Source organism: Micromonospora sp. DT228, assembly GCF_049841595.1.
Classification (GTDB): Bacteria; Actinomycetota; Actinomycetes; order Mycobacteriales; family Micromonosporaceae; genus Micromonospora.
This window is the reverse complement of record NZ_JBNCKO010000031.1, coordinates 1-53,405: the sequence shown is the minus strand read 5'-3', so window position 1 is coordinate 53,405 and position 53,405 is coordinate 1. Positions and strand designations below refer to the sequence as shown.

29 protein-coding genes are annotated in these 53,405 nt (G+C 73.0%); 6 read left to right on the top strand and 23 right to left on the bottom strand.

Features of this window, described 5'->3' with window-relative positions; translation table 11 throughout:
- Positions 1 to 134: 134 nt before the first annotated feature.
- The 3 genes from ACLQ29_RS34260 to ACLQ29_RS34250 all read right to left on the bottom strand — a co-directional run bounded on the left by ACLQ29_RS34260 (position 135) and on the right by ACLQ29_RS34250 (position 2,473).
- A complete protein-coding gene (locus ACLQ29_RS34260; protein ID WP_425775513.1) occupies positions 135 to 710 on the bottom strand; it encodes a hypothetical protein in 576 nt (191 codons plus the stop codon).
- Positions 707 to 1,210: a hypothetical protein gene (locus tag ACLQ29_RS34255; protein WP_425775512.1), complete on the bottom strand. Its 504-nt coding sequence runs from the start codon at positions 1,208 to 1,210 to the stop codon at positions 707 to 709. The genes ACLQ29_RS34260 and ACLQ29_RS34255 overlap by 4 nt, the downstream gene beginning before the upstream one ends.
- 219 nt (positions 1,211 to 1,429) lie before the next feature.
- Positions 1,430 to 2,473 carry a saccharopine dehydrogenase family protein gene (locus ACLQ29_RS34250; protein ID WP_425775511.1) on the bottom strand — a complete coding sequence of 348 codons (1,044 nt, stop codon included), beginning with the start codon at positions 2,471 to 2,473 and terminating at the stop codon, positions 1,430 to 1,432.
- A gap of 101 nt (positions 2,474 to 2,574) precedes the next feature.
- On the opposite strand from ACLQ29_RS34250, the gene ACLQ29_RS34245 reads away from it, so the two are divergent.
- Positions 2,575 to 3,522, top strand: a complete 948-nt coding sequence (locus ACLQ29_RS34245; RefSeq protein ID WP_425775510.1) for a helix-turn-helix domain-containing protein — start codon at positions 2,575 to 2,577, stop codon at positions 3,520 to 3,522.
- Positions 3,523 to 3,754: 232 nt separating this feature from the next.
- Here the strand turns inward: ACLQ29_RS34245 and ACLQ29_RS34240 are convergent, their stop codons facing one another.
- The 18 genes from ACLQ29_RS34240 to ACLQ29_RS34155 all read right to left on the bottom strand — a co-directional run bounded on the left by ACLQ29_RS34240 (position 3,755) and on the right by ACLQ29_RS34155 (position 45,921).
- Complete coding sequence (locus ACLQ29_RS34240; protein WP_425775509.1) at positions 3,755 to 9,319, bottom strand: amino acid adenylation domain-containing protein; 5,565 nt, start codon at positions 9,317 to 9,319, stop codon at positions 3,755 to 3,757.
- Positions 9,316 to 12,432, bottom strand: coding sequence for a non-ribosomal peptide synthetase (locus tag ACLQ29_RS34235; RefSeq protein WP_425775507.1), 3,117 nt, complete (start codon positions 12,430 to 12,432; stop codon positions 9,316 to 9,318). The genes ACLQ29_RS34240 and ACLQ29_RS34235 overlap by 4 nt, the downstream gene beginning before the upstream one ends.
- Positions 12,429 to 12,617 (bottom strand): MbtH family protein, encoded by a 189-nt coding sequence (locus ACLQ29_RS34230; RefSeq protein ID WP_355031384.1) that lies wholly within the window; start codon positions 12,615 to 12,617, stop codon positions 12,429 to 12,431. The genes ACLQ29_RS34235 and ACLQ29_RS34230 overlap by 4 nt, the downstream gene beginning before the upstream one ends.
- Positions 12,617 to 13,570, bottom strand: a complete 954-nt coding sequence (locus tag ACLQ29_RS34225) for a TauD/TfdA family dioxygenase (RefSeq protein ID WP_425775506.1) — start codon at positions 13,568 to 13,570, stop codon at positions 12,617 to 12,619. Before ACLQ29_RS34225 ends, ACLQ29_RS34230 begins: the two co-directional genes overlap by 1 nt.
- Before the next feature lie 22 nt (positions 13,571 to 13,592).
- On the bottom strand, positions 13,593 to 19,064 hold the full coding sequence (locus tag ACLQ29_RS34220; protein ID WP_425775505.1) for an SDR family NAD(P)-dependent oxidoreductase: 5,472 nt from the start codon (positions 19,062 to 19,064) through the stop codon (positions 13,593 to 13,595).
- Between the two features lie 14 nt (positions 19,065 to 19,078).
- Positions 19,079 to 22,684 carry an amino acid adenylation domain-containing protein gene (locus ACLQ29_RS34215; protein WP_425775504.1) on the bottom strand — a complete coding sequence of 1,202 codons (3,606 nt, stop codon included), beginning with the start codon at positions 22,682 to 22,684 and terminating at the stop codon, positions 19,079 to 19,081.
- Positions 22,681 to 22,839, bottom strand: coding sequence for a hypothetical protein (locus ACLQ29_RS34210; RefSeq protein WP_425775503.1), 159 nt, complete (start codon positions 22,837 to 22,839; stop codon positions 22,681 to 22,683). The genes ACLQ29_RS34215 and ACLQ29_RS34210 overlap by 4 nt, the downstream gene beginning before the upstream one ends.
- Positions 22,836 to 25,919, bottom strand: a complete 3,084-nt coding sequence (locus tag ACLQ29_RS34205; RefSeq protein ID WP_425775502.1) for a thioesterase domain-containing protein — start codon at positions 25,917 to 25,919, stop codon at positions 22,836 to 22,838. The genes ACLQ29_RS34210 and ACLQ29_RS34205 overlap by 4 nt, the downstream gene beginning before the upstream one ends.
- Positions 25,916 to 29,428, bottom strand: coding sequence for an AMP-binding protein (locus ACLQ29_RS34200; protein WP_425775501.1), 3,513 nt, complete (start codon positions 29,426 to 29,428; stop codon positions 25,916 to 25,918). Before ACLQ29_RS34200 ends, ACLQ29_RS34205 begins: the two co-directional genes overlap by 4 nt.
- 330 nt (positions 29,429 to 29,758) lie before the next feature.
- Complete coding sequence (locus tag ACLQ29_RS34195; RefSeq protein ID WP_425775500.1) at positions 29,759 to 29,956, bottom strand: hypothetical protein; 198 nt, start codon at positions 29,954 to 29,956, stop codon at positions 29,759 to 29,761.
- Between the two features lie 93 nt (positions 29,957 to 30,049).
- Positions 30,050 to 32,038: an amino acid adenylation domain-containing protein gene (locus tag ACLQ29_RS34190; protein ID WP_425775499.1), complete on the bottom strand. Its 1,989-nt coding sequence runs from the start codon at positions 32,036 to 32,038 to the stop codon at positions 30,050 to 30,052.
- Positions 32,035 to 34,917 carry a type I polyketide synthase gene (locus ACLQ29_RS34185; RefSeq protein ID WP_425775498.1) on the bottom strand — a complete coding sequence of 961 codons (2,883 nt, stop codon included), beginning with the start codon at positions 34,915 to 34,917 and terminating at the stop codon, positions 32,035 to 32,037. Before ACLQ29_RS34185 ends, ACLQ29_RS34190 begins: the two co-directional genes overlap by 4 nt.
- Complete coding sequence (locus ACLQ29_RS34180) at positions 34,914 to 38,369, bottom strand: non-ribosomal peptide synthetase (RefSeq protein ID WP_425775497.1); 3,456 nt, start codon at positions 38,367 to 38,369, stop codon at positions 34,914 to 34,916. The genes ACLQ29_RS34185 and ACLQ29_RS34180 overlap by 4 nt, the downstream gene beginning before the upstream one ends.
- Positions 38,369 to 38,635: a phosphopantetheine-binding protein gene (locus tag ACLQ29_RS34175; protein ID WP_425775496.1), complete on the bottom strand. Its 267-nt coding sequence runs from the start codon at positions 38,633 to 38,635 to the stop codon at positions 38,369 to 38,371. Before ACLQ29_RS34175 ends, ACLQ29_RS34180 begins: the two co-directional genes overlap by 1 nt.
- On the bottom strand, positions 38,635 to 40,890 hold the full coding sequence (locus ACLQ29_RS34170) for a beta-ketoacyl synthase N-terminal-like domain-containing protein (RefSeq protein ID WP_425775495.1): 2,256 nt from the start codon (positions 40,888 to 40,890) through the stop codon (positions 38,635 to 38,637). Before ACLQ29_RS34170 ends, ACLQ29_RS34175 begins: the two co-directional genes overlap by 1 nt.
- Positions 40,883 to 44,110 carry a non-ribosomal peptide synthetase gene (locus ACLQ29_RS34165; RefSeq protein WP_425775494.1) on the bottom strand — a complete coding sequence of 1,076 codons (3,228 nt, stop codon included), beginning with the start codon at positions 44,108 to 44,110 and terminating at the stop codon, positions 40,883 to 40,885. Before ACLQ29_RS34165 ends, ACLQ29_RS34170 begins: the two co-directional genes overlap by 8 nt.
- A gap of 165 nt (positions 44,111 to 44,275) precedes the next feature.
- Entirely contained in the window at positions 44,276 to 45,115 is an 840-nt protein-coding gene (locus tag ACLQ29_RS34160; RefSeq protein ID WP_354974201.1) for an aminoglycoside phosphotransferase family protein, read from the bottom strand.
- A 5-nt stretch (positions 45,116 to 45,120) separates the two neighbouring features.
- On the bottom strand, positions 45,121 to 45,921 hold the full coding sequence (locus ACLQ29_RS34155; protein WP_425775493.1) for a LuxR C-terminal-related transcriptional regulator: 801 nt from the start codon (positions 45,919 to 45,921) through the stop codon (positions 45,121 to 45,123).
- 388 nt (positions 45,922 to 46,309) lie between these two features.
- Between ACLQ29_RS34155 and ACLQ29_RS34150 the strand changes: the two genes are divergently transcribed.
- The 4 genes from ACLQ29_RS34150 to ACLQ29_RS34135 all read left to right on the top strand — a co-directional run bounded on the left by ACLQ29_RS34150 (position 46,310) and on the right by ACLQ29_RS34135 (position 50,001).
- On the top strand, positions 46,310 to 47,557 hold the full coding sequence (locus tag ACLQ29_RS34150; RefSeq protein WP_425775492.1) for an MFS transporter: 1,248 nt from the start codon (positions 46,310 to 46,312) through the stop codon (positions 47,555 to 47,557).
- 297 nt (positions 47,558 to 47,854) lie between these two features.
- The gene (locus ACLQ29_RS34145; protein ID WP_425775491.1) at positions 47,855 to 48,457 is read left to right on the top strand and encodes a TetR/AcrR family transcriptional regulator; all 603 of its coding nucleotides are present in this window, start codon (positions 47,855 to 47,857) and stop codon (positions 48,455 to 48,457) included.
- A 32-nt stretch (positions 48,458 to 48,489) separates the two neighbouring features.
- Positions 48,490 to 48,951 carry a cupin domain-containing protein gene (locus ACLQ29_RS34140; protein ID WP_425775490.1) on the top strand — a complete coding sequence of 154 codons (462 nt, stop codon included), beginning with the start codon at positions 48,490 to 48,492 and terminating at the stop codon, positions 48,949 to 48,951.
- 99 nt (positions 48,952 to 49,050) lie between these two features.
- A complete protein-coding gene (locus tag ACLQ29_RS34135; protein WP_425775489.1) occupies positions 49,051 to 50,001 on the top strand; it encodes an alpha/beta hydrolase in 951 nt (316 codons plus the stop codon).
- Positions 50,002 to 50,479: 478 nt separating this feature from the next.
- On the opposite strand, the gene ACLQ29_RS34130 is transcribed toward ACLQ29_RS34135, so the two are convergent.
- Positions 50,480 to 50,953, bottom strand: a complete 474-nt coding sequence (locus tag ACLQ29_RS34130; protein ID WP_425775488.1) for a MarR family winged helix-turn-helix transcriptional regulator — start codon at positions 50,951 to 50,953, stop codon at positions 50,480 to 50,482.
- 224 nt (positions 50,954 to 51,177) lie between these two features.
- Between ACLQ29_RS34130 and ACLQ29_RS34125 the strand changes: the two genes are divergently transcribed.
- Complete coding sequence (locus ACLQ29_RS34125) at positions 51,178 to 52,113, top strand: NADP-dependent oxidoreductase (RefSeq protein ID WP_425775487.1); 936 nt, start codon at positions 51,178 to 51,180, stop codon at positions 52,111 to 52,113.
- Between the two features lie 252 nt (positions 52,114 to 52,365).
- Here ACLQ29_RS34125 and ACLQ29_RS34120 read toward each other — a convergent pair whose 3' ends face one another.
- Positions 52,366 to 52,701 (bottom strand): hypothetical protein, encoded by a 336-nt coding sequence (locus ACLQ29_RS34120; protein ID WP_425775486.1) that lies wholly within the window; start codon positions 52,699 to 52,701, stop codon positions 52,366 to 52,368.
- Positions 52,702 to 53,405: the final 704 nt, after the last annotated feature.

Sequence of the window (53,405 nt, the reverse complement as noted above, 5' to 3'; positions counted from 1 at the left end):
ACAGACGATCATGCGGTGGCCGTCCTCATTCCTGCGGGACCCGAGGTCACCTCACGAACGGCGGCTGCCGTACTAGGCGCCATCGTCCGACAGCCGGCTAAATGATCGCGTCGAAGGTCTATCAACGCGCCCTTTCAGGGCGCGAGGCAGGTGCCCTGAGGTAACGGGCCGGCGGCGTGTACCTGGTCCGGATCCTTGTGGAGGCGCTGGTATCCGTAGACGCAGACCTGTCCGACGAGGACTCCTAAGGCGACGGTGTCGGCATCGGAGGGATCGTCGGGGCGGGCCAACCGGACCTGGGGGTGATTCTCGCTGACCGTGGTCAACAGTGACCTGACATGTTCCGGTGTCGCCGGTTGCTCGGCCCAGGCCATGACGGCGTCGCAGGGTTCGTGGTTGACGTTGCAGCGATTGATGACGTTACCGGAGAGAGTGCGCGCGACGGACTGTCTGGCGGTCTCGGCGGCCCGGGCCTGAGCGGGGTCCAGCGGCGTGCGTCGGGCGAGGTCGGCGAGGAAGCGATCACAGTAGTCGGCGTCGCTGTTCCTGATGAAGGCGACACCAGCTCGCAACGAGCCGGGTGCGCCCTGGCCGGCGGATTTGCCGGTGGAGGCCGGCCCGCAGCCGCTGAGCGCGACGGTCACGATGGCCGCCCAGGACGCGAGCCGCCAGCGACGGCGAGTCGGGTGAGGCGTGTTCGGTGGTGTCATGACCGGACGCTGGGCCAGTGCGGCCAGGACTGCCGGAGCTGCGGCGACGTGTCGGCGGTGCGCGGCCATACCCGTAGCCGGTACACGTCGGCGGCGTCGTCGTCGCCAGCCTCGGGGAAACGGGCGGACACCCGCAGCCGGCACGGGCCGGCCTTGGTGAGACGGACGGTGCCGTCTTCTATCTCGCCGGTCGTGAGGAAGAACTCCAGCCTCCCGCTCGGCGCGTCGATGTCGATGTCGACTTCGTGATCCCAGTCGTGTCGGTCGTCCGGCGGCTCGTCGGCCCATTCCTCGACGGTGAATGGTGTGCCGCTGCTGTCCGCGCGGGGAGTCACGATGTTCACGATGCCGTCGGCGGCGCCCACGAAGCGCCCGGATTCGACTGCGTCGTCCCACGAGTCGTCGAGGCCTGCCAGGTCGCCGCCTTCCGCGTCGCTGACCAGCACCTGGCCGTGTTGCACCCAGACCGACGCGCGATGGACCGCGAGTGGCACTGCCATGCCGGTCAATGTATCTCCGTAGCGGGGTGCGGCGACGGCAGCCGCCGCACCCCCGTGATCATTTCTGGATGTTCACCCGCCCCGAGATTGTGGTTTTCGGTACGGCCGCGTCGACGTCGTAATCGGCGCCTCGGCTGATGTCGAATCGCTGTCCGTTCGCGGCCAAGTTGGCGAACTGGCCGCACTGACCACGGTCTGGATCCCTGCACAGGTCGCTGGTCAGCCGTGTGTGTCGAGCGGAACGTGCAGCGAGAGGTGCGAGGACAGGGCGCGGAGGAAGTCCGGGGTGTCGAAGACCGCGCCCGCGGAGGCGACGCCGGTGGTCCTGGTCCGGCCGGTGAGGATGCGGTCGACGGCCTCCACCGCGAGCGGCGCGCTGATGGCGTAGATGTCCTGACCGGCGGCGACCACGCGGCGTTCCGCTCCGCCGGAGCGGACGAGGACGTCGACGACGAAGGTCTGCGCGGAGCGGCCGCGCTCGTCGACGGCGGTCGGTGCCGAGGCGTCAGGAGCGGACAGGTCCGCGGCCGCCTTGGCGGTCATGTAGGTGCGCACCTCCGGGATGGCCAGGTGGCTGGGAATGGTGACGACATCGGCCATGGTGAACTCTCCGATGACGCTCTGGGGGCCGAGCGGAGCCGGGAAGGGCCACTCCAGGGTCGGCAGAGTGTCGTCGTGGTACTCCAGCCGTCCGCCGGTGTAGCGGACACGGCGGCCACCCCGTCGCTGCCCCGAGACCGCGCCCGCAACACGCGTCCCGGCGGTGGGGTGCCAACTGCTCAGGCCGTAGGCGATGTGCGCCTCGTCCGCCGCCGTCCAGTCGCCCATCGCGGTGGTGACCAACAGGTCGCCGAGGCCTCCGTAGAAGGCCATCGCAGGGACCACCACGGTGCCCGCGGCACGGGCGCGCTCCGCGAAGTGCGCGAACGTGTCAAGGTTCGCCTCGATCTCGGCCGCCACGTCGACATACGGGATGCCGGCGCGCAGCGCCGCCTCGACCAGCGGGGCTGCGGTCGTGGCGAAAGGCCCGGCGCAGTTGATCACGGCGGCCGCGCCGTTCAGCGCGCGGTCGAGCGAGGCTGGATCGTCGACCGACGCCTGCCGCGCCTCGAGCCCTGGGTGGGCCTGCGCCAGCGCCAGCAGCTTGTCCTGGTCGCGACCGAGGAGCAGCGGGACGTATCCGCGCTCGCGCAACTCCGCGACCACGAACCGCCCGGTGTGCCCGTAGGCCCCGAACACTGCCACGTTCCGACCTGATCCCATGTCTGCTCCCGCGTGCTCGAAGTGATCCACTGCGGAAATCCTGTCCCTGTTTGCCCATCGGTGACAGTGTCCGGAACGACATGACCCATACAATTCCCGACATGAGTTCTGTCCCGCGTTCCGTCGCGGTCGCCGCTACCGACGGGATGCTGCACTTCGAGCTGGCCCTGGCCTACGAAGTCTTCGGTTCCGCCCCGGCCGCTCTGCCAGGCCCTTGGTACGACGTCAAGGTGTGCGGCACGCACGCCGTCCGGGTCGGCCGGTTCCTGCTGGAGCCGGACTGCGGGCTCGACCGGCTGGCGCACGCCGACACCGTGATCGTCCCCGCCTTGGCGGACGTCGACGAGGACCCGCCGGCCGACCTGGTCGAGGCGGTGCGCGCGGCCCACGAGTCGGGCGCGCGGGTCGTCTCCCTGTGCACGGGCGTGTTCGTGCTCGCCGCCGCCGGCCTGCTGGACGGGCTACACGCGACCACGCACTGGGCCCACACCGACGAACTGGCCGCGCGCTATCCCCGGGTTAAGGTCGACCCGGACGTGCTCTACGTCGACAACGGCAGCGTGCTCACGTCTGCGGGCAAGGCCGCAGCGATGGACCTGTGCCTGCATCTGGTCCGCCGCGACCACGGCTCGGCGATCGCCAACGTGGTCGCCCGCCGCCTGGTCGTGCCGCCCCACCGGGCCGGTGGCCAGGCCCAGTTCGTCACCACACCGGTGCCCACCCAGGACGGCCATCCCCTGGCCGACCTGCTCCCCTGGGCGATGCGGCGGCTGAACCAGCCGCTCACCGTGGAGGACCTGGCCCGCCAGGCGAACATGAGCTCGCGCCACCTGGCCCGCCACTTCCACTCGGTAACCGGCACCACCCCGCTGCAGTGGCTGCTGACGCAGCGGATCCGCCGCGCGCAGGAGCTGCTGGAGACCACGGACGACAGCGTCGACACCATCGCCTCGGCCGCGGGCATGGGCACGGCGACGACACTGCGCCGCCACTTCCACCGCACGATCGGCGTACCGCCGGACGCCTACCGCCGCACGTTCCGGGTTTGAGGCTGCGGTCCTCACCTTGACGGCTCTCGGCCGTCTCAGCAAAGCCCTCCGCCAGCTCGGCGCCCAGGTCCCCGCCCCCGTCATCGCCGACGCCCTCGGCATCCACCACCGTCTGGCCGTTGGCCCCTCGTGTGGTCGGGCGATGGAGCCGATCCAGCAATGGTCGCCAGGGGGACCCGTGAACCGACCAGTCTGGGTGCACCTCGACCCGCTCGCGTTCCCTTCGCAGTCGTCACACGCCGACCGGCACCCGTTCCTCCTCGCGCTGCGCGGCCCGGGCCGCCAGCCGACGCTCCCGCTCCTGCGCACCGATCAGGTCGTCGGGCAGCGAATCCGCGACCTCAAGGTCGAAGCGGCGGAGCAGCCGGATCGCGAACCCGCCCAGGGTGATCAGGATCAGCGCCGCGCCGAAGCAGACGTACGCGAAGCCGATGCCCCGACCCGGACCGGTGCCGATCACCGCGCCCACCGACCCGGCCAGAGCCCCGTCCGGGGCGAGCAGCGGCTCGAACAGGCGGGTGGCCGCCGGGGCGATCAGCGCGAACCCGATGGGCAGCGTCGACCAGGAGATGGTCTGGTTGAGGCTGAACACCCGGCCGTGATAGCGCTGCGGCACCTTGACCTGGACGATCGTGGCGTAGATGGACTGTGCCGTGGTCATCGACATGGCCAGCCAGAACGCACCGACGCAGATCATCGCCACGGACGCGTCCAGGCCGACCAGGACGCAGCCGACCGCCGTGCCGAGGTTGCCGATCAGCACGCCGATCATGCGTCGGTTGCGGGGACCACCCCAGAGCGACATGAGTACGCCGCCGGCGACCGCGCCGAGAGCCTCGGCGAGGGCCACCTGGGCCACCTGCGTCGCGTTGCCGAAGGAGAGCACCAACGGGGTGGTGAGCACCAGCGCCGGCGCCAGGAAGATGTTGCCCAGCGCGAAGTAGCCCAGCATCAGCCGGAAGCCACGGTGCCGCCACGAGTAGCGCAGACCGTTGGCGATCGCCACCAGCAGGCGCTCCCGGGGTCGCCATCCGAGCAGGTCGGGGAAGCGGACCACGGACAGGGTCACCACCGCGATCACATAGCTGGCCACGTCGAGCAGCAGGATGCCCTTGAGGTCGATCGCGGCCAGCAGGCCGGCTGCGAAGACCGGCATCAGCAGCATGGCGAACCCGTTGGAGAGCTGGGTGATGCCCATCGCGTGGCCCAGGTAGCGCTTGGGCACCAACTGCGGCACCGCCGACTGGAACGCGATCCGTTGGAACGAGCCGGCCACCTGACTGAGCGCCACCAGGCCGTAGATGTGCCAGAGCGCCAGGTTGTCGGTCCAGAGCAGCGCGGCCAGCACGAGCTGGACCGAACCGGCACTGCAACTGGCGATCATCATGATCTTGCGGCGGCTGATCCGGTCGGTGATCGCCCCGGCGATGGGCAGCACCAGCACGCCGCAGATCAGCGCCAACGCCCAGAGCAGACCCAGGTCGGTCACCGAGCCGGTGCGGGTGAACAGCCAGATCGGTAGGGCGAACGCGGTAAGCGCCGAACCGGTGGTGGAGACGAGCTGCCCGACGGTGACCGACACGAAGCGGGCCATGCTGGGCCGGACCACCGGCTTGTCCGGGACGACGACGGCGTCGACGCCCCGGGTGTCGGCCACTGCCCAGCCGGCGTCCTCGCCCCGTGCCTGCGGGGTCAGCTCGCCGACGTCGCCGGCGATCAGCGCCGGGTGCACCTGGGTGACGATCTCGGCCAGTTCCTGCGCGCGGTACTTGAGGAAGAAGTGCCCGGCCTGGTCGAGCACCACCAGCCCGAGGCGGTCACTGAGGAACTGCCACTCGGCGTACCGCTCGATGTGGTAGTCGGTGACCGGGTCCTCCGAGCCGACCACCGAGATGATCGGGGCGCGCAGCTTCACCGCGCCCTGGTCGAGCAGGGCGGTGAAGTATTCCTCGGAAGCCCGGGAGTCGGCCCGCATGTTGCTGATGATCCGGTCCGCCTGCTCCGGCTCCAGCTCGTCGGTGTCCACACCCATCGACTTGAGCCAGCTCGCGTAGTGCTTGTTGCTGCGCAGCTTCTCCAGCTTGGTGCGCACCGCCGCGAACAGGCCCTTGGGCCGGGCGAACGGGAACATCGCACCGATGTAGAGCGCGGTCAGCTCCCGCCCGGCGGCCTCCACCTTGCGGGCCACCTCGGCCACGATCGCGCTGCCCACGCCGCAGTGCCCGTACAGGGCGAGCGGGCCCTCGACGCGCTCGATGATCTCCTCGGCGACCCGGGTGGTCAGCTCGTCGAAGGGCAGGGCGTCCTCGGTGAGCCCCACGTCGTGCCCGGGGATGGCCAGCGACCAGAGCGCGTGCCCGGCCGGCAGCGCGTCCGCGAGGGGCTGGTAGACGATCGCGCTGCCGCCGCCGTACGGCACGCAGACGTAAGTGATCACTCGTTGGGCCGGCGAGATCGGCTTGGTCAGCTCGTAGAGCAGCCGACGGGGCCCGTCGCCACCGCCACCGGACATGAACGTGGCCAGGTCGCGGATGGTCCGCTGCTGGAACAGGTCCATCACGCCGACCGGCCGCCCACCATGCTCGGCCTTGCGGATGCGGGCCACCACCTGGGTCGCGAGCATCGAGTGCCCACCCAGGTCGAAGAAGTCGTCGTCGATGCCGAGGGTGGCCACACCGAGCACCTCGGACCAGATCCCAGCGAGCAGCCGTTCGGTGTCGTCGCGCGGCTCCACGAGCGCCACCGAGGCGGCGCGGGTGACGACCGGCGCGGGCAGCGCCCTGCGGTCCAGCTTGCCGTTCGGGGTCAGTGGCAGTGCGTCCAGGGTGACGAACGCCGCCGGCACCATGTACTCCGGAAGGGTCTCCTTGAGCGCCACCTTGACCGCGTCGTGCTCGGCCGCGCCGACCAGGTACCCGGTGAGCCGCTTGTCGCCGGGGGTGTCCTCGCGGACCAGCACCACCGCCTCGGTCACCCCGGGCTGGGCGCGCAGCGCGCTCTCGATCTCGCCCAGCTCGATGCGCAGGCCGCGCAGCTTGATCTGGTGATCGATCCGGCCGAGGAACTCGAGCACACCGCCGGGCCGGTCACCGGGCGCGACCTGCCAGCGGGCCAGGTCGCCGGTACGGTACAGCCGGGCACCCGGCTCGCCGGAGAACGGGTCGGGCACGAACCGCTCCGCGGTGAGCGCCGCCCGACGGTGGTAGCCGCGGGCCAGCCCCACCCCCCCGATGTGCAGCTCACCCGCGACTCCCACCGGGCACGGGTTGCCCCGGGCGTCCAGCACGTGCAGCCGCACGTTGCTGATGGGCGCACCGATCGGCACGCTGGCCACCTCGGCCAGCAGCGCCGGGTCACACGCCCAGGAGCTGACGTCGATCGCCGCCTCGGTCGGGCCGTACAGGTTGTGCAGGCCACAGCCGGGCAGCCGGGCGGTGAAGTCCCGGGCGGCGGCGAGCGGCAACTCCTCACCGCTGCAGATCACCCGGCGCAGCGCCGTGGCCGCCTCGACGCCGTCCTCGGCGAGGAAGACGGTGAGCATGGACGGGACGAAGTGGGCGGTGGTGACCCGCTCGGACACCAGCAGGTCGCGCAGGTAGCCGGCGTCCTTGTGACCGCCCGGCTCGGCCAGCACCAGCCGCGCGCCCTCGCGCAGCGGCCAGAAGAACTCCCACACCGACACGTCGAAGCTGGCCGGGGTCTTCTGCAACACCCCGTCGTCGGCGCCGAGCCGGTAGGTGCGCTGCATCCAGTCCAGTCGGTTGACGATGCCCCGGTGGGTGTTCGGCACACCCTTGGGCCGGCCGGTCGAGCCGGAGGTGTAGATGACGTACGCGAGGTGCGCCGGGCCGGCCGTCGGCGTCGGGTCACTCGTCGGCTGGTCGGCCCAGACCGCCTCGTCGTCCAGGGCGAGCACGGTGGCGTCGGTCGTCGGCAGCACGTCGCGCAGGTGTGCCTGCACCAGCACCACCGGCGCGGCGGCATCGGTGACCATGAAGGCCAGCCGGTCCGCCGGATACTCCGGGTCCAACGGCAGGTAGGCGCCGCCGGCCTTGAGCACGCCGAGCAGGCCCGCGACCAGCTCCACCGAGCGTTCCGCGCAGACACCGACCAGGGTCTCCGGGCCCACCCCGCAGGCGCGCAGCCGGTGCGCCACCCGGTTCGCCGCCGCGTTCAGTTCGGCGTACGTCACCGAACGGCCGGCGAACCGCAGCGCCACCGCGTCCGGAGTACGAGCGGCGCGCTCCTCGATCGGGGCGTGCAGGGTCTGCTGCCGGGGGAAGTCGTGGGCGGTGTCGTTCCACCCGGCCAACAGCTCCCGCTCGGCGGGTGCGAGCAGATCGAGCGCGGAGACCGGCAGATCCGGGGTGGCGACCACGGCGCGCAGCAGCGTGGTGAGCCGGTGCGCCATCCGCTCGATGGTGGCCCGGGTGAACAGGTCGGTGTTGAAGACCAGCTTGCCCCAGAGCCCGTTGCCGGTCTCGACGGCGTGCAGCTCGAAGTCGAAGCGGGTGGCGCGCAGCTCCATCGGATGCCACTCGAAGCCGACGTCGGCGTCCTCGGCCACCCCTTCGAACCGGCCCATCTCGTAGTTCTGCAGCACGAACATCGCCTGGAACACCGGTGAGCGGCTGACGTCACGCGGCAGACCCAGCTCGTGCACGACCCGGGCGAACGGCACCTCGCCGTGCTCCAGCCCGTCCAGCACCGCGTGGCGGGTCCGATCCAGCAGCTCGGTGAAGGTCGGGTCGCCGGCCAGCTCGGCACGCATCGGCAGCATGTTGATGAACATGCCGACCAGGTTCTCCAGCTCCGGAGCGGACCGGCCGGCCACCGACGCGCCCACCGCGAAGTCGTCCTGCCCGGCGTGCCGGGCCAGGAACACCTGGTACGCGGCGAGCAGCGTCATGAACATCGTGCCGCCGTAGGCACGGGTCAGCGCGGCCAGCCCCTCGGTGGCGGCGGCGTCCAGGGTGAACTCGACGAAGTCACCCCGGTACGTCTGGGTGGCCGGCCGCGGCAGGTCCAGCGGCAGCTCCAGCGGGGTGATCCCGGCGAGGCGCTCCTTCCACCAGTCCACGTGCCGCAGCGCGCCCGGCCCGGCCAGCTCCCGTGCCTCCCACACCGCGAAGTCTCCGTACTGCACCGGCAGGGCGGGCAGCTCCCGCTCGCGGTAGCGGGCGATCAGGTCACGCAGCAGCACGTCCACGGACCAGCCGTCACCGACGATGTGGTGCTGACCGAGGAAGAGCACGTGCTCGTCGACGTTCATCCGGTCCGGAGTGCCGTCTTGCGGCGCGGAGGCCGGATTATCGTCGCAGGCGGCCAGCCGGATCAGCAGAGCCCGCAGCAGCGGCCCGTTGGCCAGGTCGAACGGCTCGACGGCCGCCTCGTCGACACGTGCCTGGGCGGCGGTGTCGTCGGCGGCGTCCACCACGGTCAGCGGCACCTCGACGACCTCGTCGAGCACCACGGTGGGCCGGCCGTCCGAGGCGGCCGGGAACCGGGTGCGCAGCGACTCGTGCCGATGGGTCAGGTCCGCCAGCGCGCGGCGCAGCGCCGCGACGTCCAGCGGGCCACGGACTCGCAAGGGCACCGCGATGTGGTACGCCGCCTCGCCGGGAGCGAGCTGGTCCATGAACCAGACCCGCTCCTGGGCGTACGACAGCGGCACCTCGGCGTCCGGCGGGCGGGGAGTGATCCGCGCGGCGGGCGGGCTGCCGGACCGGCGGCGCAACCGCTGGGCGATCAGCGCCTGCCGGGCGGCGTCGCGGGCCGAGTCCTTCACGTCGGTCATAACGGGGTGTCCTTCTCCGCCGCGAGCAGCGCGGCGACCTCGGCTTCGGAGAGTTCGTCGAGCTCGGCGGCGATCCGCTGCTCGATCTGGGCGGCCAGGTCGGCCACCACCGGGCTGCTGAACAGCGCCCGCATCGGCAGCTCCACGTCCACCTCGGCGCGGATCCGGGCCATCGCCCGCATGCCGCGCAGCGAGTTGCCGCCGAGGGCGAAGAAGTCGTCGAGCGCGCCGACCTTCTCCAGTTGCAGGATCTCGGCGTAGACCTCGGCGACCAGCACCTCGGCGTCGGTACGCGGGGCGAGGAAGCCGTCGGCGGTGGCGGCGGTCGGTGCCGGCAGCGCGGCGGTGTCCAGCTTGCCGTTCGGCGTCAGCGGCAGCGCGTCCAACCAGACGAACGCGCTCGGCACCAGGTGCGCGGGCAGCTCCTGGGCCAGGTCTGCGGCGAGCGTCGCCTCGTCGACCCGGCCGACCAGGTAGCCGACCAGGGTCGGCTCGCCGTTGTCGGCGCGGACCACCACCGCGGCCTCGGCCACGTCCACGCGGGCGCGCAGCACCGACTCGATCTCGCCCAGCTCGACCCGCATCCCTCGGATCTTGACCTGGTTGTCCCGGCGGCCCAGGTATTCCAGTGCCCCGTCGGCCCGCCAGCGGGCGAGGTCCCCGGTGCGGTACATCCGCTCCCCCGGCGGCCCGTACGGACAGGGCAGGAAGCGCTCCGCCGTCAGCGCCGGCCGGCCCAGGTAGCCCCGGGCCAGTTGCGCCCCGGCGATGAACAGCTCACCGACCACACCCGGCGGCACCGGGTTCAGCGCGGCGTCGAGCAGGTGGACCCGGGTGTCCCAGGTGGACCGACCGATCGGCACCGGCCCGGCGGAGACCGGCTGCTCGGGGGCGATCCGGGCCGCGATACAGCCGACGGTCGCCTCGGTCGGGCCGTACTCGTTGATCACCGCCACCCGGGGGTGGGTGGCCCGCCAGCCAGCCAGTTGTTCGCCGGTCAGCGCCTCCCCGCCGATCACCAGATCGGTGGTGGGCGACAGGGCGTCGTCGAGCAGCGGCAGGTGGCTGGGGGTGACCTTCAGGAAGGTCGGCGGACCACCGGCCCGCGCCGCCGGGGTGTCGATGCCAGCGAGCCGGACCGTGCCCCCGGCGGTGAGAGGGCCGAGCAGCCCGGTCACGGTCAGGTCGAACGAGACCGGCGAGTGCAGCAGCGCGACACCGGCCAGCCCCGGGTAGGTGTCCCGGGCCCAGGCCAGGTACGCGGTGACCGCGCGGTGCTCGACCAGCACGCCCTTGGGCCGCCCGGTGGAGCCGGAGGTGTAGAGCAGGTACGCCGGGTGCTCCGCACGCAACGGCGTGCGGCGTTCGTCGTCGGTGAGGTCGGCGGAGTCCAGGTCGGCGGCGGTCGTGTCGGTCAGCACCAGTGCGTCGGCGGGGGCCAGCGCGGCCGTCTCCGAGGTGGCCAGCACAAGCGTCGGCTCGGCGTCGGTCAGCAGGTAGCTGATCCGGTTCGCCGGATAGCCGGTGTCTACCGGCAGGTACGCGGCACCGGCCTTCAGCACCGCGAGGATGGCCACCAGCAACTCCACCGAGCGGGGCAGCAGCAGCGCGACCCGGGTCTCCGGGCCGGCGCCGCGCTCGACCAGCAGCCGGGCCAGTCGGTTGGCCCGAGCGCCCAGCTCGGCGTAGCTCAGCTCCTCCCCGTCGCAGACCAGCGCGATCGCGGCGGGGGTGGCGACGACCTGCCGCTCCACCTCGGCCACCAGGGTGACCGGGGCGACCGCGGGCCCGGTGTCGGTCCAGGCGCGCAGCAGGTCACGTTCGGCGTCGTCGAGCAGAGGCAGCGCCGACAGCCGCGTCCCCGGGTCGGTCACGGCGGCGGTGAGCAGCCGCAGGTAGCGGGCGACGACCGCCTCCGCGGTGGCCCGGTCGAACAGGTCGGTGCGGTAGACCAGCCGGCTGGTGCCGCCGGTGATGTCGAAGGCCAGGTCGTCCTTGGTGGTGCCCAGCGGCACCGGGTCCAGGCCGGAGTCCGGGATCAGGTTCAGCGCGGTCTGGAACACCGGCTGCACCGACGGGTCGCGTTGCGGGGCGACCGCCTCGACGATCCGCTGGAACGGGGTCTGCCCGTGCTCCATCGCGTCCACCAGGCCGGTCCGGACGCGGCCGAGCACCTCGGTGACGCTCGGGTCGCCGGTGAGGTCGCACCGCAGCGCCACCGGGTTGACGAACATGCCGATCAGCGGCGTCAGCTCGGCGGTGTCGCGGCCGGCGGTGGAGACGCCCACCACCACCTCGGGGTCACCGGAGATCCGGGAGAGCAGCGCCGCGAAGGCGGCCAGCAGCACCATGTACGGGGTGGTCGACGTGCCGGCGGCGAGCCGCCCGACCTGGTTCAGCAGCCCGTCGGGGAGGTCGAAGCGCACCTCGTCACCGGCGAAGCCGAGCTGGGCTGGGCGCGGCCGGTCAAGCGGCAGGCCGGTCACCGCCGGCGCACCGGCCAGGTGACCGCGCCAGAAGGCGAGCTGCCGCTCCAACTCGGTGTCGGTGAGCTGGTCGCGCTGCCAGACGGCGAAGTCGGCGTACTGGATGGGCAGCTCGGGCACGTCGGCGGGCGCGCCGGTCAGCGCGGCCCGGGTGAACGCGGTCAGCTCGGCGGCGAAGAGCACCGCCGAGTGGCTGTCGAAGACCGCGTGGTGCACCACGAACTGCAACCCGACCCGGTCGGCGGCGAACCGGACCAGCCGGGCCCGCCACGGCGGCGGGGTGTCCAGCGGGATCGGGCTACGCGCCAGCTCGGCGAGGGTCTCGTCGTAGCGGGTCTCCCGCTCGTCGGCGGGCAGACCGGTCAGGTCCAACTCCGGCAGGTCCAACGGCTCGACGGCCCGGACCACCTGCACCAGCGCGCCGTCGACGATCCGCAGGTGCGTACGGAGCGACTCGTGCCGGGCGACCACCTGGCCGAACACGTCGGTGGCCTGTGCGGCGGTGACGCCGACCGGGAACCACCACGGCGCGGAGACGTTGTAGACCGGCGATCCGGGGTCGAGCTGGTTGGCCGTCCACACGCGCTCCTGGGCGAAGGACGCCGGGAAGGTCCACTCCTTGCTCATGACGCCCCCTCACGTACCGAGCGGGGGCGCATGTCGGTCCAGACGGTGTCGATGTGCGCCAGGCACTCCTCGCGGGTGCCGGCGAAGCCGGTGTCGTGCCAACCCGCCGGGAGGTCCCGCTCGGCCGACCAGATCGAGTACTGCTCCTCGTCGTTGCGCACGACCAGGAATCGGGGCTCGGCCATCACTGCTCTCCGAAGGTGTCGGGGGTGTGCGGTTCGGCCATCGCGACGGCGATCCTGCGGGGGCCGGTGAACGGTTCCCGGCCGTGCGCGGCGGTCATGTTGTCGACCACCAGCACGTCGTCGCGGTGGTAGTCGAAGCGGACGCTCGCGGCCCGGTAGGCGGCCCGCAGGTGGTCCAGGACGTCGGCGGGGATCTCGCCACCGTCGCCGTAGTAGGTGTTCGACGGCAGCCCGTCGGCGCCGAACATGTCCAGCAGGCCCTCCTGGAGGTCCTTCGCCAGGCTGCTCACGTGGAAGAAGGTGGCGTGGTTGAACCAGCGGGGAACGTCCGAGCCGGGGCGGAGGTGCACGGCGTCACGCACCGCACGGGTACGCAGCCCGTCCCGGCCCACCCACTCCAGCGTGATCCGGTTGGCCGCCGCGTACGCCTGCACCTCGGCACGATCGTCGGTGCCGAACACGTGCTGCCAGGTGGTGCCGAAATCTTCGTGGAAGTTTCGGATCAGCATCCAGCGCCGGCGGACGAACTCCTCGCGTACCGCCGGGTCGATCTCCCGGTAGACCTGACGGATGTCGGCCAACGGGGTGGCGCCCAGCGTCTGCGGCGCGGTGATGCAGTAGAAGAACAGGGTCAACGGCCACCGCGCCTGGTACGAGTTCTCGTTGTGCAGGAAGATCTCCTCGTCCGGTGGGTAGTCGGTCGAGGTGTACACCCGGCCCTTGATGGCGTGCCGGGGCGAGGACCGCTCGGTGTAGGTCAGTGGTTCCCCGGACAACGCCCGGACCACCTGGTCGAAGCCGTCCACCCCGCCCACGTCGAAGCCGCGGAACAGCAGCCCACCCTGGTCGGCCAGGGTGGCCCGCAGCTCGGCGCGGCGATCGGTGATCAGCTGGGTCAGCGCCCGGCCGTCGGCTTCGACGACCACGGGCAGCGTGGCGATCGTGTCGCTCATTGCTGTCTACTCCTGATTCTCGTTACGCGCGGGGCAGTCGCGGGATGGCGGAGGTCGGCGCCGGGGCGGCCGGATCGTCGGTGTTGGCGGCACGCAGTTCCTCGATCCGGCCGGCGAGCCCGGCCACCGTGGGGGTCTCGAAGAGGCTGCGCATCGGCAGCCGCACGCCGGTCGCCCTGCGCATCGCCGCGATGAGCTGCACCGCGACCAGGGAATTGCCGCCCAGGGCGAAGAAGTCGTCGTCGACGCCGACCTCGGCCACCCCGAGCCCGTCCTCCCACACCCGGGCGATGATCTTTTCCAGCTCGGTGCCCGGTGCGGCGCCGCCGTCCCCGAGGCCGGACCGGGTCGAGCCGGTGACCGTGTCGTCGCCGGCGAGGTCGTCGGCGGTGACCCGACCGGCCCGGTGCCGGATGTCGGCCACCGTCCGGGTGGCGATGACGACCTGGGCGCCGAGACCGGCGGTGAGGCTGCGGCGGAACGCCTCCGCACCGTCCACCGGCCGGATGTCCTCGGTCGAGGCCAACGACGGGGCATCGACCGTGGTCGTCTCGGTCAGGCCACCGGTGACCGCCCCCTGGTCGACCCGGCGCAGCACGAAGTCGCTGATCGCGACCAGTTCCCGGCCGTCCGGGTCGCGCAGTGACAGGTCGGCGGTGACCACCTCGTCGGTGTGACCGGGCCGGTGTCGCAGCTCGCTGGTGAACCGGGCCGGCAGCGGCCCGCGCACCACGATCCGGCCGTAGGACAGCGGCAGGTAGGCGCCGCTGCCCTGGCCCCGGCCGAACGCGGTCGCCACGTCCAGCAGCGCGGGGTGCAGGCCCCAGGCGGGCAGGTCACCGAGCACGGCGGCCGGGGCCTCGATCACCGCCAGCTCGGTGTCGTCGGCCCGATGGTGCTCGGTCAAGGCGGCCCAGCGCGGCCCGAAGGTGAGCATGCTGGTGCGGCCCCGGCCGAAGGACGCGTCGTCGTCCACCCGCCGACCGGTGGGTTCGACGCGGTGGGCCGGCGGGGTGGGCTCGTCGGTCCAGCCGGCTCCACCCCGTACGTGGGTGCGCAGGAGACCGCTGGCCAGGCTCCGGACGGCGAAGTCGGTGCCGCCGTCGTCGGCCGGCGTCAGCTCCACCCGGTACTGGGCGATGGTGCCGTCGGGCACCGCGAACGGCTCCAGGAAGACCACGTCGCGCAGCTCCACCGCCGCGTCCCCGTCGGGCGCGGGCATCGCGGCGGCCACCGCGGCCCGCACCGACTCCAGGTGGGCGGTGCCCGGTACGACCGGTACGCCGGCGATCCGGTGCTCGTCGAGCAGCCAGTGGGTGCTGGCGGAGACCAGGCCGTGCAGCACGGTCTCCGTCGGCCCGCTGACCTTCGTGGTGAGCACCGGGTGGTCGACGGTGCTGGTCACCGTGTCGCGGCCGGCAGCCCGGAATCCGGCCGGCGCGGCGGTCTCCACCGCCATGCCCACCTCGGCCCAGCCGCCCCAGTTCTGCGACAGCACCGGAGCCCGCCAGCCGGCACCCGAGCGGGCGTGCGCGTCCAGGAACGCGTTCGCGGCGCAGTAGTCGACCTGCCCGAAGCCGCCGACCACCGCGGTGATGGACGAGCAGAGCACCACGAAGTCCAGCGGCAGGTCGCCGAAAACCTGGGCCAGGGCGAGCGTGCCGGCGAGCTTGGGAGCGAGCACCCGCTCGGCCTCGGCCCGCTCCTTGACCTCGGCCATTCCACCGCCAGGCAGACCGGCCGCGTGCACGATGCCGTCGATGCCGCCGTACGCGGCCTGCGCGGCGTCGCGGACCCGGCGCAGGTCGGCGGGGTCGGTGACGTCGGCGGCGAGCACCAGCACCTCGGCGCCGGCGGCCTCCATCCGGCGGATCGCCGCGATGGCCCGACCGGCCCGGTCGTCGCCGTGCACGGCGAGGTGGTCGTCCCACCGCTCACGCTCCGCAAGCCCGGAGCGGGCCAGCAGCACCAGCTTGGCGCGGGCGCGGGTGGCGAAGTCCTCGGCCAGGGTGATACCGATGCCGCCGAGCCCACCGGTGATCAGGTACCGGCCGCCGTCGCGCAGCGCGCCCGGCTCCCCCTCGGCGTCGAGCGTCACCTGCTCGACGTCGGCCACCCAACGCCGGCCCCCACGGAGGGCGACCTCCGGCTCCCGAGGACGGCGCAGCTCGGCGACCAGCGCGGTGACGTCGTCGTCGGCCGGGTCCGCGTCGACCAGCCGGACGGCCAACCCGGGTAGTTCGGCCGGGAGCACCCGGGCCAGCCCGGCGAGGGTGGCGTGCTCCGGGCGGCGCAGGTCGTCGCCGCGCACATCGCCGGTGCCGGCGGTGACCAGATCCAGGACGACGTCGCCGTCCTCGCCGGTCAGGCCGGCGCCGGCCAGCGCCTGCACCAGGTGCAGGGCGCTGAAGAAGCCCAGCTCCTGGGCCGCCCAGGTGGCCGCGATGTCGGTGCCGGTCGGCGCACCGTCCAGCGTGAAGGCGTGCACCAGCCGGGTCGGCAGTCCACCGTCGGCGGTGAGCGCGGCGACCAGCGCCTCATGATCCGAGCGCACCCCGGGGCGCAGCCGGTAGCCGCCGTCGGCGGTGAAGGCGTCGCCGGGGCGTACCGGGACCGGGTCGGCGCCGGCGGCCCGCAGGCCGGCGACCAGGGCGTCGCCGCGCGCGCCCGCGGTCAGCACCAGGCAGCGGCCCAGCGACCCGGTCGGCGACATCGGCGCGGCCTGCCGCCAGACCGGCACCGCGAACCACTCGGGCAGCGGTCGCGGCCCGGTCTCCACCGCAGCGGCGGCGACCTGCTGCTCCGGGTCCGGGTCGATCCAGTAGCGGCGGCGCTCGAACGGGTAGCTGGGCAGCGGCACCCGCCGCGCCGCCGGGTCCACGTCGAAGCGTACGGGCAGCCCGGCGCACCAGAGCGCGCCGGCGGTGCCGAGCAGAGCGGCCAGGTCGCCGGTGGTCTCCCCGGCGGCGGGCAGGCTGCCCAGCGGGATGAGCGGTCGCTGCTCCGGCGCTGCCCTGGCGACCTGCATCCGGGCCAGGCTGGCCAGTTGCCGGCCGGGACCGCACTCGACCAACTGCCAGGTGCCCGCCGTCAGCAGGGTGGCCACACAGTCGCCGAAGCGGACCGGCTGGCGCAGGTGCGCCGCCCAGTACGCCGGGTCGGTGGCCTGCTCGGCGGTGATCCAGGTGCCGGTCACGTTGGAGAGGAACGGCGCGGTCGGCGGGCGCAGCGACACCGTGCCCATCAGCGCGGTGAACTCGGCGAGGATCGGCTCCATCATCGGCGAGTGGAACGCGTGCGAGGTGCGCAGCATCTTGGACTTTGCCGTCAGCGTCGCCGCGAACGCCTCGACGGCGGCGGTCTCGCCGGCCACCACGCAGGTCCCCGGCCCGTTGACCGTGGCCACCGAGAGCCCCTCGGGCAGCACGTCGGCGACCGCCGACTCGTCCAGTGAGACGGCGAGCATCGACCCGGTGGGCAGCGTCTGCATCAGCCGGCCCCGGGCGGCGACCACCCGCAGCGCGTCCGGCAGGCTCAGCACCCCGGCAACGGTGGCCGCGACGTACTCACCGATCGAGTGGCCGATCATCGCGGCCGGGCGTACGCCGGTGGCCTGCCAGAGCGCGGCCAGGGCGTACTCGACGGTGAACAGCGCCGGCTGGGTGTAGCGGGTCTCGGTGAGCTTCTCCCCCGCCATCGGATCCCGACCGAGGATCAGGTCACGCAGGTCGATGCCCAGGTCGGGAAGGAGCAGTTCGGCGCACTCGTCGACGACGGCAGCGAAGCGGGGCTGCTCGGCGTGGAGCTGCGCGCCCATCCCGGCGTACTGGGAACCCTGACCGGAGAACAGGAGAGCGACTTTCGGGGCTGGACGCCCGGTCGATGGTTGCGCTCCGCGTTTCGGGGCGCGCAGGGCCGTGACGGCGCTGGGGAGATCCGACGCGACCACCGCGCGGCGGTGCGGGTGCGGGCGGCGGCCGGCACGCAGGGTGTGCGCGACGTCGGCGAGGTACGCGGGCCCGGCGTCCGCGGCACCGTCCAGGTGGGCGGCGAGGCGCTGCACCGCGGCGTCCAGGGCGCCCGGGGTGGCAGCGCTGACCTGGAGCAGATGCGCCGAGCGCACCCGGCGGTCGGTGCGGTACGCCGCCGGCGCCTCCTCGAGCACGACGTGCGCGTTGGTGCCGCCGATGCCGAACGAGCTGACCCCGGCCCGGCGCGGCCCGCCGTCGGTGTCCCACTTGGTGAGGGTGTTCGCCACGTAGAACGGGGTGTCGGCGAACTCGACCGCCGGGTTCGGCGTCTCGTAGTTGATCGTCGGTGGGATCAGCCCGTGCTCCATGGCGAGCACCGTCTTGATCACGCTGACGATGCCCGAGGGTTGGCTGAGGTGGCCGATGTTGGACTTCACCGACCCGATGCCGCACCAGCCCCGCTCGTCGGTGTCCCGGCTGTAGACGGCGGAGAGCGCGGCGACCTCGATCGGGTCGCCCATCGCGGTGCCGGTGCCGTGCGCCTCGACGTAGCTGATGGTGCGCGGGTCGATGTCGGCCATGTCGACGGCCTGGGCGATCGCGGCCACCTGCCCGTCGACGCTGGGCGCCGTGAAGCCCACCTTGCCGGCGCCGTCGTTGTTGATGGCGTTGCCCCGAACCACGGCACGGATGTGGTCCCCGTCGGCGATCGCGTCGGAGAGCCGCTTGAGCAGCGTCACCCCGACGCCACTGCCCCACACGGTGCCGTTGGCGGCGGCGTCGAACGGGCGGCACCGGCCATCGGGCGAGGTGAAGCCCTCCATGCCGAGGTAGCCGACGTGCGGCAGCTCGATGTTGACACCGCCGGCCAGCGCCATGTCGCACTCACCGTTGCGCAGTGACTCGCAGGCCAGGTGGAACGCGACAAGCGAGGTGGAGCAGGCGGTGTGCACGGTCAGGCTCGGCCCGCGCAGGTCCAGCCGGTACGACACGTTTGTGGCCACGTAGTTCGGCGAGTTGCCGGTGGCGATGGAGACCGCGCCGTGTGGGTTGCCGCCGACCCGCTGGTTACGCAGCACGTAGCGGTGCAGGTAGGTGTTGCCGCCGGTGCCCGCGTACACGCCGATCGCGCCGTCGTAGCGGGCCGGGTCGTAGCCGGCGTCCTCCAGCGCGGTGTGGCAGGACTCCAGGAACAGGCGGTGCTGCGGGTCGGTCAGCTCCGCCTCCCGGGCGGTCATCCCGAACAGTGTGGCGTCGAACTCGTCGTAGCCGTCGACAAGCGGGGCGCGGTTGACCCAGCCCGGGTCGTCGACCTCAGTGGGTGTCGCGCCCCGGGCGAGCTGCTCCTCCCGGGTCAGCTCGGTGGTGGACTCCACGCCGTCGACCAGGTTGCGCCAGAACTCGTGGACGTCGGCGGCGCCGGGCAGGCGCGCGGCCAGGCCGACGATCGCGATCGGTTCGATGCCGTGGTCGGGTGACTCGGTGACGTCGTCGGACTGGTCGGCTGCGGTCGGGTTGCTCATCAGGCTGTCCTTCGTCACGCGGAGCCGCCGGGGCGGCGAGGTGGGGTACGACGGGTACGGCCGCGGCGTGCGGCGGCCCGCAGGGCGGCCCGGGCCAGCTCCGGCCGGTCGGCGGCACCGTCGAGGCTGGCGGCGAGCGCTCGGACGGTGGGGTGGCGGAACAGGTCGAGCATGCGGATGGACCGGCCGGTCGCGGCGGTCAGCCGGGCGTGCACGGCGGCGAGCGCCAGCGAGTGCCCGCCGATGTCGAAGAAGTTGTCGGTCACCCCGACCCGGTCGTGCTCCAGCACCTCCCGCCAGATCCGGGCGATCAGCTCCTCGGTCTCGGTGAGCCCGTCCGGGCCGACAGGCATCAGCGCGGGTGGGGGGCCGACCGGGTCACCGCCGGCGACCGTCATCGCGCCGAGCTGCGGCACCCGCACGGTGGGTCGGGGCAGCGCGGTGGCGACCTCGCGGGCCGGCGTGTCCGACGCCACGGCCAGCGCGCCCACCAGCTCGGCCAGGTCGGCGAGCAGGTCGTCGACGCGTCCGGCGTCGAACAGGTCCGGGTTGTAGACCACCTCGACGCCCGTACGACCGCCGTGCTGCACCACGTAGACGGTGATGTCGAACGGCGAGCCCGGTTTGGGCACCGACACCGGCTCGGCGGCCAACCCGGTCAACGTCAGCGCGGGCGGCGCGAAGTTGAGCACGTTGAACAGCACCTGCACCAGCGGTGCGCGGGCGGTGTCCCGGCCGACGCCGAGCGCCTCGACGATGCGTTCCAGTGGGGCCCCCGGGTGGGCGGTGACCTCGTGCAACTCCCCGGCACAGCGGTCGACCAGCTCGGCGAAGCTCACCCCGCCGGTGCGGACCCGCACCGGCACCGTGTCGATGAAGAAGCCGATGACGTCGTCGAAGGCGGCCAACCGCCGGTCGGCGACGATCGCCCCGAGCACGTGGTCGTCGCCCCCGGTGAGCCGCGCGATCAGCTCACCGAAGGCGGCCAGCAGCACCGCGGCGACCGTGGTGCCGCGACGCTCGGCCAGCTCGCGGACCGCGCGGTCGGTGTCGGCGGGCAGCCGGACCGCCGCCTCCGCCCCGGCGTACGTCTGCACCGCCGGCCGCGGCCGGTCCCGGGGCAGGTCCAGCACGGTCGGCACGCCGTCCAGGTGCCCCGTCCACCAGGCCAGGTCGGGCCCGCCCCGCAGCCGGTCGCGCTCGGCCCGCCACACCGCGTAGTCGGCGTACCGGGCCGGCAGCGCCGGCAGTGTGGGCGCCGTACCGGCCACCGCCTGGGCGTACCCGGCGGCGAGGTCGTCGTAGCAGATCCGCTCCGACCAGCCGTCGAAGACGGCGTGGTGCCAGGTGACCGCCAGCACGTGCTCGGCCGGGCCGAGCCGGTAGACGGTCACCTGCCAGGGTGGCCCGGTGGCCAGGTCGAACGGGTGCGCGGCACCGGCCGCGAGCATCTGGGCCAGCTCCGCCTTCGGCTCGGCGCTGCCGGTCAGGTCGACCACCGGCACCGCCACGTCGGTCGGTTCGGCGCAGACCGCGTAGGGCACCCCGGCGGTCTGCGGGATGCGCCAGCGCAGCACGTCGTGCCGCTCGGCGACGGTCCGCAGTGCCGCGCCGAGGGCCGCGATGTCCAGCGGGCCGAGCAGCCGGTGCGCCACCGCGATGTTGTACGGCGCGCTGGACGGCGCGAGCTGGTCGACGAACCAGAGCCGGCGTTGCGGTGGGGAGAGGGTGGGCGGGTTGCCGGTGCTCAGCCGGTCGTCGCCGACGGGTGCGGCGGCCACCCGCTCGGCGAGCCGGCCGAAGGTGCGCTCGGTGAACACCTCACGGGCGTCGAGCTGCCGGCCCAGCTCGGCGCGCAGCGCGGCGACCAGGCGCATCGCCGCGATGGAGTTGCCACCGGCGGCGAGGAAGTCGGTCGCCGGCCCGGGTGCCGCGCCGAGCAGCCGGGTCCAGATGCCGGCCACGGCCGCCGCGAGGGGACCACCGGGCACCTCCGGAGCGACGGCGTCGGCGGAGGAGGCGGTGCGGGCCGCGGCCAGCGCGCGCAGCGCGAGGCGGTCCAGCTTGCCGCTGATCGGGCTGATCGGCAGGGCCGCGCTGCGCAGCACCCGGGCCGGCAGCATCGCCGTGGTCAACCGACTGCCGGCGTACGCGCGCAGCCGCGCGTCGTCGGGGGCATCCGCCGGAGTGAGGAACGCGACCAGCTCGGTGCCGGCCGGACCGGGCACCGCCTCGACGGCCACCCCGGTCACCCCGGGCAGGTCGGCGAGCACCGCCTCGACCTCGCCCAGCTCGATGCGCTGCCCACGGATCTTCACCTGCCGGTCGGCCCGGCCCAGGAAGACGATCCGCCCGTCCGGGTCCTGCCGCACCAGGTCGCCGGTGCGGTACAACCGCTCGCCGGGCAGCCCGGAGAACGGATCCGGAACGAACCGCTCGGCGGTCAGCGCCGGCCGGCCCAGGTAGCCGTCGGCCAGCCCGGGCCCGCCGATCAGCAGCTCACCGGTCTCGCCCGCAGGCACCGGGTCCAGCGCCGCGTCCACCACGTACGCCCGGTGGTTGGGCATCGGCCGGCCGATCGGTACCGGGTCGACCTCGGTGGCGCTCAACGGGCCGCTGGCCGCCATCACCGTCGTCTCGGTGGGGCCGTACGCGTTGAGAAGGCGGCGGCCGGGTGCCCAGCGGGCGGCCAGCGCGGCCGGTACCGCCTCGGCGCCGCAGAGCATCGTACGCCAGCCGGTCAGCTCGGCCGGGTCCAACATGGCCAGCACGGTGGGCGTGATGAAACCCCAGTTGACCTCGTGCTCGACGATGAACCGGGTCAGCCGGACCGGGTCGGCGCGATCCGCCGTGCCGAGGAGCTGCACCGTCCCGCCGAGCAGCAGCGGCACGAACAGGTCGATGGTGGCCGCGTCGAACCCGAGCGACGCCAGGCCGAGGCTGCGTACGCCGGCGTCGGCGCCGCTGAGCGCGGCCACGCCCGTCACGAACTCCACCACGTTGCGGTGGCTGGTGAGCACACCCTTGGGCCGACCCGTGGAGCCCGAGGTGAACAGCACGTACGCCGGGTCGCCGGGCCGGGCCGGGCAGGGCGCGAGGGGGGCCGGGCCGGGCAACCCGACCGCCTCGACGCCGGGGGCGTCAGCGAACTCGGTCTCGGCGGCGTCGCCGACCACCAGGGAAATGCCCGCGTCGGCGGCGATCCCGCGAAGCCGCCGACGCGGGCCGCCCGGCTCCAGCGGCACGTAGCAACCGCCGGCCAGCAACACCCCCAGCACGGTCGCCACCAGCTCCGGCCGGCGGCTGCCGCACACTCCCACCCGACTCTGCCGGCCGACGCCGCGGGCGCGCAGCGCGGCAGCCACCCCGGCGGCCTGGGACAGCAGCTCGGCATAGCTGAGCCGGACGTCCCACTGGCGCACCGCCGTCGCGTCCGGCGTACGGGCGGCCTGCGCGACCACCAGCTCGGCGATCGTCGCGTCCGGCCAGGGCAGGGCCTCGCCCCGTACGGCGTTGCTGGACAATAGGTCGGTCACCCGTTTCCCCCCGGGATAGCTGTTCGGATCGGTCATCTGCAGGCGCAGCTCACTGACGTAGCCGCGGCCCTGCGCGTCGGTCATCCAGCTGTCGCCCGGTGCCGGTAACAGGTGACCGCCTCGCGCAGCAGCGGGTCGGCGGCGATCCGGCCGGCGGTCGCGGAGGAGTCGGCGGTACGCAGCACCACGTCCCGCCACACCGACCAGCCCGTCCCGCCCAGTGGCAGCACGTGACTCATCGGACGGGTTCCGGCTCGTCGGCGTCCACGATGTGCAGTCGCAGTTCACTGAAGTAGCGCCGACCGGCCCCGTCGGGCACCCAGGCGTCCTGTTCGGTGGGCAGCATCTCGCTGACCACCACCGTCGTGTCGTCGCCGCCGTCACGCCGGGCCGCCCGGACCAGCACACAGAACATGTCAGCGAAGACGGGGCTGCTCAGGTCGACGAAGCAGGGCTTGGTCTCGGTGCCGAGCTTGACGTACACCTGCTCGGGCAGGCCCAACCGGCGTCGCCAGTCCCGTACCGCCAGGAAGCGGGCCCGCTCACCCTTCGCCGCGCCGAAGTCGCACGCGCCGACGGTGGTCCGCCAGGTCTGCCGGGCCACCACGAGCCGGTCCAGCGTGATCCTCGGGGTGTACGGGGCAGCCGCGACCAGCTTGAATCCGTCCACGGCATGCAGGCTGAGCAGCCCGGCGCAGACCTCGGTCAGGAGCCAGCGCTGCCCGTCGGGGGCCACGACCGTCAGTCGGCCGTCCTCGTCCCGAACGGTCAGCGCCACCGTGGGCAGCACCCGGTCCGGGTCGGCGTTGGGCGCGGACGCGAAGGCCACCTGCCGGTCGGTGGGGCCGATCAGCGCCTCGGCGACCCGGCTGGTGCGGCGCGGCCAGTCGGTGGGATAGAGCAGCCGGATCCGGTTCGGGCCGAGGTCGGCCGCCAGCGCGTCGCGCAGCCGCTGCACGTCCGGATGTGCGGCCGTGAACACCGCACAGTCGAACGACGGCCAGGCGGCGTGCAGCTCGCCGAGCACCACGGTGTAGTCGCCGCGGGCCAGCGCGTCGGCGTCGGCCGCGCAGATCTGCAGGTCGGGGCTGTGCAGCCGGGAGTTCGACCAGCTTGGCCGGAGAACGGGGAAGACCTCGTCGACCCGGGCGGCCAGGTCCGCCACGTCCAGCCGCACGTCGGTGCTGCCCGGCGGCAGGTCGGCCAGCCCGAACAGCCCCGCCCAGCGGGCCGCGAAGTCGCCCGCCACCGCGTCGACCGGGCGCGGCCCGCTGCCCCAGAACATGCCCTGGACCAGGAACCACAGGTCGGACAGGGCCACCGGGGCGTCGCCGGCCTCGGCGCGCAGCTCGTCGTACAGCTCCCGGAACACCACCGCGTACGCCTCCTCCAAGGCGCCGGCCAGCCAGCGGGCGGCCCGCAGCAGCACGGCGAGCGGGGCGGCGATCCCGTCCAGCAGCGGTGCGCCGAAGACCACGTCCAGGTCACGGCTGGTGTCCTCATAGCAGAGCGTCCGACCGGCGTACATCTGCCCGGCCCGGCGCTGCGCCGGCTGCCCGGTCAGGTCGGTGAACGTCTCGTCGAGCGCGTTCAGCGCGGCGTGCAGCCGGCCCGGATCACCGGCCGCGGCGGCGACCGCGTCCCGGGCGGCGCACAGCCGATCGAAGCCGGCCTGGGCGGCGGCCCGCGCGGGGGCGTCGCCGACCTGCGTGATCCGCTGCCGCAGCACGTCCTCGGCGGCCGGGCTCACCGGCAGCGCGGCGTCCCAGGTGGCCAGGTCCCGCTGCACCAGCCGGTCGAGCAGCGCGTACCCGTCCTCCGGCCGACGCAGACCGACGGCCGGGTCGGTGACCAGCTCGTGGGCGGGGCGGTGGCCGTCGGCGGCACCGAGCAGTGCCGCCTCGACCGGCGACAGGGGCACCGGGGGTCGACCCGGCCGGCGCACCTCCCGGCCGGCGAGGCTCAGGTGCGGGGCGAGCTGGGGTGCCCACCAGCGGCGGACGGCCAGGTCCTCGGCGATCCGCTGCGCGTACACGGTCAGCGCCCAGGACTCGAACCACACCCAGCGGTCACGGGTCAGCGCCGCGCCCGGCCGGACCTCGGCGGCGACCGGCAGCTCCGGGTCGAGGGTGACCCAGCAGCTCGGGCCGAAGAAGCCGACGGTCTCGTTCTTGCCGCAGTAGCGCTGCCAGTATCTGAGGACGGCCCGTTCGCGCTCGCGCCTACGGGTGTTGCGGGCAGCGTCGGGGCCACCACGGACCAGCCCGTCCAGGGTGGGCAGCATCCCCCGGTTCTGCCAGGTGACCGCCTCGCGGAGCAGCGGGTCGGCGGCCAGCTCGGTGATCCGCCGGGTGGCGGTGGACAGCGCCTCGGCGAACTCCTTGTCGAAGACGTCGGCGCCGGTGCCGGTGGTCAGCAGCTCGTCGGCCGCCGCGGCGGCGTGCGGCGCGGACAGCAGGGTCAGCCCGTCGGCCGGAAAGCCGGTGCTGCGCAGGATGGCGTCGCGCCACACCGACCAGCCGGTGTCGCCCAGCGGGACCCGGTGCGCGGCGGCGGCCGCCCTCAGCGTGGCGGTCGGCGGTTCGGTGGTGAGCGCCGCGGTCAGGTCGGCGCGGATCGCGTCGGCCAGCTCGGGCAACGCGTCGTGCAGGAAGAAGTGCCCGCCGTCCAGCTCGTGCAGGGTGAAGCCGGCGGCGGTGTGCTCCCGCCAGGCCGCGCTCTGCTCCCGGGTCACCGCCAGGTCGCGCCGGCCAGCGAACGCGATGATCGGCACCGGCAGCGGCTCCTCGGGCCGGTACCGGTAGCTGTCCACCCGCTCGAAGTCGGCGCGCAGCAGCGGCAGCAGCAGGTCGACCAGCTCGGGGTGCTCCAGCACACCGGCGGGCAGGCCGCCGCCGGTCCGCAGCCGGCGCAGCAGCTCGTCGTCGTCCACCTGGGACAGCCCGTCGAAGATGGTGGGCGCGGTGACGTGCGGGGCGCGGGCGCCGCCGACGTAGAGCCGCAGCGGCAGTGGACGCCCGGCGCGGCGCAGCTCGCGGACCACCTCGAAGCCGAGCCGGCCGCCCATCGAGTGGCCGTAGATGGCGTAGGGCCCGGTGGCCCGCCCGGCGATGGCGCTCGCCACGTCGACCACCCGGAACCGGGGGTCCTCGCTGATCCGGTTTTCCCGGCCGGGGAGCTGCACCGGCAGCACCTCGACGTCCGGACCGAATCGGCCCGAGAAGGTGCGGAACGCGCCGGCTCCGGCGCCGGCATAGGGCAGGCAGAACAATTGCACCGGTGCCGGATCGCGGCTGCCGGCGGACGGGAACCAGTTCACCGAACACCTTTCTGAGGAGGTTCGATCCAGTACCGCTGCCGCTGAAAGGGGTAGGTGGGCAGCGAGGTTCGTCGGACGCCGTCGGCCGGGTGCAGGGCCGTCCAGTCCAGGGACCGGCCGGTCACCCAACCGGCGGCCAGGTCGCGCAGCGGGCCGGCCGGACCGACCACTCGGGTGTCCGTGGCCAGTAACGCGTCGAGCGCGGCGACCGCGTCGGTCGGGGTGGTGGCGACCACCGCGGCCCGGCAGCCGAACTCCCGTCGGCCCAGCGCCAGCGTCGCGGCGACCTCGGCGAGCGTGGGCGCGGTGCCCGCCAGGTGCCGCCGCAGCCGGGTCAGGGCCGCCCGCAGAGCCGCGGGGGTACGCGCCGACACCGGCAGCAGGTGCGCGCCGGCCGACCCGGTGTCGACCGGCTCGACCGCGGGTGGTTGCTCCACCACGACGTGCGCGTTGGTGCCGCCCAGCCCGAACGAGCTGACCCCGGCCACCCGGCGCGGCACGTCGGGCCAGTCCCGCGCCTTCGTCGGTACGTAGAACGGACCGGCGGCCAGATCGATCTCCGGGTGCGGACGGGTGAAGTGCAGGTTCGGCGGGATGACCCCGTGCTGTACGGCCAGCACCGCCTTGATCAGCCCGGCGATGCCGGCCGCGGCGTCGAGGTGACCGATGGTGGTCTTCACCGAGCCGAGCGCGCAGGTCTCGGCGGGGGCGGCGCCCTCGTACACCTCGTGCAGCGCGGCCACCTCGATGGCGTCCCCGAGTGGCGTACCGCTGCCGTGTGCCTCGATGAAGCGGACCTCGCCCGGGGCGACCTCGGCCGCGGCGAGCGCGCCGGCCACCGCGGCGGCCTGCCCGGCCGGCCCGGGGACGGCGTAGCCGGCCCGGTCGGCACCGTCGTTGGTGACCGACCAGCCGGGCAGGATCGCGAGGACGCGGTCCCCGTCGGCCTGCGCGTCGGCGAGCCGACGTAGCGCCACCACCCCGACGCCGGAGCCGAAGCCGGCGCCCTGGGCGGCCTCGTCGAAGGCCCGGCAGCGACCGTCCGGTGAGGCCAGGCCACCGGGGGTGTGCCGGTGCCGGGGCCAGGTGATGCTCACGCCACCGGCCAGCGCGATGTCGCACTGGTAGTCGGCCAGGCTCTGCGCGGCCAGGCAGACCGCGACCAGCGAGCTGGAGCAGGCGCTCTGCACGGCCACCGCCGGCCCGGTCAACCCCAGCCGGTACGCCACCTGACCGGGCAGGTGGTCGGTGAGCTGCCGGCCGATCAGGCGGGACTCCCAGTCGTCCGGATCGACGTCACCGATCACGGCCGGGTTGTCCATCAGGTGAAAGAGGAAGTAACGGTTGACGGAGGTGGCGCCGTACACGCCGACGAGGCCGGGGAACCGGGTCGGGTCGTGGCCGGCGTCCTCCAGCGCCTCCCACGCGGTCTCCAGGAACAGCCGGTGCTGCGGGTCGGTACGGGCGGCCTCCTGGTCGCCGAAGGAGAAGAACTCCGCGTCGAAGTCGGCGATGCCGTCGAGCCGCCCGGTGGCCTTCACGTGCCGGGGGTCGGCGCGCAGCCCGGGGCCGACGCCCAGCGCCGCCAACTCCTCGTCGCTGTGGTCGTGGATGGCGTCGACGCCGGCGCACAGGTTCCACCAGAAGGTGGCCACGTCCGCCGCTCCCGGGAACCGGCCGGCGAGACCGACCACGGCGATCTCCTCGCCGGTGTGCTCGCGGACGCCGACCGATGAGGAGTACGCACCGCCGGTGGACGGCGACGCGGTGGACGCCGAGGCGGTCGCGACGGGCGGGGCCGGCAGGTCGGTGGACGGCGGCGGGTCGACCAGTCGAGCCTGGGCGGCGACCGTCGGATGGTCGAAGAGCCGCAGCAGCGGCAGCCGGACCCCGAACCGTTCGGTCAGCCGCTGCTGCACCTGGCCGAGCAGCAGGGACTGCCCGCCGACGTCGAAGAAGCTGTCGGTGCGGCCGACGGCGTCCCGGCCGAGCACGGTGCACCAGATGTCGTGCACGATCCGCTCGGTCGGGTTGGCCGGTCGATCCTCGGCCAGCACGGCCCGGGCCGGCGCCGGCAGCGCCCGTTCGTCGATCTTTCCGCTGACGGTCAGCGGAAACTCGGCGACCGGCACGACGGCGCGGGGCAATGCGTACTCGGGTAGTTGCCGGGCCAGGGCGGCCCGCAGCGCGGCCGGGTCCACCGGTGTCCCGGTCGACCGGACGTACGCCAGCAGCTCGCCGTCGCGGGCGATGGCACGCACCTCGGCGACGCTCGGCTCGGCGGCGAGCACCGACTCGATCTCGGTCAGCTCGACCCGGAACCCGCGCACCTTGACCTGCCGGTCGAGGCGGCCGAGGCAGCGCAGCTCGCCGGTGGGCAGCAGCTCACCGAGATCGCCGGTGCGGTACGCCGGCACCCCGTCGGGGTCCAGCCCGAACCGGTCGCTGACCTGGTCGAGGTAACCGGGGGCGAGGTGCCGGCCGCGCACCACGATCTCGCCGTCCGGTGTCAGCCGCAGCGCGTACCCGGGCAGGGCGGTGCCGATCGGCAGCGGCCCGGTGGCCGTACGGTCGACGTCGGCCAGCGGCAACGCGGACCGGGCCGCGAAGGTCATCTCGGTGGCACCGTAGCCGTTGACGAGCACGCAACCCGGGGCGAAGTGACCCTGGGCGCGGGTGGCGTCGGCGTAGCTGGCCTGTTCGCCACCGAGCAGCACCACCCGGACCCGGTCGAGCCGGTCGACGCCGGGAGTGTCCAGCAGGTACCGGAAGACCGTCGGGGTGGAGTGGTAGACGGTGACGCCGTGCCGGGCCAGTTGCTCGACGGCGTACGCCAGCCCGTGGCGGCGCAGGTCGACCGGGACGACGGCGGCGCCGGTGAGCAACGCCGGGTAGAGGTCGGGGATGGCCGCGTCGAAGCTGAACGAGGCGAGCAGGCTGAGCCGGTCGTCCGGACGCAGGTCGAGGGTGGCGATCTGGTTGTCCACCACGTGCAGCAGGTTGCGGTGGGTCTGCCCGACCGCCTTGGGCCGGCCGGTGGAGCCGGAGGTGAACAGCACGTACGCGAGGGCGTCCGGGTCCACCGGCACCGGCCGCAGCGGCGCCGGCCGCACGTCGACGGCGGGGACGACCCGCGTGCCGGGCCGGTCGGTGGCGAGCCGGCGGGCCAGCTCGGTGTGCTCGCCCCCGCTGAGCAGCACGGTGACGTCGGCGCCGTCGACGAGCTGGCGCAGTCGCTGCTCCGGGAAGCCCGGGTCGAGCGGCACGTAGGCGGCTCCTGCGGCGAGGGTGCCCAGCATCGCGGCGATGGTGCCGGCGCCGTGTGTGGTCAACAGTCCGACCCGGTCGCCGGGTTGGACGCCGGCCCCGGCCAGCAGCTCGGCGTGGCCGCCGGCCAGGCCGGCCAGGCGGGCGTAGTCGAGCGGGCCGGTGTCACCGAGCACGGCGGGATGGTTGGGCCGGGCGGTAGTGGCATCGCCGAAGCGATAGATCAGCGTCGAATTTCCCATCTCAGGACGCGCACATCGCTCCACACGAGACGGACACGCCGAGGTCGGCTACTTTGATCATGATTTCCCCCCCAGGACTTCACAATGGAACGAGCATAGGACTCAATGCCTGGCGCGGAAGATCATTGACTAGAGTCAACCCGAAGGGCTAGCGGGTGATCAGACGAGGGATGACGGAAATCGTCCGATCATCCCCCTGGCGCAGCGGCGGATTTTCGCCTAGAACGATCACCAGGGGCTGTTTTTGCGGTCGCACATTCATTGCGTAGAGGAATTTCCCGACCAGAGGCATCGGGTCGCTCGCCGCGGACCACACTCTGCGCCGTGGGTTCAGCGCGTGAAGGGTGCCGGCGGGACGGGGCCGACAGCACCGTCGTCGTCGCGCGGCAACCGCGACACCATCTCCCGGAACTCCCGCACGGTGACCGCCTCGCGCAGGGTGGCGAAGACGGCGCCAGTGCCGCTCCGGAGCGCTGACCCGATGGCCCGACCTGAACCGCCCATCGACACCTGGGGCAAGATCCGCATCGCCGGTTGCTGGCCGCCGACGCGCTCGGCGAGTTCGCCGAGCGCGTCGCCACATCCATCGGACCCGTTGCGGACTCCTGCGCTCCCGACGCCCTACGCCGAGAGCGACCCGACCCGTACCGGCCGGCGAACCCGGGCCGGCGGGGCGGGCAGAGCCCTGCGGTCGACCTTGCCGTTGGCGGTGGCGGGCAACTCGGGCAGCACCACGTGGCGCAGCGGCACCATGTGGTCGGGAAGCTGCTCGGCCAGGAACGCCCGCAGCGCCGCCTCGCTCACGTCGCCCGCGTCGGCGTGCCGCTCGGTCACCACGTACGCCACCAGGGTCGGGGCCGCACCCAGGTCGTCGCGGAGCAGCACCACGCTGTTCGCGACGAGCGGGTGACTGTTCAGCACCGACTCGATCTCGCCGAGTTCCACCCGCTGCCCACGGATCTTCACCTGCGTGTCGATGCGCCCGCCGTAGCTCAGGTAACCCTGCGGTGACCACCAGGCCAGGTCGCCGGTGCGGTACACCCGCTGGGGACGCCCGGCGACGTGCACGGTGCCGAACCGCTCGGCGGTCAGGTCCGGCCGTCCGGCGTACCCCCGGGCCAGGCAGTCGCCGCCGACCACCAGTTCCCCGGGTACGCCCAGCGGAGCCAGCGCACCGTCGTCGTCCAGCACGTATGCCGTGACGTTGGTGATCGGCCTGCCGATCGGGACGGTGGGGTCCGGTTCGGGTCGGCGGCACGGCCAGGCGGTGACGTCGATGGCGGCCTCGGTGGGGCCGTACAAGTTGTCCACCCGCACCATTGGCAGGGTGGCGGTGAGCTTGTTGACGAGCTTCGGCGGCAGGGCCTCCCCGCTGCAGATCACCCGGCGCAGGGCTGCGCACGCGGCGACCCCGGGCTCCTCGACGAACAGGGCGAGCATCGACGGCACGAAGTGCACTGTGGTCACCGCCTCGCGCGCGATGACGGCGGCCATCTCCTGCGGGTCGCGGTGCGCCTGGGCCTCGGCCGTGACCAGCGTCGCGCCGGCCAGGAAGGCCCAGAGCAGTTCCCACACCGACACGTCGAAGGTGTACGGCGTCTTCTGCAGCACCACGTCGCCGGGCCCGATGCGGTACTCCTCCTGCATCCACGCCAGCCGGTTGGCCAGCGACAGATGGGTCATCTGCACACCCTTCGGCGCCCCGGTCGACCCCGATGTGAAGATGACGTACGACAGCCCGTCCACCACCTCCTCCGGCGCGCGGTAGCCACGCCAGTCGACGGGCAAGGCGGGCAGGTCGGCGCCGACCAGTGGTCGCACCGGAACGGCCGGGGCTCCGCCGCTGCCGAGCGCGGCCCGTCCCTCCTCGTCGGCGAGCGCCAGCGCGGCGTCGGCGGTGGTGAGCATCAGGTCCAGCCGGGCCCTCGGGTGGGACGGGTCCAGCGGCAGGTACGCCGCTCCGGCCAGCAGGACACCGAGCACCGCGACGACCATCTCCGGGCTCCGCTCGGTGCACAGGGCGACGACCGAGCCGGGGCCCACGCCCTCGGCGCGCAGTCGCCCGGCCAGCCCCGCCGCCTCGTCGAGCAGGTCCCGGTAGCTGCGGTCGCGTCCCCCGCCGCGCAGCGCGACGGCGTCCGGGGTGCGCTCCGCCTGCCGGCAGATCGCCTCGTGCACGGGTGTCCGGGGGGCCGCGGTCGGCGCGGGGTTGAAGCCGAGCAGCGTGGCCCACTCCCGGGGACCGACGAGCACCGCCTCGCGCACCGGGCGGTCGGGATGGGTGGTGAGCCATCCGCTCAGGGTGTCCAGTCGTTCCTGGAGGTGGATGGGATGACAGTGGCCGCCGGCGAGCCAGACCGGCACCGAGCCCACCGTTCCCGCCGCCCCGCCCGGTGGGCCGGGTGTCACCAGCACCACGTCCACCGGGGACAGCTCGGGTGACGGTGTCCGCGTCTGCGCGCGTACCTCTGTCAGTGTGGTGTCCGGGTGCACGCGCAGCGTGTGGTCGCCGTGCGGGCCGCGCACCGTTACCGACGTCGCGCCGGAGAGGCGGTGGGCGAGCACGGCCGCCACCGCTGCCGCGTGTGCCAGGTCGGTGTGGCCGGTCATGCCGTCACCAGCTCGGCCAGGACGCGCGGCGTGGGTCGCGCGGACAGTTTCTCCATCGGGATGCGGACGGCGAAGCGGCGCTGCACCTGGTTGACCATGCGGATGAACAGCAGGGACTCACCGCCGACGGTGAAGAAGTCGGTGTCCGGCCCGATGTCGGGCGAGCCGAGCAACCGGCCCCACAGCGCCACGATCTCGCCCACCACAGTGCTTTCCCCGGTAGCCGCGGGAGGCGGCGACGGTTCGGCGGTGTCCGGGGCCGGTGGCGGTGTCGCCTCCAGCCAGTGCCGGGTACGGGCGAACGGGTACGTCGGCAGCGCCACCCGCCGCGCCGGGGTGTCGCCGCGCACCGCCGCCCAGTCCACCGTCACTCCGGCCGTCCACAGTCCACCGAGCCCGGCGAGGACGTCGGCGGCGTCGGCCCGCGGCGTCGGTCGCGGCTGTGTGGCGAACCCGGGCACCCCCCGTCCCTGCGGCGTCTGCCGTGCCATGCTGGTCAGCGCGGTGCCGGGACCGACCTCGACGAGCACGGGGTCGGGTAGCTCCAGCGCGGTCAGCAGGGCGTCGTGGTAGCGCACCGGGCTGCGCAACTGTGCCGCCCAGTAGCCCTCGGCACGCGCCTGGCCGGTGTCGAGCAGCGTGCCGTCGACGCTGCTGACGACCGGGAGGGTGCGGGGTCGATGGGGCACCCGGTCGGCCTCGACGCCGAGCAGCCGGGCCGCGTCGGCCATCATCCGGGTGTGGAAGGCGCGCTGCGCGGGCAGCGCGCGACAGGGCACCCCGGCCGCGTCCAGGCGTTCACGGAACGCGGCGAGCGGGGCCGGCGGCCCTGCCACGACGGTAACGTCCGGCGCGTTGCGCGCGGCGATGTCGAGGTCGGCCAGGCCCGCGAGGTGTTCCTCCACGGTGCGCGGCCCGGCCAGCACGACCAGCAGGTGACCCTCCGGGGCGTCCTGCATGAGCCGGCCCCGGATGGCGACCAGGCGCAGCATGTCGTCGTCGGCCAGCTCACCGGCGAGCGCGGCGGCCGGGAACTCACCAACCGAGTGGCCGATCATCGCCGCCGGACGGACGCCCCACGACAGCAGCAGCCGGCCGAGCGCCACCTCGTACAGGGCCAGGGCCGGCTGGGTGACGTCCGTGCGGTGCACGACACCGTGCGGGTCGTCGTCGACGAGGACGTCCCGCAGGTCCAGCCCGAGGACAGGGGCCAGCAGCTCCGCCCCGTGGTCGAGGTCGGCCCGCACCGACGGGTAGTGGTCGTAGAGGCCCCGCGCCATGGCGGGAAACTCGGCGCCCTGCCCGGGGAACAGGAAGACCACCCGGGGTCGGCGGGCCGCCGCGCGCACCCGCGCCCGACGCAGCCCGGCGAGCGCCGCCGGGACGTCCCGCGCGGCCACCGCCACCCGGTGCGGGAAGTGCCGGCGGTACGTCTGCGCCGTCACCGCGACGTCCCGCACGGACAGGTCGGGGCGCTGCCGCACGTACTCGTGCACCTGCTCGGCGGCCGCGCGGACCGCCTCCGGGGTCCGCGCGGACAGCACGATCAGCTCGGCGGGGCCGTCGGCGGCCGGTGGCTCCGGCGGGATCGGGCCGTCGGCCTCCTCCAGCACCAGGTGCGCGTTGGTGCCACCCAGACCGAAGGCGCTGACCCCAGCGCGGCGCGGACCACCGGCGGCCTCCCACCCACGGGCGACGGTGTCCACTGTGAACGGTGTCGACCCGTCCAGCAGCTCGGGCCGGGCCTGCTTCAGGCCGGCGAGCGGCGGGATCTGCCGGAAGTGCAGGGCCAGCGCCGCCTTGATGAGACCGGCGACACCGGCGGCGGCGTCGAGGTGCCCGACGTTGGCCTTGACCGAGCCGATCGAGCACTGTCGCTCGCCGCGACGGAACACCTCGGTCAGCGCGGCCAGCTCGATGGCGTCGCCGACCTCGGTCGCGGTGCCGTGCGCCTCGAGGTAGCCCACGGTCGCCGGGTCGACGGCGGCGGAGGCGTACGCGCGGGTCAGCACGTCGACCTGCCCGGCGATGCCCGGCGCGGTGTAGCCGACCTTCATCCCACCGTCGTTGTTCACCGCCGACCCCTTGATCACCGCGTACACGGTGTCCCCGTCCCGGCGGGCGTCCGCGACGCGTTTGAGCACCACCAGGGCGACCCCGTTGCCGGGCACGGTGCCGTCGGCCGCGGCGTCGAAGGGCCGGCACGTGCCGTCCGGCGACAGGATGCCCTTCGTCTCGTAGAGGTACCCGGCCTGCTGCGGCACGGCCACGCAGACGCCACCGGCGAGCGCCACGTCCGAGTCGCCGCCGCGCAGGCTCTGGCAGGCCAGGTGCACCGCCACCAGCGACGTCGAGCAGGCGGTCTGCACGGTGATGGCGGGCCCGCCCAGGTCCAGCCGGTACGCGATCTTCGCGGCCAGGTGGTCCTTCTCGTTGCCCAGCACGACCGACAGCAGCCCCTGCGACTCGACGACGTCGGGCTGGGCGAATACGTGGTGCAGCGCGTAGTAGTTGAACCCGGCCCCGGCGAAGACGCCGACCCGACCGAACGGCCGCTCGGTGGCGAGCCCCGCCGACTCCAGCGCGGCCCACGCCGTCTGCATCAGCAGCCGGTGCTGCGGGTCCATCGTCTCCGCCTCCCTCGGAGTGATGCCGAAGAAGGCCGCGTCGAACAGGTCCGGGTCGGCCAGGACGCCGCGCGCCGGCACGTACGCCGGGTCGTCGAGCCGGTCGGCGGGCACCCCGGCGGCCAGCAGCTCGCCCCGGGTCAGCGCACTGACAGTGGTCTTCCCGGCGACCAGGTTCGACCAGTACTCCCAGACGTCGGCGGCGCCGGGGAACCGACCGGCCAGGCCGACGATCGCGATGTCGTCGTTCATGAGGGTGCGCCTGCTCTCTCGGTCTGCGCGTGCAGATGCTGGGCCAGCGTCTGGACGGTCGGGAAGCGGTAGAGGTCGGTGAGCGGGATGGTCCGGCCGGCCAGCCGCTCCTGGAGCAGCCGGCGCACGATCGCCAGGCGCAGCGACTCACCGCCGACGTCGAAGAACGCCTCGTCGACGTCGAAGTCGTCGGTGCCCAGCGCCTCCGCCCAGGCGCCCGTCACCAGCTCCTCGAACTCGGCCAGCGACGCCGAACGCTGGGCGGGAACCCGGGCCGACGCGGCCGAGGTCTCCGGCGGCGCGGCCGAGGTCTCCGGCGGCGTGGCCGAGGTCTCCGGCGGCGTGGCCGAGGTCTCCGGCGGCGCTGTCGGTTGGGCCAGCGCGCCCAGCGCCCGCAGATCGACCTTGCCGTTGCGGTCCAGCGGGAACTCGGTCACCGTCACCCACTGCTGCGGCCGGGCGTACGGGGCCAGGTCGGGCTCCACCGCGCGGCGCACGGCGGCCACGTCGACGCCGTCCGGGTCGGGCTTGAGCGCCGCGCAGAGGCGTACCCCGCTCGCCGGGTCACCGGTGGGGAACACCACGGCGTCGCGGACGCCCGGTTGCGCCCGCAACCGGCGCTCGACGTCGACCGGCTCCACCCGGTGTCCGGCGATCTTCACCTGGCGGTCGTTGCGGCCCAGGAAGCGCAGTTGGCCGTCGGCGCCCCAGCGCACCAGGTCCCCGGTGCGGTAACGGCGTTCCCCGTCGTGGCGCACGAAGGAGGCGTCCGTCCTCGTCGGGTCGCCCAGGTACCCGTCGGCCAGACCGGTGCCGCCGGCCAGCAGTTCGCCGACGGCGCCCGGTGGGACGAGACGACCCGACGCGTCGACGACGGACAGGTCGGAGCCGTACACCGGAGCACCGATCGGCAGCGGGTCGGGCGTCGCGTCGGCGTGCTCGACGGAGTACGTGGTGGTGAAGGTGGTGTTCTCGGTGGGGCCGTACCCGTTGGTCAGGCGCAGGCCCCGGCAGGCCCGCAACACCTGGCGCACGTGCGGCGGTGACACCACTCCCCCGCCGGTGAACAGCTGCCGCAACCCGGCGAACGCGTCCGGACGGTGGTCGGCGACCAGGTGGAACACGCCCGAGGTGAGCCAGGCATGGGTGACCCCGGCGGTGCTCAGGACGTCGGCCAGCCCGTGTGGCGTCGGGTCCTCCGGCGGGAAGACCACCACCGTGTCGCCGGTGGCCAGGGGCACCAGCAGCTCCAGGGTGGACGCGTCGAACGCCAGCGGGGACAGCCGCAGCATCCGCATACCCGGCCGCTCGGCGAACATCCCCGGGTCGTCGGCCAGTCGCAGCACCGCCCGGTGCGGCACGACGACGCCCTTGGGCACGCCCGTCGAACCGGACGTGAAGGAGACGTACGCGGTGCGCGCCGGGTCGCTCGGCGCCGCCTCGACCGGGTCTGCCCCGACGGGCGTCCGCGGATCGACGAGCGGGCAGTCGACGACTCCCGGCCAGGGCTCGCCCGCACCGAGGCGGGCCCGCGCCGCGACGGTCGCCGCCAGATGGGTACGCCACTCGGCGGTGGCGTGCTGGTCCACGGCCACGTAGTGCGCGCCGAGTCGCAGCACGCCCAGCACCGCTACCGCCTCGGCGGCCGAGCGGGGCACCTCCAGGAGAACCGCGTCGCCGGCACGCACCCCGTGGCCGTGCAGGAGACGGGACTGCTCGACCGCGGCGTCGTGCAGGTCCCGGTAGGTGAGCGTCAGCCCGGTGTGCGCGTCGACGAGCGCAGACCGCTCGCCCGCCGACTCCGCGTACGCCGCGAACCGGTGCCACACGTCGTCGGCGGTGTCGTACGTCCCGCCCGCGCCCAGCTCGCGCAACCGGGCGCGCTGACCCGCCGAGAGCGTGGTGACGTCCCGCACCGTCGCGTCCGGGTCGGCGGCCAGCTCCCGCACCGCCGCCTGGAACGACTCGACCAGTTCCCCGGCGTCGGCGGCGGTCAGCAGGGCTGTCGCGTACTCCAGCGCGAACCGGGGACGATCCGACCACGACTGGAGGTAGAGCAGGGCGTCGAACACCGCGCCGGCGCAGTGTCCCTCGTGCACCCGCCAGGTACGGTCGCCCACCACCAGCTCGTCGGGCACCAGCTCGTGGTGGGCGGCGAAGCCGAGCTGGGCCAGCGGGTTGCGGCCCGGGTCGGTGCCGGCGCCCAGCGCGGAGACGACCTTCTCGAACGGCACGTCGGCGTCGGCGACCGCCGCGGCCAGGGCGTCGGCGATCCCGCGGACGAACTCCCGGACGGTGCTGTCGTCGGTCGCCGCGCAGCGGACCGGGACGACCCGGGTGCAGAGACCCACCAGGCGGTCCATGCCCGCCTCGAACCGGCCCGCCGCCGGCACCCCGAGCACCAGGTCGTCCAGACCGGCGCGGCGGGACACTGTCAATGCCCAGGCTGCCAGGGCCACCGACGTGACGGTCACCCCGCACTCTCGGGCCAACCCGGTCGACGCCTCCGCCGCCGCCTCGTCGAGGTGGAAGCGCAACCGGGCGCCCCGCCCGTCGGCCTCGGCGACCGGCGGCAGGTCGGTGGGGAGCGTCACCGTCCACGGCGCCCCGTCCAGCCGCGCGGCGACCCGGGTCAGGGCGGCCTCCAGCGCGCCGGACGACTCCTGCGCGGCGAGCCGGGTGCCGACCCAGTCCGGCGACGGGGCCGCCTCGGCCGGGCCGTCCCCGGCGTAGAACTCGGCGAACTCCCGCGCGAACAGTCCGACGCTCCAACCGTCGCTGACCGTGTGGTGCACCAGCATGGTGAGCAGGTCGCGCCGACCGGTTCGGGTCAGCACGAACACCACGGGTGGCTGCGCGAAGGGGCGCAGCAGTCGCGCGGCGGCCGGGCCGTACAGGTCGTGCACGGCGCGTACCGCGCCGTCGTCGGGCAGCGTCTGGTGCAGTAGGCGCGGCTCGTAGGGCGCCGGCAGCACGATCCGGGCCTGGCGGGGGTCGCGGACGAAGCGTGTCCGCAGCGCCTCGTGTCGGGTGGTCAGCTCGCGCAGCGCCCACCGGACCCGGCCCGGGTCGAGGGGCCCGTCCGCCTCCACGGTGAACATCAGGTGGTACGGCGCGTCCTGCTCCAGCAGGTGCGCGGCCAGCATGGACCGCTGACCCGGCAGCAGCTCCCGCTCTGCCGGCCGCCGTGCGACGACGGGTGGCGCGGTGTCGACGAAGTCCACGGCGCCGGCGAGGGCCCGGGCCAGCGGCAGCGCCGACAGCAGGCGGGCGCTGTCCACGTCCGCCCGCAGCTCGCGCTGACCCAGCGAGACGAGGGCGATGGCCTGGAACGAGGTGCCGCCCAGGGCGACGAACGACTCGGTGGCGGCCACCGCGCGGACCTGCTCGGGGGTGCCGCCGAGCACCCGTGCGGCGAGCGGCGCCCAGGCGGCGAGGTCGGGGGCGACCATCAGGCGGTCTCCGCCGCCGGACGCTCCAGCGGCACGTCACCGGCGACGGTGCGCAGGTCGGCGAGGCGGGGGTTTTCCAGCACGTGGCCGAACATGACCGCGAGGTTGAGTTCCTGGCGGATCAGGGTGCTCAGGCGCAGCGCGCTGAGCGAGTGGCCGCCGAGGTCGAAGAAGTCGTCGTCGTCGTCGACGGTGTCGACGCCGAGCACCTCCATCCACAGCTCTTCGAACTCGGCCACCCAGGTCCGGTCTTGTACGTCGCGCATCAGTGTCGCCTCTCTGTGGTCGGGTCGGCTCCGGGTGCGTCCAGGTAGTGCCGGGTGGCCGCGAAGGGGTAGGTGGGGGCGGGCAGCCGGCGGCGGCCGGTGTCGTGCACGGGGTCCCAGGCGTCGGTGAGACCCAGCTGCCACAGCGCGCCGACGGTCGCCAGCAGGCGGGCGTGCCGGTTGGCGGGAAGTGCCGGCTGATCGGCGTCCAGGTGCGGGGTGACGCTGGTGCCGACCTCGATCCAGAGCACCGGGTCGGGCACGTCGGGGGGCGGCGTCGACGTCGGGGGGCGGCGGGCCGCGGCCCGCCAGAAGGCGGTGTCGTCGGGCCGCCCGTCGATGAGCAGGGGCAGCGCGGCGGGGTGCAGGCGGACCCCGGGGTCGTCGGTGTCGCGCAGCAGCGCCAGCGCGTCCGCGAGCGACATCACCCCGGCCACGACGGCGGCGGCCACCGCGCCGACACCGTCGCCGGCCAGGGCGCGCGGGGTGACGCCCCGGCTGCGCAGCGACCGGGTCAGGCCGACGCAGGCCAGCAGCCGGTCGCCGCGTTCCCGGACCGAATCGTCCAGGTCGTGGCCACGCAGCAGCGCGACGCCCTCGTCGACGGTCCGCCGGTACACCGGGTCGGCGTCGTAGTTGGGCCGGTTGCCGGTCACCGCACCGGCCCCGGTGAGGTGCAGCGCCACCCCGCGCGCCCGAGCCGTCGCGTCGACCTTGCGGACCCGGGCCACCCCGTCGGTCACCCCGGTCAGGACGGCGGCCCGCCAGGGCAGCTCGGCGCGGCCGGTCCGCAGTGTGTACGCGAGGTCGGCCAGGTCGCCGGGGGCGGTTTCCGCCGCGAACGCGGTGACCCGGTCCAGGCTGTCCTGCGCCACCGCGGTGGTCTTCGCGGAGACCAGGACGAGCTGCGGGACGTGCCGGCGGGGTCGGGCCGGGATTGGCGCGGCCTCCTCCAGCACCACGTGGGCGTTGGTGCCGCCGATGCCGAAGGCGCTCACCCCGGCCCGGCGTACGCCGTCGACAGGCGCCCAGGGTCGTGCGGTCGTCGGCAGCTCGAACACCGAGCCGTCCAGTCGGATCGCGGGGTTGGGCGTACGGAGGTGGGCGATCGGAGGAATCGTCCGGTGTGTCAGGGCCAGGACCGTCTTGATCAGGCCGATCACCCCGGCGGCGGTGTCCAGGTGTCCGACGACCGACTTGACCGCGCCCAGCGCGCAGGGCGCCCGGTCGGGCCGGGCGGAGTCGAACACCTGCCGCAGTGCCGCCACCTCGATCGGGTCGCCGAGCGCGGTGCCGGTGCCGTGCGTCTCGACCAGGCCCACGGTGTCCGGGTCGACGTCGGCCACCTCCAACGCCGCCGCGATGACGGCGGCCTGACCGGTCGGGCCGGGCGCGGTGAAGCCGGCCTTGCGGGCGCCGTCGTTGTTGACCGCGGAGCCCCGGATCACCGCGTGCACCGTGTCGCCGTCGCGCAGCGCGTCGGTGAGCCGCTTGAGCACCACCACGCCCGCGCCGTCGCCCGGCACCGTTCCGTCGGCGGCGGCGTCGAAGGCGCGGCAGCGACCGTCGGCGGAGAAGATGCCGCCGGGCTCGTGCAGGTGCCCACGCCGGGTCGGCGGGGCGACGGTGGCCGCGCCGGCCAGTGCCACGTCGGCGTCGTAGGTGAGCAGCGCCTGCGTCGCCTGGTGCACCGCGACGAGCGACGTCGAGCAGGCGGTCTGCACTGTCAGCGCCGGCCCCTGAAGGTTCAGCTTGTAGGCGATCCGGGTGGCGGCGAAGTCCTTGTCACTGCCGATGATCACGCCCAGGCCACCGGCCGCCTCGACCGCGCGCTCGTTGGGCCACACGTTGTCCAGCAGGTAGACGTTGAGCCCGGTGCCGACGTACACCCCGACCCGGTTGCCGTCGGCGGCGACCGGCGGGTGGCCGGCGTGCTCCAGGGCCGCCCAGGCGCACTCCAGCAGGACCCGCTGCTGGGGGTCCATCAGGGCGCTGTCCGACGGCGAGTAGCTGAACAGCCGGTGGTCGAAGCGGTCCGCGTCGGTGAGCACCGCCCGGGCCGGCACGAAGGCCGGCCGTTCCACCAGATCCTTGGGTACGCCCCAACCGACGAGCTGCTCCGGCGTGAAGACGGTGACGACGTCGACGCCGTCGTGGACATGTCGCCAGAACCGGTCCAGGTCGCGTTCGGCGCCGGGGACCCGGATGGCCATGCCGACCACCGCCACCGCGGCGCTGTCGTCCAGCTCAGCCACGGCCGGCTCCCACGCCGCGCCGCCGATCGGCCAGCAGGGCGCGGCCCTGGCGGCGCTGGGCCGCGTTGGCGTCCGCGACGACGGGCGCGGTCTGCTGGAGCGCCGCCGCGCAGCCGGCGATTGTGCCGCAGCGGAAGAGGTCGGTCACCGAGACGCCCAGACCCTCCTCGGACATCCGCTGCTGGAGCGCGATCAGCGCGAAACTGTGGCCGCCCAGGTCGAAGAAGTTGTCGTGCAGCCCGACGTCGGGTCGCCGCAGCACCTCGATCCAGCAGGCCCGAATCCGTTCCTCCAGCCCGGTGCCGGCCACTGCGGCCGGTGGCCGCGACGGCGCGGTGGCCGTCCGTGCCGCGCGGCTGTCGGCCAGCAGGCGGGGAAGGTCCACCTTGCCGTGCGCGGTGAGTGGGATGGTCGCGACGGTCAGGATCCGCGACGGCACCATGTACGCCGGCAGTGTCTCGCGCAGGTGCGCCCGCAGGTCGTGCTCGGCGTCCGGGCCGATCCCGTGGACCACGAACGCGACGAGTTCGTCGTCCTCGGCGGCCACGGCGCACGACCGCACCGCGGGGTGGGTGAGCAGGGCGCCCTCCACCTCGGCCAGCTCGACGCGGTAGCCGCGCAACTGCACCTGCGTGTCGTTGCGGCCGAGGTACACCATGCTCCCGTCGAGACCCCACTTCACCACGTCGCCGGTGCGGTACATGACCCCGCCGCCGTACGGGTCGGGCGGGAACCGCGCCTCGGTCAGCTCCGGGTTGTCCAGGTAGCCGTGCGCCACGAGCGCGCCGCCGCAGTACAGCTCGCCGGGCACGTTGAGGCCGGTCGGCCGCAGGTCCTCGTCGAGGACGTAGCAGCGCGCCGACGGCAACGGCACGCCGATGGCACCCTCGTGGACCCGGGGCACGTCCGCGGCCGACGCCTGGAAGATCGTGACGTGGATGGTGCCCTCGGTGATGCCGTACATGTTGACGAACACCGTTTGCAGACCCGGCGCGTCCGCGATCAGCGACGCCAGCCGCGACCAGCTCAGCGCCTCGCCGCCGAGGACGACGTAGCGGATGCGGGAGGTCTCGTCGGGGTCGAGCGCCCGCAGGTACGGCGGCAGCAGCCGGTAGAGCGCGCCCGGGGTCTGGAACAGCACGGTGACGGCCTCGCGACGCACCAGCCGGGCCAGCCGTTCCCGGTCCACCAGGTCGACCCGGTCGGCGATGACCAGCCGGGCGCCGGTGGTCAGCGCGCCCCACATCTCCCACACCGACGCGTCGAACGAGAACGAGCTGGCCGCCAGCCACACGTCGGCGGCCGTGACGTCCAGGCCCGCCGGGGTCGGGCTGTTCAGCGCGTCCAGGCCGCCGTGCCCGACCAGGACCCCCTTGGGTACGCCGGTCGAGCCGGAGGTGTAGATGACGTACGCCGGGTCGTCCGGCCCGGGAAAGGTCTCGTCGAGCACGGAGATTCCGTCGAGGGTGTGCGCGTCGGCCAGGGGGGTTCCGCTGTCGCGGGTGAGCGCCGCGGCCGCCTCTGCGGTCTCCGGGTCCACCACGAGCACCGCCATCCCGGCGTTCGCGGCGATCAGTTCGAGGCGCTGGCGCGGGTAGTCCGGGTCCAGCGGCACGTAGACGCCGCCGAGCTTCCACACGCCCAGGATCGCCGCGACGACCGCCGGTGAACGGCCGAGCAGCAGCCCGACCCGGACGCCGGGGCGGACACCGCGGTCGGCCAGGCCCGCCGCGATCCGCCCGGCCCACCGGTCCAGCTCGGCGTAGGTGATCTCGACGTCCCGGTGGCGTACGGCCACCGCGTCCGGAGTCGCCGCCGCGTGGTCGGCGAAGCGACGCAGCACCGACGGGTGCCTGACCCGCGCCGACGCGAGCGGCGGATTCACCCCCTCGGTGAGCTGCGCCCCCTCGGCCTCGTCCACCATGGACGGCTCCCGCTGCTCCTCGTCGACGATCGACCGCAGAAACGTCAGGTAGTGCGTGAGCAGCGTGCCGACGGTCTCCGCCGTGAACAGCTCGGTGCTGTACTCGGCGCGCAGGAACGGCACGCCGGTGGAGACGTCGAGGGTCAGGCCCAGGTCGAACTTGGTGACGTCGATCTCGACGTCGACCTCGGTCAGCCGTACCCCGGCGAACTCGGGGAACGCGAACGGGAAGTTCTGCACCGTCAGCGAGGTCTGGAACAGTGGCGCGTGGCTGAGCTGCCGCTCCCCCACCGTGGCCCGCACGATCTGCTCGAACGGCACGTCCTGGTTGGCGAAGGCCGCCATACTGGTCCGTCGTGCCCGCTCCACCAGCTCGGTGAAGCTCGGCCGGCCGGACACGTCGAGCCGGATCGGCAGCGTGTTGACCAGGCAGCCGACCAGGCGCTCCTCGGCGTCGTCCATCCGGTTCGCCACCGGAACGCCGACCACCACCTCGTCCTGGCGCGCGTACCGGGACAGCACCGAGGCGTACGCGGCGAGCGTCACCGCGAACAACGTCGCGCCCCGCGCCCGCCCCCACTCCCCCAGCCGCCGCACCAGCTCCGGCTCGACCGGGCGGCGCAGCGCCGCGCCGGTGGTGCCGAGCACGCTCGGGCGGGGGAAGTCGGTGGGCAGCGCCAGTTGTGGCACGTCGACAAGCGCCGCACGCCAGAAGTCGAGGCCCGAGCTGTCCCGCCGCCACGTCTCGTGCTGCCGCCCGGCGTACGCCAGGTAGGACTCGGCCGGCTCGTCGTAGGCGGCCACCGACCCGTCGACGGTGGCGTCGTACTCGGCGGCCAGGTCGCGCAGAAGCAGACCCACCGACCACCCGTCGCAGGCGATGTGGTGCACGAGCACCGCGAGGCCGTGCTCGTCCGGGCCCCAGGAGCGCAGGAAGGCCCGTACCACCGGCCCGTCGGCGAGGTCGAAGGGCTGCCGGGCCTGCTCGGCGACGAGCGTCCGCAGGTGGGCCTCCTGGGTGGCGCGATCGACCCACCCGCCGGCGGTGATGTCGACGTCCACAGTGGGCATCGACGACACCCGCTGGGTGAGGACACCGTCGACCACCGCGAACGTGGTGCGCAGCGCGTCGTGCCGGGCGACCACCCGGGTCAGGGCCGTGCGGAGGGCCTCGGGTCGCAGCGCACCGCGCAGGTGCACCGCGAAGGCCACCACGTACGCCGGGTTTCCGGGCTGGAGCTGATCGAGGAAGTAGAGGCGTTCCTGGGCGAAGGAGGCACGACCGGTACGAACCATGCACCGATCGTGCGGCCCGGCACGTCCCGCGCGGCAGAGCACGTTCTCCTGCCCCACCAGGAAAAGCTCCCGGTCGCGTCGGCGACACGTCGACGCGGGTCCCCGGGCACGGCGCGGCCCCGGCCCGGCGCGGGTTGCCGTCGGACCGGGGCGGTGGTCGGCCGGTCAGTACTCGCCGCGCCCGAAGGCCGCCAGCTCGGCGGAGTGCACGGGATTGCTGACGTACGTGGCGCCGATCGGGGCCGTCACCCGGCACCAGGCGTCGAGCCGGCCCACGTCGATGCCGGCGGCGCTGGCCAGTTCGTCGCGGCGGCGCACCATCTCCGCGCGGTCCAGGCCCTCCAGCACGTAGTCCACTGCGTCGAAGCAGGGGTCACCGGCGCACGCCATCGGGTCGATCGCCACCAGGCCCCTGCCTCCGCCGTTGAGCACGTTGCCGAGGTGCAGGTCCCCGTGCAGCAGCACGGTGTCGGTGGGCACCGCGAACAGGTCGTCGCGCAGCCGCTTGGACCCGCTCAGGTCGGCGCCCCGGCGCGTCGCCGAGTTGAACAGCACGTCGATCCAGTCCGCCAGTTGACGGGGAGCGGCAGCCGGGTCGCCCGCGCCGTGCAGATCGGTGAGGAAGGCGGCGTACTCCCGCGGTGAGGGCGGCTGCGGCATCTTCTCCACGAGGGTGCCGGGGTGGATCGCTTCGAGCAGGACGGCGCCCTTGGCCGACTCCCGCACCGCCGGCACCCGCCCGCTGGAGGCGAACTGGCGCAGCATGTCTACCTCCTCCCGCACGGCGTAGCTGTCCGGGGACAGCTTGAGCACCGCGTCGCCGAGCGGGCCCACGCACCGGAACACCACCGAGGAGTTGCCGGACTTGAGCGGGTCACCGAGAGTTAACTCCCACTGCTCGACGAGGTCGTCGAGCCGCTGGCGCAGCGTGCCCACCCAGCGGTGCGCGGCCCGGCCGAACCGTGGCTCCAGTCGGTTGGCGATCGCGTCCAGGTCCAGGCTCATCCCGCTCACCCCCGCACCGACCGCGCGCCGGCGTACGCGGCCGCGCCCGGCGCCACGACACCACGCCTGCCGGCCAGCAGAACGCTGCCACGAGGCACCACTGGTCGATGGGAGCCGGGCGGCCCGGGGCGCCCCAACCGCGCCCGGCGGGCGACCTCGATCGCCTCGTACCGGTCAGAAACGTTCAATTTGCTGAAGATGGTGGAAATATGATTGCTGACCGTTTTCGGGGACAGATTCAGCTTCGCGGCGATCGCCACGTTGCGCATACCCGAGGCAATCAGTTCCAGCACCTCCCGCTCGCGGGCTGTCAGCTCCGGGAAGAGCTGCTGGTTGCGGGGCTCCCGGCTCAGTTGCCCGATGAGCTTGTCGGCCACCCGGGGGCCGAGGATGACCTCACCCGTCGCGAGGCCCCGGATCGTCCGGACGATGCCGTCGCCCGGGCAGCTCTTGAGCACGTAGCCCCGGGCGCCCGCCCACATGGCCGCGAGGATCGTGTGTTCGTCCTCGACCGCGGTGAAGACCAGCACCGCTGTCGAGGGCGACACCCGGTTGATCTCCTGGATCGTCACTCCCGCCTGGAAACCCGGCAGCTCGACGTCGAGAACGAGCACGTCGGGACGTGTGGCGGTGGCCAGCGCCAACGCCTCCCGCGCGGACGCCGCCTCACCTGTCACGGCGACCTCAGCCGACGGCGACAGCAGGGCGTGCAGGCCCCTGCGCACCACCGGCTGAGCGTCGGCCAGGACCACTGTCACCGCGTCGGGTTGTGTCTCCGCTGTGACTTCCTCCGGATACCGCCTCATGTTCCGAGTCAGTTCCGAGGCCGAGCCAACGCTGACCATCTATCCACCTCACCCCGTCCGAACGGCCCGCGGTGTCTTAGTCGCGCGGGGAGACGCCGCGGTAGCGCCGACCCCGCGTCGTGATGAACATCTACTCACGGCCAACAGAACAACACAAGAAGTGATCCCGGGAACGGGCTCGGTCAGCCTTTTGACCCATCGAAAAACCGAACCAAACTTTCCGTTTTGGCCCTGACGAAGCCGTCCACAGCGGACCTTTTACAGGCGGTCGACGGGCCGCCGACCCGGGAGTCCACGGGGGAATTTCCCGGCCGATCCGGGACGTCGTCCCGTACGCGCTACACCTGTCGCCCTGTCCGCCGGACATCGCCGTCGCCAGGATTGACCCATGCCCTTGTCACGAGTGACGGACGTTCTTGCCGGCCTGGTACCGACCGACCCGCTCCGCAGGAAGCTGATCGCGATCCGACTGGCCGAGTCCATCGGCAAGGGAGTCTTCCTCAGCGGCAGCGTCGTCTACTTCACGCTGCGTGTCGGACTCGACGCCCGGCAGGTGGGCCTGGGCCTGTCGGCCGCCGGCCTGTCCGCCTTCCTCTCGTCGGTCCTGTTCGGTGTGATCGCCGACCGGGTGGGCGCCCGCCGCCTGCTCGTCATCCTGTTCGCCACGCTGGCGGTCGGATTCGGGCTCTACAGCCTTGTCGACAGCGCGACCGCCTTCTTCGCGCTGGTGGTCACCGTCGGCTTCCTCGAGTACGGCACCGGCCCGACCAACGGGGCCCTCATCGGCAACCTCGTGCCCGCCGAGGAGCGGGTGAAGCTCAAGGCCATGATGCGGTCGGTGTTCAACATCGGCTTCAGCATCGGTATCGGCGTGGCGGCCGTCGCCGCCCTCAGCCAACGGCTACTCGTGCTGATCCCCCTCACCACTGCCGCGTTGATGGCCGGCGCCGCGCTGCTCGTCACCCGCCTGCCCGACGTGCCGCCGCGTCCCGCACCGGTGGGCTTCAAGCGTTTCACCGCAGTCCGCGACCCACGCTTCCTCGCGGTGATCGGCGTCTCGACGATCCTCGCCTCGCACGTCAGCATCATCCTGGTGACGATGCCGCTCTGGGCACTCAACCGCACCGACCTGCCGCACTTCCTGATTCCTCTGCTGCTGATCGTCAACACCGCGTTCGTCATCCTGTTCCAGGTGCGGGCCAGCCGGGGCGCGGACACCGTGCACGGCGCCGGTCGGCTCGCCCGGCGCTCCGGCTACTGGCTGGCCGGCGGCTGCGCGGTCCTGGCGGTTACCGCGCTCGACGACAACGTGGTCCTGGCGTCCGTGGCGATCGTCGCCGCCGTGCTGATCCTCTCCGTGGCCGAGGTGATGCAGGCCGCCTCCGGTTGGGGGCTCGCGTTCGGCCTCGCCCCCGAGCACGCTCAGGGCGAGTACCTGGGGGCGTTCGACCTGCACGTGATCACGCAGAACATCATCGGCCCGGCGGCGCTCTCCGGCCTGGTCATCGCCTTCGGCTTCTGGGGATGGCTGGGCATCGCCGTCGCTGCGCTCGTCGCATCGACGCTGATCATTCCAGTCGCCAATCGCAGCGCTGTCACGCTGGTCCGCGAGACGGCCCCGGCCTCCACGACCTGACGCCGCCGAGGCCGAGGTCAATCTCCAACCGCAGGTCCCCGGAGGCCGGGTCCCAAACACGCACCACCGAATGACGAACCTCAGCGCTTGATCGAGCCGCCCGCAACCGTCCGGGACCCGCGTCCCTCGGGCTACCGGGATTGCTACCCGCCCGCGGGCATTGACGGCCGCGCTGGTGCACGCCGGTGGGAGCTGCTGACCGACGCGGGCGGCTCGGGGGCTGTCCTTCGAGCTAGCCGATGTGCGTCGCACCGGCCCGCTGCGTGGCGGTCAGTAGTGGAGCAGTAGTTTTCTGCTGTGCCCGAAGACGGAGGACAGCGGTCGAGGCTGCGCGCCGAGCGCAGTGACGGCATTCAAAACCGGCAGCGGATCCTCGCGACGGCGATGGTGGTCGTGACCCGTGACGGCCTGCAGGTGCCGCTCGCGACGGTGGCGGCCGAGGCCGGCGTCGGTATCGGCACCTTGTACCGCCACTTCCCGAACCGTGCGGCGCTGCTGGACGGCCTGGTCGTCCAGTCGCTGCGCCTGGTCGTGGACGAGCTGCGGGAGGCGGCCGCGCAGGCCGTGACCGGGATCGACGCGGTCCGGGGCTACCTGTTCCGGATGATCGACCGCCGGGATGAGCTGCTGCTTCCGTTGCGGGGCGGCCCGGCGGTGATCAGCGACGAGGCAACCGGCCTGCGGGACGAGTTGCGCCAGACGATCGAGGCCATGCTGGCCCGCGGCGGCGCGGACGGCACGATCCGTACGGGCGTCCGCGCGCTCGACCTGATCTTGATGGCGACGATGGTGGCTCAGCCACTGCCGGGGATTACCGACTGGGACCGGCACGCACGGCGGGCCGCCGGCATCTATCTCGCCGGCCTCGCCCCGCACGACGACGGGCTCGCGCTACTCTAAACGGAGTAATTCATCCGTATAGGGAGACGCCGATGAGCATGCTCTACCTGGCCCAGCCCGAGCAGCAGCAACAACTCGAATGGCTCGACGGCGGCACGCTCGCGCTGCTGCTCGACAGCAAGGCCACCGACGGCCAGCTGATGATGGGCCGCTTCGACGTCAGCGAGGGCGAGGCCCCGCCGTTCCACACCCACACCCGTGAGGACGAGGTCTTCATGCTGATCAAGGGCACCGCCCTGGTGTGGCACGGCGACGAGGAGTACGAGTTGGCCGAGGGCGCTGTCGTGTTCCTGCCCAAGGGCACCCCGCACGGCTACCGCATCACGTCGAAGAAGGCCGACCTGTTGATGATCAACACGCCGGCCGGCATTGAGGGCATGTTCCGGGCGACCGGGCGCGACAAGTCGACCCCGCGCCCGCCTGGCTTCCAGATCAAGCCCAACCCGGCGATCGCCACCGAGTACGGCAACGTCATCGTCGGCCCGCCCCGCTGACCTGCGTCCTTGATCACTCTGCGGGGGCGAAGCCTTGAGCCGGGCATATGTTTAAGCGGACGCATTCATCCGCTTAGCATTCGATCAGGAAGCCGTGACATGACCTCACCACTGGACCCGCAGATAGCCGCCGCCCTCGCCCCGATCTTGGAGCACGCCGGTGATCTCACCCCGCCACCGGCCGGCGACGTCAAGGGCCGTCGTACCGCGCTCAACGGGATGCTTTCCGCGATCAACAACCTGGAGCCCGCAGCCGGCGACGTCCGCACGACCGACTACCACCTGACCACCGCAGACGGGGCCGAGCTGCTGCTGCGCTGGTACACCAAGGACGGTGCCCAGCCCGGCTCGGCCGTGCTCTACTTCCACGGCGGCGGCATGATCCTCGGCAATGTCACGATGTGGGACGGCCCGGTGAGCCGCATCGTGTCCCGCAGCGGAGTCCCGTTCCTGTCGGTCGAGTACCGCCTGGCCCCGGAGCACCCGTTCCCGGTGCCGGTCGAGGACGGTTACGCGGCGCTGCAGTGGCTGCACGCGCACGCCGGCGCGCTGGGCGTGGACCCGGCCCGGATCGCCGTCATGGGCAACAGCGCGGGCGGGGGCCTGGCGGCCGCGCTCTCAATCCTGGCTCGCGACCGCGGCGGCCCGGCGATCGCCCGGCAGCTGCTGATCTTCCCGATGCTCGACGACCGGAACACCGTCACCGACCCGCACATCGCGCCGTATGCGGCCTGGTCCTACGACGACAACATCACCGCCTGGCAGGCCATCCTCGGCTCGAACGCCGGAGGCACCGACGTACCGGCCCTGGCCGCTCCGGCCCGGATCACCGACGCCACCGCGCTGCCGCCGGCGTACATCGAGGCCGGCCAGCTGGACATCTTCCGCGACGAGGATCTGCGCTACGCCATCGCTTTGAGCCGCGACGGCGTCCCGGTCGAACTGCACCTCTACCCCGGCGCGCCCCACGAGTTCGACGTCATCGCCTACGAGAGCGACGCCGCCCGGCACGCCATCGCCGGCCGGGTCCGCCAGCTCCGGTCGCTATAGCCCACATTGTGTAGGCGGTGCGGCGCTGGGCCGGAGACGAATGGTCGCGGGGATCGTGGAGCCTGATCGGCCGGCAAGGCCAACCTGCTGACCACTGCGGCCTGGCCGCACCAGTCGAGACCCGGCTGCGGTTCGCAGGTGAGGCGAGGCACCCGACCCGTGCGGGCAGGGGCGAGGGTGACGGCCCCGCGGTTGCGCCTTGGCGGCACCAGGTGCGATCGCCGAGCAGGGCGCGACCGCCGAGGAGCGTCCGGCGGGGTCACGTCTGATGCGACCTTCCACCCGCTGCTTGAGGCCCTTGCTGCGGAGGTGATCACTGCTTCATGGTCGTTCCACCTCCGTTGGGAGCGGGCGGTTCAGCGAACGAGCGGTCTACCGGTTATCGGTGGGGGCTGGCGGCGGAGGTGGAGCGCATACCGCGACCTTCGACTTGCAGCCAGGTCAGCGGCCGTATCGAGCTCAGTTCGGTGGGCGTCGTTCACCGGCCGTCCAGTTGCTCGCGTACCAGAGCGGCGATGCGGGAGAGCGCGGCGCCGAAGTGGCGTTGCTGTGCAGCGCTGAGCGGGTCGAACACCAGTTGCCTGACCCGCTCGACGTGAGCTGGGGCGCTGTCCTCGACTTTATGCAGTCCGGCGTCAGTCAGGGTCGCGAGGGTGTACCGACCGTTGTTCGGGTCAGGGCACCGGGTGACCCACCCCTGCTGCTCGAAACGAACCATCAGCTTGGACAGCCGTGGTTGCGTGCTGTCGCACTGCGCGGCCAGGTCGCTGAGCCGCATCGTGTGCGTCTCGGTCATGGACAGCCGGGCCATCACGCTGTACTCGAAGTTCGAGATGCCCTCGTCCCGCTGCAACTGGCGGTCCAGCAGCGTGGGCAGCGCGATGACCACGGTGCGCAAGTCCTGCCACAGCTCTTGCTGCTCGTCGTCGAGCCATTGGGGGGTGCCGGTCATACGCGCAGCTTACTTGACTGGGCAACCTGGCACCCAGACGCCTTTCGCTGCTCAGAGGCAGGAACTGACCCGGCCGGTCCTTGTGATGCCGCGCACCTTGACTTGCCTAGGCAAGTCAAGCACACTCGTTCACAGTTGCCCAGGCAAGTGCGGCGGCGTCGCGGCGTCCGGAGATTTCCCCGTTCGCCACGGATCCGACACCCCGAAACCATGAGGAGAGCGCAGTGAAGGCTATTCGCTACCACGAGTTCGGCAGCACCGAGGTCCTGCGCCACGAGGAGGTGGAGCGTCCGGTCCCCGGCGCCGGCCAAGTGCTGGTGAAGGTGGTGGCCACCTCGTTCAACCCCGTCGACGACCACATCCGGCTGGGTGTCCTCGCTGAGATGATCCCCACCCCGCTGCCGATCACCCCCGGCCTCGACGTCGCGGGCACCGTTGCCGAGCTCGGCGACGGAGTCAGCGGACTGCAGGTCGGCGACCCGATCATCGCCATGTTCCCGCTGCACGAGCACGGCGGAGCCGCCGAGTACGCGGTCGTGGCCGCCGACCTGGTGACCGCCGCGCCCCGCAGCATCCCGCTGACCGACGCCGCCGCACTTCCCCTGACCGGGCTGGCCGCACGCCAAGCGGCCGTCGAGCTCGCCGGGATCAAGACCGGCCAGACCGTTCTCGTCAACGGGGCAGGCGGTGCGGTGGGAAGCATCGTGGTCCAGCTCGCCGTCGAAGCCGGCGCGAAGGTGACCGCCGTCGACGGCCCCCAGCATGCCGACCGCCTGAACGGCTACGGTGCGGAGAAGGTCGTCGACCCGCTGGACCTCGACGCAGGCCCGGCCCCTGTCGGTGGTCCCTTCGACGTGGTGGTGAACCACGTACGCCTGGCTCCCGAGGACCTCGCGAAGCTGACCCCCTACGTGGCCGACGGCGGCATCGTCGTCAGCTCCGCCGGCCCGGTGCCGGCCGACGAGGCACGCTCGGTACGCACCGCCGGCGTGTGGGTGGGCCCCGACGCCTCCCACCTGGCCGACCTCGTCTCCCGCATCGACAACGGCGTACTCAAGCTGCACATCGCCGACCGCCGACCGCTGGAGGAACTGCCGACCATCCACCAGGATGCAAGCAACGGCAAGCTGCTCGGCAAGACACTCATCGTCGTCGCCTGACGTCACGTCCACGTCCACCATCGAAGCCCCACTTTGGTGGTGGACGCCGACGTACACGGAGCAGCTCGGCCGGCTGGCCGGCTGGTCGGAGCCGCGGCCGACTCGGCGTCGTTTGTAGTCGTCATGGGCGCGGTGCTCGTAGCCGCCCGGCGACCGGCACTCCGTCTTTCCCGTTCGGAGGGCTGCCATCGGTGACTGCGCGGGCGGTCGGTGGCCCATCGCCCCGCGCCGTCGATCGGCATCACGATCAGATCACGCGGCGACGTACGCCATGCCTCGTCTGCCCACACCTCGCAGATCACGGGTGGTCGGCACTGGCAGCGACCGCACCACCCACTGCTCGACCTCCCGCCGGCAGGAAACCTCGTGCCGCTTCAGCCACTCCGAGAGCTGCCGCAAGCCGATGACCACGTCGGTGTCACGCAGCGCCTTCGGAAGGCCTTTGAGCAACCCGCCCTGGCGGTTACGCGCGATCACCTTCCCGCGTTCCAGGCTCACCTCATAGTCGGCTCCGGCCGCCAGCCAGCCCATGTTGATCTCCTCCTCCCGCCAAGCAGTGGGCGGGATTCTGCCATCCGCGACCGACACTTGAGATCACCGTCCGCCAGGAGTGCAGCAGGAGATCGCGCGCGCAGGCCACCGTCTCCGATGGCGGTGACGCCAACCTCTACGAATACATGCCGGCAGAGCACCTCCACAGTCTGAAGGCCAGCTGCTTCTCCCTGGACGGACGCTTGCCTGGATGCTCGAAGAAGCCGAACGCACCGACGGTCGCGATCTATCGGACTGCCTCAACGTGATGACAAACCAGAACAGTGCGGGGCAGGGCGATGGGTCACGGAACTGGCGGGCGGAGTTAAGGGTTCCAGCAGCGCCTTACACGCCACTTCATCGAAGCCACAGCAATAAGATGAGGGTTTCCGCAACTCACTGACCTGCGGAAACCCTCATTTGCTGTCGGGACGGCCGGATTCGAACCGACGACCCCTTGACCCCCAGTTCTACAACGATCCTGTCACGGCATGCCGGAAGCGTTCGATAGATCCGCAGTTGCGGACAGAATGGCACGCCTTCGTGCCGCCCTCTACTGGCCCATGCCAACCACTCCACGCGGCGAACCTCGATTCGTTACCGGACCCGTTACGGCGGCTGGTCAAGAGCCGTCCCTGTCATCGAGTCCGCGCAGCCCTGTCGTAGACCGCACTTCCCGCAAGCATCCTAGTACGGCAGCCGCCGTTCGTGAGGTGACCTCGGGTCCCGCAGGAATGAGGACGGCCACCGCATGATCGTCT

What these genes read in the sequence shown, in the direction of transcription:
- ACLQ29_RS34190 (WP_425775499.1), bottom strand. Translation starts at nt 32,038, where the DNA reads ATGACCGGCCACACCGACCTGGCACACGCGGCAGCGGTGGCGGCCGTG.
- ACLQ29_RS34215 (WP_425775504.1), bottom strand. Translation starts at nt 22,684, where the DNA reads ATGACCGACGCGCAGGGCCGCGGCTACGTCAGTGAGCTGCGCCTGCAG.
- ACLQ29_RS34150 (WP_425775492.1), top strand. Translation starts at nt 46,310, where the DNA reads ATGCCCTTGTCACGAGTGACGGACGTTCTTGCCGGCCTGGTACCGACC.
- ACLQ29_RS34230 (WP_355031384.1), bottom strand. Translation starts at nt 12,617, where the DNA reads ATGGCCGAGCCCCGATTCCTGGTCGTGCGCAACGACGAGGAGCAGTAC.
- ACLQ29_RS34220 (WP_425775505.1), bottom strand. Translation starts at nt 19,064, where the DNA reads ATGAGCAACCCGACCGCAGCCGACCAGTCCGACGACGTCACCGAGTCA.
- ACLQ29_RS34255 (WP_425775512.1), bottom strand. Translation starts at nt 1,210, where the DNA reads ATGGCAGTGCCACTCGCGGTCCATCGCGCGTCGGTCTGGGTGCAACAC.
- ACLQ29_RS34175 (WP_425775496.1), bottom strand. Translation starts at nt 38,635, where the DNA reads ATGCGCGACGTACAAGACCGGACCTGGGTGGCCGAGTTCGAAGAGCTG.
- ACLQ29_RS34225 (WP_425775506.1), bottom strand. Translation starts at nt 13,570, where the DNA reads ATGAGCGACACGATCGCCACGCTGCCCGTGGTCGTCGAAGCCGACGGC.
- ACLQ29_RS34180 (WP_425775497.1), bottom strand. Translation starts at nt 38,369, where the DNA reads ATGGTCGCCCCCGACCTCGCCGCCTGGGCGCCGCTCGCCGCACGGGTG.
- ACLQ29_RS34240 (WP_425775509.1), bottom strand. Translation starts at nt 9,319, where the DNA reads ATGACCGACGTGAAGGACTCGGCCCGCGACGCCGCCCGGCAGGCGCTG.
- ACLQ29_RS34195 (WP_425775500.1), bottom strand. Translation starts at nt 29,956, where the DNA reads ATGCGGATCTTGCCCCAGGTGTCGATGGGCGGTTCAGGTCGGGCCATC.
- ACLQ29_RS34130 (WP_425775488.1), bottom strand. Translation starts at nt 50,953, where the DNA reads ATGACCGGCACCCCCCAATGGCTCGACGACGAGCAGCAAGAGCTGTGG.
- ACLQ29_RS34185 (WP_425775498.1), bottom strand. Translation starts at nt 34,917, where the DNA reads ATGAACGACGACATCGCGATCGTCGGCCTGGCCGGTCGGTTCCCCGGC.
- ACLQ29_RS34210 (WP_425775503.1), bottom strand. Translation starts at nt 22,839, where the DNA reads ATGAGTCACGTGCTGCCACTGGGCGGGACGGGCTGGTCGGTGTGGCGG.
- ACLQ29_RS34260 (WP_425775513.1), bottom strand. Translation starts at nt 710, where the DNA reads ATGACACCACCGAACACGCCTCACCCGACTCGCCGTCGCTGGCGGCTC.
- ACLQ29_RS34235 (WP_425775507.1), bottom strand. Translation starts at nt 12,432, where the DNA reads ATGAGCAAGGAGTGGACCTTCCCGGCGTCCTTCGCCCAGGAGCGCGTG.
- ACLQ29_RS34200 (WP_425775501.1), bottom strand. Translation starts at nt 29,428, where the DNA reads ATGGGAAATTCGACGCTGATCTATCGCTTCGGCGATGCCACTACCGCC.
- ACLQ29_RS34250 (WP_425775511.1), bottom strand. Translation starts at nt 2,473, where the DNA reads ATGGGATCAGGTCGGAACGTGGCAGTGTTCGGGGCCTACGGGCACACC.
- ACLQ29_RS34160 (WP_354974201.1), bottom strand. Translation starts at nt 45,115, where the DNA reads ATGAGCCTGGACCTGGACGCGATCGCCAACCGACTGGAGCCACGGTTC.
- ACLQ29_RS34135 (WP_425775489.1), top strand. Translation starts at nt 49,051, where the DNA reads ATGACCTCACCACTGGACCCGCAGATAGCCGCCGCCCTCGCCCCGATC.
- ACLQ29_RS34155 (WP_425775493.1), bottom strand. Translation starts at nt 45,921, where the DNA reads ATGAGGCGGTATCCGGAGGAAGTCACAGCGGAGACACAACCCGACGCG.
- ACLQ29_RS34245 (WP_425775510.1), top strand. Translation starts at nt 2,575, where the DNA reads ATGAGTTCTGTCCCGCGTTCCGTCGCGGTCGCCGCTACCGACGGGATG.
- ACLQ29_RS34140 (WP_425775490.1), top strand. Translation starts at nt 48,490, where the DNA reads ATGAGCATGCTCTACCTGGCCCAGCCCGAGCAGCAGCAACAACTCGAA.
- ACLQ29_RS34165 (WP_425775494.1), bottom strand. Translation starts at nt 44,110, where the DNA reads ATGGTTCGTACCGGTCGTGCCTCCTTCGCCCAGGAACGCCTCTACTTC.